General features: G+C 65.3%; 55 protein-coding genes (1 of these 55 only partly in view). 20 read left to right on the top strand and 35 right to left on the bottom strand.

Annotated features, from left to right (window positions below; genetic code table 11):
- The 4 genes from C4N9_RS18740 to C4N9_RS18725 form a co-directional block, all read right to left on the bottom strand.
- Window positions 1-78, bottom strand: the beginning of a protein-coding gene (locus tag C4N9_RS18740; RefSeq protein WP_109534892.1) for a hypothetical protein. 417 nt of this gene lie to the left of the window's left edge; the window shows 78 of its 495 coding nt (coding positions 1-78); it begins with the start codon at window positions 76-78; its stop codon lies beyond the left edge, outside the window.
- 253 nt (window positions 79-331) lie between these two features.
- Window positions 332-823, bottom strand: a complete 492-nt coding sequence (locus tag C4N9_RS18735) for a hypothetical protein (RefSeq protein WP_109534891.1) — start codon at window positions 821-823, stop codon at window positions 332-334.
- A 145-nt stretch (window positions 824-968) separates the two neighbouring features.
- Complete coding sequence (locus C4N9_RS18730) at window positions 969-4,100, bottom strand: efflux RND transporter permease subunit (protein WP_109534890.1); 3,132 nt, start codon at window positions 4,098-4,100, stop codon at window positions 969-971.
- Entirely contained in the window at window positions 4,097-5,395 is a 1,299-nt protein-coding gene (locus tag C4N9_RS18725) for an efflux RND transporter periplasmic adaptor subunit (RefSeq protein ID WP_109534889.1), read from the bottom strand. The genes C4N9_RS18730 and C4N9_RS18725 overlap by 4 nt, the downstream gene beginning before the upstream one ends.
- Before the next feature lie 230 nt (window positions 5,396-5,625).
- Here C4N9_RS18725 and gatC point away from each other — a divergent pair, with 230 nt between their 5' ends.
- The 4 genes from gatC (at window position 5,626) to C4N9_RS18705 (ending at window position 8,970) form a co-directional block, all read left to right on the top strand.
- On the top strand, window positions 5,626-5,916 hold the full coding sequence (gatC, locus tag C4N9_RS18720) for an Asp-tRNA(Asn)/Glu-tRNA(Gln) amidotransferase subunit GatC (protein ID WP_109534888.1): 291 nt from the start codon (window positions 5,626-5,628) through the stop codon (window positions 5,914-5,916).
- The gene (gene gatA / locus C4N9_RS18715) at window positions 5,913-7,397 is read left to right on the top strand and encodes an Asp-tRNA(Asn)/Glu-tRNA(Gln) amidotransferase subunit GatA (RefSeq protein ID WP_109534887.1); all 1,485 of its coding nucleotides are present in this window, start codon (window positions 5,913-5,915) and stop codon (window positions 7,395-7,397) included. The genes gatC and gatA overlap by 4 nt, the downstream gene beginning before the upstream one ends.
- A gap of 125 nt (window positions 7,398-7,522) precedes the next feature.
- Entirely contained in the window at window positions 7,523-8,326 is an 804-nt protein-coding gene (locus C4N9_RS18710; protein ID WP_109534886.1) for a hypothetical protein, read from the top strand.
- Window positions 8,326-8,970: an N-acetylmuramoyl-L-alanine amidase gene (locus tag C4N9_RS18705; RefSeq protein WP_109534885.1), complete on the top strand. Its 645-nt coding sequence runs from the start codon at window positions 8,326-8,328 to the stop codon at window positions 8,968-8,970. Before C4N9_RS18710 ends, C4N9_RS18705 begins: the two co-directional genes overlap by 1 nt.
- A gap of 7 nt (window positions 8,971-8,977) precedes the next feature.
- Here C4N9_RS18705 and C4N9_RS18700 read toward each other — a convergent pair whose 3' ends face one another.
- Both C4N9_RS18700 and C4N9_RS18695 read right to left on the bottom strand, forming a co-directional pair.
- Window positions 8,978-9,433, bottom strand: a complete 456-nt coding sequence (locus C4N9_RS18700) for an Lrp/AsnC family transcriptional regulator (protein ID WP_109534884.1) — start codon at window positions 9,431-9,433, stop codon at window positions 8,978-8,980.
- Window positions 9,434-9,557: 124 nt separating this feature from the next.
- Entirely contained in the window at window positions 9,558-10,016 is a 459-nt protein-coding gene (locus C4N9_RS18695; RefSeq protein ID WP_109534883.1) for an Lrp/AsnC family transcriptional regulator, read from the bottom strand.
- A 133-nt stretch (window positions 10,017-10,149) separates the two neighbouring features.
- On the opposite strand from C4N9_RS18695, the gene ilvC reads away from it, so the two are divergent.
- From ilvC to C4N9_RS18680, 3 genes are all read left to right on the top strand, one after another.
- Window positions 10,150-11,172 carry a ketol-acid reductoisomerase gene (ilvC, locus tag C4N9_RS18690; RefSeq protein ID WP_168192287.1) on the top strand — a complete coding sequence of 341 codons (1,023 nt, stop codon included), beginning with the start codon at window positions 10,150-10,152 and terminating at the stop codon, window positions 11,170-11,172.
- Between the two features lie 264 nt (window positions 11,173-11,436).
- On the top strand, window positions 11,437-12,654 hold the full coding sequence (locus tag C4N9_RS18685; RefSeq protein WP_109534882.1) for an MFS transporter: 1,218 nt from the start codon (window positions 11,437-11,439) through the stop codon (window positions 12,652-12,654).
- A 433-nt stretch (window positions 12,655-13,087) separates the two neighbouring features.
- Window positions 13,088-13,690, top strand: a complete 603-nt coding sequence (locus C4N9_RS18680) for an invasion associated locus B family protein (RefSeq protein ID WP_109534881.1) — start codon at window positions 13,088-13,090, stop codon at window positions 13,688-13,690.
- 12 nt (window positions 13,691-13,702) lie between these two features.
- On the opposite strand, the gene C4N9_RS18675 is transcribed toward C4N9_RS18680, so the two are convergent.
- The 4 genes from C4N9_RS18675 to C4N9_RS18660 are packed head-to-tail and all read right to left on the bottom strand — an operon-like array spanning window position 13,703 to window position 18,025.
- The gene (locus tag C4N9_RS18675; protein WP_109534880.1) at window positions 13,703-14,926 is read right to left on the bottom strand and encodes a beta-ketoacyl-[acyl-carrier-protein] synthase family protein; all 1,224 of its coding nucleotides are present in this window, start codon (window positions 14,924-14,926) and stop codon (window positions 13,703-13,705) included.
- Between the two features lie 3 nt (window positions 14,927-14,929).
- A complete protein-coding gene (locus tag C4N9_RS18670) occupies window positions 14,930-15,217 on the bottom strand; it encodes an acyl carrier protein (protein WP_109534879.1) in 288 nt (95 codons plus the stop codon).
- Window positions 15,218-15,232: 15 nt separating this feature from the next.
- Window positions 15,233-16,339, bottom strand: coding sequence for a UDP-3-O-(3-hydroxymyristoyl)glucosamine N-acyltransferase (gene lpxD / locus C4N9_RS18665; protein WP_109534878.1), 1,107 nt, complete (start codon window positions 16,337-16,339; stop codon window positions 15,233-15,235).
- Window positions 16,340-16,393: 54 nt separating this feature from the next.
- The gene (locus C4N9_RS18660; protein ID WP_109534877.1) at window positions 16,394-18,025 is read right to left on the bottom strand and encodes a L,D-transpeptidase family protein; all 1,632 of its coding nucleotides are present in this window, start codon (window positions 18,023-18,025) and stop codon (window positions 16,394-16,396) included.
- A gap of 532 nt (window positions 18,026-18,557) precedes the next feature.
- Here C4N9_RS18660 and mepK point away from each other — a divergent pair.
- Both mepK and C4N9_RS18650 read left to right on the top strand, forming a co-directional pair.
- Window positions 18,558-19,127, top strand: a complete 570-nt coding sequence (gene mepK, locus C4N9_RS18655; RefSeq protein ID WP_109534876.1) for a peptidoglycan L,D-endopeptidase MepK — start codon at window positions 18,558-18,560, stop codon at window positions 19,125-19,127.
- Between the two features lie 148 nt (window positions 19,128-19,275).
- On the top strand, window positions 19,276-20,583 hold the full coding sequence (locus tag C4N9_RS18650; protein ID WP_245902622.1) for an HlyC/CorC family transporter: 1,308 nt from the start codon (window positions 19,276-19,278) through the stop codon (window positions 20,581-20,583).
- Window positions 20,584-20,670: 87 nt separating this feature from the next.
- On the opposite strand, the gene tgt is transcribed toward C4N9_RS18650, so the two are convergent.
- Window positions 20,671-21,801, bottom strand: coding sequence for a tRNA guanosine(34) transglycosylase Tgt (gene tgt, locus C4N9_RS18645; RefSeq protein ID WP_109534874.1), 1,131 nt, complete (start codon window positions 21,799-21,801; stop codon window positions 20,671-20,673).
- Between the two features lie 82 nt (window positions 21,802-21,883).
- On the opposite strand from tgt, the gene C4N9_RS18640 reads away from it, so the two are divergent.
- The 3 genes from C4N9_RS18640 (at window position 21,884) to C4N9_RS18630 (ending at window position 23,520) form a co-directional block, all read left to right on the top strand.
- Window positions 21,884-22,654, top strand: coding sequence for an enoyl-CoA hydratase-related protein (locus C4N9_RS18640; RefSeq protein WP_109534873.1), 771 nt, complete (start codon window positions 21,884-21,886; stop codon window positions 22,652-22,654).
- A 96-nt stretch (window positions 22,655-22,750) separates the two neighbouring features.
- Window positions 22,751-23,119 (top strand): SUF system Fe-S cluster assembly protein, encoded by a 369-nt coding sequence (locus C4N9_RS18635; protein ID WP_109534872.1) that lies wholly within the window; start codon window positions 22,751-22,753, stop codon window positions 23,117-23,119.
- Window positions 23,120-23,124: 5 nt separating this feature from the next.
- Complete coding sequence (locus tag C4N9_RS18630; protein WP_109534871.1) at window positions 23,125-23,520, top strand: HesB/IscA family protein; 396 nt, start codon at window positions 23,125-23,127, stop codon at window positions 23,518-23,520.
- 108 nt (window positions 23,521-23,628) lie between these two features.
- Here C4N9_RS18630 and ald read toward each other — a convergent pair whose 3' ends face one another.
- The gene (gene ald, locus C4N9_RS18625) at window positions 23,629-24,747 is read right to left on the bottom strand and encodes an alanine dehydrogenase (protein ID WP_109534870.1); all 1,119 of its coding nucleotides are present in this window, start codon (window positions 24,745-24,747) and stop codon (window positions 23,629-23,631) included.
- A gap of 170 nt (window positions 24,748-24,917) precedes the next feature.
- Here ald and C4N9_RS18620 point away from each other — a divergent pair, with 170 nt between their 5' ends.
- Window positions 24,918-25,376 (top strand): Lrp/AsnC family transcriptional regulator, encoded by a 459-nt coding sequence (locus C4N9_RS18620; RefSeq protein WP_109534869.1) that lies wholly within the window; start codon window positions 24,918-24,920, stop codon window positions 25,374-25,376.
- A 182-nt stretch (window positions 25,377-25,558) separates the two neighbouring features.
- On the opposite strand, the gene rpsU is transcribed toward C4N9_RS18620, so the two are convergent.
- The gene (rpsU, locus tag C4N9_RS18615; protein ID WP_109534868.1) at window positions 25,559-25,765 is read right to left on the bottom strand and encodes a 30S ribosomal protein S21; all 207 of its coding nucleotides are present in this window, start codon (window positions 25,763-25,765) and stop codon (window positions 25,559-25,561) included.
- Window positions 25,766-26,023: 258 nt separating this feature from the next.
- Here rpsU and C4N9_RS18610 point away from each other — a divergent pair, with 258 nt between their 5' ends.
- The 3 genes from C4N9_RS18610 (at window position 26,024) to C4N9_RS18600 (ending at window position 28,764) form a co-directional block, all read left to right on the top strand.
- Complete coding sequence (locus tag C4N9_RS18610; RefSeq protein ID WP_109534867.1) at window positions 26,024-26,701, top strand: COQ9 family protein; 678 nt, start codon at window positions 26,024-26,026, stop codon at window positions 26,699-26,701.
- Window positions 26,702-26,817: 116 nt separating this feature from the next.
- The gene (locus C4N9_RS18605) at window positions 26,818-27,675 is read left to right on the top strand and encodes a branched-chain amino acid aminotransferase (RefSeq protein ID WP_109534866.1); all 858 of its coding nucleotides are present in this window, start codon (window positions 26,818-26,820) and stop codon (window positions 27,673-27,675) included.
- Window positions 27,676-27,774: 99 nt separating this feature from the next.
- Complete coding sequence (locus tag C4N9_RS18600; protein ID WP_109534865.1) at window positions 27,775-28,764, top strand: NAD(P)H-quinone oxidoreductase; 990 nt, start codon at window positions 27,775-27,777, stop codon at window positions 28,762-28,764.
- 119 nt (window positions 28,765-28,883) lie between these two features.
- On the opposite strand, the gene C4N9_RS18595 is transcribed toward C4N9_RS18600, so the two are convergent.
- Together C4N9_RS18595 and C4N9_RS18590 are read right to left on the bottom strand one after the other, a co-directional pair.
- The gene (locus C4N9_RS18595) at window positions 28,884-31,133 is read right to left on the bottom strand and encodes an HlyD family efflux transporter periplasmic adaptor subunit (RefSeq protein WP_109534864.1); all 2,250 of its coding nucleotides are present in this window, start codon (window positions 31,131-31,133) and stop codon (window positions 28,884-28,886) included.
- Window positions 31,134-31,502: 369 nt separating this feature from the next.
- Entirely contained in the window at window positions 31,503-31,949 is a 447-nt protein-coding gene (locus C4N9_RS18590; RefSeq protein ID WP_168192286.1) for a tellurite resistance TerB family protein, read from the bottom strand.
- 663 nt (window positions 31,950-32,612) lie between these two features.
- Here C4N9_RS18590 and C4N9_RS18585 point away from each other — a divergent pair.
- Window positions 32,613-34,334: a DNA sulfur modification protein DndB gene (locus tag C4N9_RS18585; RefSeq protein WP_109534862.1), complete on the top strand. Its 1,722-nt coding sequence runs from the start codon at window positions 32,613-32,615 to the stop codon at window positions 34,332-34,334.
- Between the two features lie 511 nt (window positions 34,335-34,845).
- Here the strand turns inward: C4N9_RS18585 and C4N9_RS18580 are convergent.
- Window positions 34,846-35,232 carry a hypothetical protein gene (locus C4N9_RS18580; protein WP_109534861.1) on the bottom strand — a complete coding sequence of 129 codons (387 nt, stop codon included), beginning with the start codon at window positions 35,230-35,232 and terminating at the stop codon, window positions 34,846-34,848.
- 96 nt (window positions 35,233-35,328) lie between these two features.
- Between C4N9_RS18580 and C4N9_RS18575 the strand changes: the two genes are divergently transcribed.
- Window positions 35,329-35,517 carry a type II toxin-antitoxin system HicA family toxin gene (locus C4N9_RS18575; RefSeq protein ID WP_109534860.1) on the top strand — a complete coding sequence of 63 codons (189 nt, stop codon included), beginning with the start codon at window positions 35,329-35,331 and terminating at the stop codon, window positions 35,515-35,517.
- Window positions 35,518-35,561: 44 nt separating this feature from the next.
- The gene (locus C4N9_RS18570; protein ID WP_109534859.1) at window positions 35,562-35,960 is read left to right on the top strand and encodes a type II toxin-antitoxin system HicB family antitoxin; all 399 of its coding nucleotides are present in this window, start codon (window positions 35,562-35,564) and stop codon (window positions 35,958-35,960) included.
- A gap of 3 nt (window positions 35,961-35,963) precedes the next feature.
- Here the strand turns inward: C4N9_RS18570 and C4N9_RS18565 are convergent, their stop codons facing one another.
- Genes C4N9_RS18565 through C4N9_RS18545 form a run of 5 tightly spaced genes read right to left on the bottom strand, consistent with a single transcriptional unit; the run spans window position 35,964 to window position 38,487 of the window.
- Complete coding sequence (locus C4N9_RS18565) at window positions 35,964-36,989, bottom strand: N-acetylmuramidase domain-containing protein (RefSeq protein WP_109534858.1); 1,026 nt, start codon at window positions 36,987-36,989, stop codon at window positions 35,964-35,966.
- The gene (locus C4N9_RS18560) at window positions 36,986-37,249 is read right to left on the bottom strand and encodes a DUF6950 family protein (protein WP_109534857.1); all 264 of its coding nucleotides are present in this window, start codon (window positions 37,247-37,249) and stop codon (window positions 36,986-36,988) included. Before C4N9_RS18560 ends, C4N9_RS18565 begins: the two co-directional genes overlap by 4 nt.
- The gene (locus C4N9_RS18555; protein WP_109534856.1) at window positions 37,250-37,921 is read right to left on the bottom strand and encodes a hypothetical protein; all 672 of its coding nucleotides are present in this window, start codon (window positions 37,919-37,921) and stop codon (window positions 37,250-37,252) included.
- Window positions 37,922-37,924: 3 nt separating this feature from the next.
- Window positions 37,925-38,149: a hypothetical protein gene (locus tag C4N9_RS18550; RefSeq protein ID WP_109534855.1), complete on the bottom strand. Its 225-nt coding sequence runs from the start codon at window positions 38,147-38,149 to the stop codon at window positions 37,925-37,927.
- Between the two features lie 17 nt (window positions 38,150-38,166).
- Window positions 38,167-38,487, bottom strand: a complete 321-nt coding sequence (locus C4N9_RS18545) for a hypothetical protein (protein ID WP_109534854.1) — start codon at window positions 38,485-38,487, stop codon at window positions 38,167-38,169.
- Between the two features lie 272 nt (window positions 38,488-38,759).
- Here C4N9_RS18545 and C4N9_RS18540 point away from each other — a divergent pair, with 272 nt between their 5' ends.
- Window positions 38,760-42,614: a hypothetical protein gene (locus C4N9_RS18540; protein WP_109534853.1), complete on the top strand. Its 3,855-nt coding sequence runs from the start codon at window positions 38,760-38,762 to the stop codon at window positions 42,612-42,614.
- A gap of 212 nt (window positions 42,615-42,826) precedes the next feature.
- On the opposite strand, the gene C4N9_RS18535 is transcribed toward C4N9_RS18540, so the two are convergent.
- The 14 genes from C4N9_RS18535 to C4N9_RS18475 all read right to left on the bottom strand — a co-directional run bounded on the left by C4N9_RS18535 (window position 42,827) and on the right by C4N9_RS18475 (window position 55,588).
- Window positions 42,827-43,477 (bottom strand): hypothetical protein, encoded by a 651-nt coding sequence (locus C4N9_RS18535; protein ID WP_109534852.1) that lies wholly within the window; start codon window positions 43,475-43,477, stop codon window positions 42,827-42,829.
- Window positions 43,477-43,746: a hypothetical protein gene (locus tag C4N9_RS18530; RefSeq protein ID WP_109534851.1), complete on the bottom strand. Its 270-nt coding sequence runs from the start codon at window positions 43,744-43,746 to the stop codon at window positions 43,477-43,479. The genes C4N9_RS18535 and C4N9_RS18530 overlap by 1 nt, the downstream gene beginning before the upstream one ends.
- A gap of 54 nt (window positions 43,747-43,800) precedes the next feature.
- Window positions 43,801-45,615, bottom strand: coding sequence for a phage tail tape measure protein (locus C4N9_RS18525; RefSeq protein WP_109534850.1), 1,815 nt, complete (start codon window positions 45,613-45,615; stop codon window positions 43,801-43,803).
- A 135-nt stretch (window positions 45,616-45,750) separates the two neighbouring features.
- Window positions 45,751-46,185 carry a GTA-gp10 family protein gene (locus tag C4N9_RS18520; protein WP_109534849.1) on the bottom strand — a complete coding sequence of 145 codons (435 nt, stop codon included), beginning with the start codon at window positions 46,183-46,185 and terminating at the stop codon, window positions 45,751-45,753.
- Window positions 46,185-46,619: a phage major tail protein, TP901-1 family gene (locus C4N9_RS18515; protein WP_109534848.1), complete on the bottom strand. Its 435-nt coding sequence runs from the start codon at window positions 46,617-46,619 to the stop codon at window positions 46,185-46,187. Before C4N9_RS18515 ends, C4N9_RS18520 begins: the two co-directional genes overlap by 1 nt.
- Window positions 46,620-46,712: 93 nt before the next feature.
- The gene (locus tag C4N9_RS18510) at window positions 46,713-47,126 is read right to left on the bottom strand and encodes a DUF3168 domain-containing protein (protein WP_109534847.1); all 414 of its coding nucleotides are present in this window, start codon (window positions 47,124-47,126) and stop codon (window positions 46,713-46,715) included.
- A complete protein-coding gene (locus C4N9_RS18505) occupies window positions 47,119-47,472 on the bottom strand; it encodes a hypothetical protein (protein ID WP_245902621.1) in 354 nt (117 codons plus the stop codon). Before C4N9_RS18505 ends, C4N9_RS18510 begins: the two co-directional genes overlap by 8 nt.
- A gap of 8 nt (window positions 47,473-47,480) precedes the next feature.
- Complete coding sequence (locus C4N9_RS18500) at window positions 47,481-47,849, bottom strand: phage head closure protein (protein WP_109534845.1); 369 nt, start codon at window positions 47,847-47,849, stop codon at window positions 47,481-47,483.
- Entirely contained in the window at window positions 47,834-48,337 is a 504-nt protein-coding gene (locus C4N9_RS18495; RefSeq protein ID WP_109534844.1) for a head-tail connector protein, read from the bottom strand. The genes C4N9_RS18500 and C4N9_RS18495 overlap by 16 nt, the downstream gene beginning before the upstream one ends.
- Window positions 48,334-48,564: a hypothetical protein gene (locus C4N9_RS18490; RefSeq protein ID WP_109534843.1), complete on the bottom strand. Its 231-nt coding sequence runs from the start codon at window positions 48,562-48,564 to the stop codon at window positions 48,334-48,336. The genes C4N9_RS18495 and C4N9_RS18490 overlap by 4 nt, the downstream gene beginning before the upstream one ends.
- Window positions 48,565-48,644: 80 nt before the next feature.
- Window positions 48,645-49,856: a phage major capsid protein gene (locus tag C4N9_RS18485; RefSeq protein ID WP_210404072.1), complete on the bottom strand. Its 1,212-nt coding sequence runs from the start codon at window positions 49,854-49,856 to the stop codon at window positions 48,645-48,647.
- Window positions 49,857-49,909: 53 nt separating this feature from the next.
- The gene (locus tag C4N9_RS18480) at window positions 49,910-50,455 is read right to left on the bottom strand and encodes an HK97 family phage prohead protease (RefSeq protein ID WP_245902619.1); all 546 of its coding nucleotides are present in this window, start codon (window positions 50,453-50,455) and stop codon (window positions 49,910-49,912) included.
- A 226-nt stretch (window positions 50,456-50,681) separates the two neighbouring features.
- Window positions 50,682-51,635, bottom strand: a complete 954-nt coding sequence (locus C4N9_RS21710; protein WP_146195183.1) for a hypothetical protein — start codon at window positions 51,633-51,635, stop codon at window positions 50,682-50,684.
- A 338-nt stretch (window positions 51,636-51,973) separates the two neighbouring features.
- Window positions 51,974-55,588, bottom strand: a complete 3,615-nt coding sequence (locus tag C4N9_RS18475) for an SIR2 family protein (RefSeq protein ID WP_109534841.1) — start codon at window positions 55,586-55,588, stop codon at window positions 51,974-51,976.
- Window positions 55,589-55,716: the final 128 nt, after the last annotated feature.

Genomic DNA, 55,716 nt, shown 5'->3' with positions numbered 1-55,716 from the left:
TTGTGCATCGGCAGGCAGCGCGCCCAGGGTCAGGAACAGCGCCGAGACAGCGGCGGCGGCGGACGAACGGAAGGTCATGGATCACCCATCAACGGCAGAACGTGGTCCGACGGGACCGGGATACTGGCACCTCCGGTCGCAGGACCGGCGACTGGCTGCCCCGCCCTAGCGCGGCGCCGGGCACGATACCATCAGGAAAATGCGGTCTCTTGATGGCAGGATCGGGGAATCCCGTGGCAAGGCGTCGCGCCGGTCGCCGGTCGCCCGCCGTCGGAACGAGAAACGGGGGCGCCGGACGCCCCCGTTCGGGATCGTTCAGGCCGGGGCGGTCTCAGCGTTGCTGGACGATCACATCGAAATCCACCCGGCACCAACGGGCCGCCGCCAGATGCTGGATCTGCCCGCGAATGCGCACCGGCTGATCGGTGTTCTCGGTCAGGTTGTTGGGCCACATCGACAGGATCCGGATGCGCGCCGCCTCGGGCTGGTTCTGATCCACGGCAGTAATGCCGCTGCCCAGGAAAGCGTGGGTGACCGGCTGCCAGGCGGAGCTGAAATCCCCGCCGTTCAGAACGAAGCTCATCGCGTGCTGACCCGAGAAGAACGCGATCGAGTCGCGGTCCCGGTTCGAGCCGACGCCGCGCGGGTGAAAGCGCACCTCGTAGCGTTCTGGCGTGTCGACCCAGCCGTCATTGATGCAGGCGGGGGTCCAGTTCGACAGCGTGCCACCGCCATGGAAACGACCGGTCAGCGCCCCCGCCGCCAGCGGCAGCGCCCCCGCCACCAAGGCCGCCACTGCGCCTGTCAAAACTTTCTTCATCATCTCCGGTCCCTCCGCTTGGTTACTCAACAGGAATGCAATCTTCCCCAAGGGACGGGAAAGACTTGAGCATTTTGCGAAGAACTGCGGCGCGTATCAATGTTTTAACGGCCCGGCGCGCGATATGGGCCGCTTTCCAGACCCGGTGTCAGTCAACCGTCAGGTCGCGGGAGCGGCTTTCGGCTCCGGCCCGGCCCCCCGGCCTGTGTCGCGCCAGCCCCAGATCGCCGAGGATCGCGTAGAACGCGGGCAGCACGATCAGCACCAGAAGCGTCGAGGCGATCATGCCGAACACGACGCTCACGACCAGCGGCTTGAGAACCTGCGCCTGAAGCGAGGTCTCGGCCAGAAGCGGCACCATGCCGATCACCGTTGTGGCGACCGTAATCACGATGGGCCGCACCCGTGCGCGAACCGCCTGCCCCGCTGACGCCGCCAATGACAGGCCCTCGGCGGCGCGGGCCTTCGTGACCTCGACCAGCAGGATGGCGTTGTTGACCACGATCCCTGCCAGCGACGCCGCGCCCATCATCGACGGCATCGAAATGTCGTAGCCCGTCGCCCAGTGGCCCCAGACCACGCCCAGAAAGGCCAGCGGGATCGTCATCATCACGATCACCGGCTCGACATAGCTGCGGAACTGGAAGGACAGGATCAGGTAGATCCCCAGCAATCCCAGCAGGAAACCGCGCAGGATCGACCCCGCCGTCTCGGCCAGATTGGCGGCCTGCCCTTCGACCGAGACCCTCAGGCCCGGTATCGTCGTGGTCATCTCGTCCAGTATCGTCGCGCGCAGGGCGGCGGTGATCGCATCGGCATTGCCCAGACGCGGGTCGATATCGGCCTGCACCGTCACGCTGCGCGCGCCGTTGACCTGCGTGATCGTGCCCCAGCCGCGCGCCTCTTCCATGCGCAACACGCTGTCGAAAGGCACCTCGCGCCCGCCGGACACCTGAAAGCGGAAATCCTGCAGGTCGCCCAGCGCGTCGCGGTCGCCGGGCGCAAGGATCAGCTCGACTTCGTGCGCGATGGCGCCGGTGCGCACATCGTCCAGCGTGGCGCCCAGAAAGGCCGCGCGCAACTGCCCGGCCACATCGGCCGCCGTGAGGCCCAGACCCGGTGCGGTTTCGGTCAGCGTCAGGCGCAATTCGGGCTTGCCCGGGCGCAGGTTCAGCATCGCGTTGCGGATGCCGGCATAGCTGCCCAGCTCGGCCAGAACCCGCGCCCCCTGTGCGTGCAGCACTTCCAGATCGGGATGCATGAGCCGAAGCTCGATCGCCACGCCCTGCGGCCCGATCCCCGGCTCGGCGATCACCAGGGACGAGGCCCCGGCCAGCGGCCCGATCGTCTGTCGCCACGCCTCGGCGATGTCGTCAAGCGAGGTCGCGCGGATCTCGGCGCTCAGCAGATCGGCGCTGATTGTCGCGACATGCGCGCCCTGCTCTCCGGCCGAGACATTGCGGTTGAACCGCGTGATCCGCCGCACGACGAGCGGCTGGCCCTCGGGCTGATCGGGCGTCAGATCGGCATTCACCTGCACGAGCGCCGCCTCGATCTGCGCCACGGCTTCCGCGGTGCGGGCAAGCGGCGTGCCCTGCGGCATCAGGAGCCGCGCTTCCAGCACGTCGCCGTCGATATCGGGCAAAGCCTCGCGCTTGACCACGCCGCCGCCCACCGCGCCAAGGGTCACGATCAGCGCGCCGATGGCCAGCCCGGTCGTCAGGTAGCGCGCACGGATCGCCAGATCGGCCACGCGGCCCAGCCCTTCGCGCAGGTGATCGACGCCGGCATCGAAGCGGCGGCGGAACCCGCCGGGCGGTTTGCCCGCGCGCTCGGCCTCGTGGCGCAGATGGCGCGGCAGGATCAGGAAAGCCTCGATCAGGCTGGCGGCCAGAGCCGCGATCAGCACCAGGGGCAGGACCTGCAGCACCTTGCCCAGCGTCCCGGCCAGAAAGGACAGGGGTGCAAAGATCGCCACCGTGGTCAGGAAGGACGCAAAGACCCCCGGCGCCACCAACCGGACGCCACGCACGACGCCCTCCAGCCCGTCGCCCTTTGCGGCTTCGACGGCGATGGAATCCGACAGAACGATCGAATCGTCCATGACGATGCCGATGGCCATCAGCAGCGCGACCATCGTGATCATGTTCAGCGTCAGGCCGGTCAGCGACATCATCACAAGCGCCCCGGCCATTGCCACCGGCAGCCCCATCGCCGCCCAGAGCGCAAGGCCGGGCCGGAAGAACAGCGACATGACCAGCACGACCAGCACCAGCCCCGCCACGCCGTTGCGGATCAGCATCGCCAGACGGTCGCGCACGATGCTGGTCGTGTCCTGCACGATCTCGACGTTCAGACTGGGCGGCAGGGTCCGGCGCGTCTGCGCCACCTCGCCGCGCAGGGCTTCGAGCGCGCGCAGCGCGTCCGTGCCGCGCGGCTTGTGGATTTCGAGCAGGATCGCGGGTGCGCCGTCGAGATAGGCGCGTTCCTCGGCCGGGTCGTGCGCTTCGCGGATCGTCGCGACATCGCCCAGCACCAGCCGCGCCCCATTGTCCTGCACCAGCACCGGCAGCGCGGCCAGCTCGTCCAGCGTGCGGCGGCTCTCGGTCAGGCGAAGCTGCAGATCGCCCCCGGGCGTCAGCAGCGCGCCGCTCGGCTGGTCGAGGCTCTGGGCCGACAGCACATCGGCCAGCCGCGCGGGCGTCAGTCCGTATTGCGCCAGCACTGCACGCTCGGCCTCGATACGGAACTGCCGCTCGCCCAGCCCCGACAGCGTGACCTGTGCGATCTCGGGCAGGGCAGACAGCCGGTCGGCCAGCCCTTCGGCGAACAGGTCAAGCTCGTGCAGCGGCAGGTCGCCCGACACCGCGACCGAGGCCACGCCGTCCGTGCGGTGCAATTCGCGCACCAGCGGCGCTTCGGCCCGCGCGGGGAAGCTGTCGATGGCGCCGATCTCGGTGCGAAGCGCGTTAACGAAACGGATCGGGTCGCCGCCCTCGTCCATCACTGCCACCGCGCGCGCGCGGTTGTCCTGCGCCGTGCAGCGCAGCTCGTCCAGCGCCTCGACGCCCTGCACGGCGTCCCAGAGCGGACGGCAGATCGCCTCTTCGACCTCGGAGGCCGAGGCCCCGCGATAGGGCACGGTGATCTCGACCTCAGTGTCGCGGAAATCGGGGAATGTCTCGCGGATCAGCGCGGGCAGTGACAGCGCGCCCATCGCCAGAAACAGCACCAACAGCAGGTTGGCCGCCGTGGGATGGCCCGTGAACCAGCGGATCACGGGGTCACCGCCCGCAAGGGCATCCCCGGGATCGCCGGGGCGATGTCGTCCGTGATGAGCCCCTCGCCCGCTTCGAGCCCGCTGTCGATCACCGCCAGATCGCCCTGTCGGAAGGCGATCTCGACCGGTCGCAACTCCAGACGGGCATCGGAATCCATCAGGTACACCACGCCCCCATGCACCGCCGAGGCCGGAACCGCGATCACCCCCTGCATCGCCGGGCCGGTCAGCGTGACCTGCGCCTGCAGGTTGGCGATCAGCGGGATGCGCTCGGGCGGACGGGCGCCTTCGAACGGATCATCCACGGTGATGACCGCCTGAACCGTGCGCGCCTGCGGGTCCAGCGCCGGCTCGACGCGCGACAGCCTCCCTTCCCAGACCTGACCGGGATTCGAGACCGGCTCGACCAGGACCGACACGGCCTCGGTCCGGCCGGCATCCAGCGCCTCCAGAATGCCGCCGTCGAATTCGATCCCCGACAGCATCCGCTGGAACGCGGCAATCGGCACCTGCGCGACGACCTCGGCCTGGGCCAGCCCCTCGCCCGCGACCAGAACCTGCCCGGTGGCAACCACCTGATAGCGCTCGACCGGGGCCTGCGTGATGCGCAGATCGAAGGGCGCGGTGATCTCGGTATGCGCCAGATCGCGCCGCGCCCGGGCCAGGGCCGCCTCGGTCCGCGCGCGCTGCGCCTCCAGCCGGTCCTGCCGGGGGCCGATCAGCGCCAGCGCGTTCTGCAATTCGACCACGACGCGCCGCGCGGCCAGCACCGCGCGCTCGGCCTCGTCCCCGCGCGCGGCGGGCGCGGTCCCCTGCGACACCAGCTCGCGCGTGCGCTGCGCGTCGGATTCGCTCAGCGCCAGCCGCGCCTGTTCCAGCTCCAGCACCCGGCGGGTATTCTGCTCTTCGGCTTCAAGCTGCGCGCGCTCGGCCCCGAGCGAGGCCAGATCCGCCTCGGCCTGCGCGATGGCCAGCTCGTAATCGGCGGGATCGATGCGCATCAGCACGTCGCCCTCGCGCGCCAGCATCCCGGTTTCCAGATCGGGCGCCTGCCAGATCACCGCGCCGCGCACCTCGCTGATCGCGCTCCAGGTTTCGGCCGGGCGCACATTGCCCCAGCCCTGCGCCACCGGTACCAGATCGCGGGGCTCGACCGGGATGACCCGGACGGCCAGCCCCGCATCGGTGGACACGACCCGCCCGGGCGCGGGCGCCTGCGCCACCAGCCGCGCGGCGATCGCCCCGCCCAGCACGATCGGCGCCACGAACATCACCAGGGCCAGACTTCTGCGCATCGGTTGCTCTCCTGCGATCCCCGCCACCGGCAGGCTAAGCGCGCCTTACCTTCACGGCAAGCCGCACCGATGCCGCAGCGCCGCCCGTTCCGCGTTCTGCCTTGTCCGTCGGCGCAAAGGCCCGGCTTTGCGGCGCGTCCGCCCCCGCCCCTGCTTGCGCCTTAGCGCGGGCATCGCTAAACCCCACTGCGACCCCTATCCGTTCCCGTCCGATCCTGCCGGAGAGACCCATGTCCACCATCGACATCGAGACCGCGCGCCGGGTGGCGAAACTCGCCCGCATCCGCGTCGCCGACGACAGCCTGCCGCAACTGGCGCAGGAATTGTCCGGCATCCTGACCTTCATGGAGCAGCTCGGCGAAGTCGATGTGACCGGCGTCGAGCCGATGACCTCGGTCACGCCGATGCGCCTGAAACGCCGTCCGGACGCCGTGACCGACGGTGATATCCAGAACAAGATCCTGTCGAACGCCCCCGATGCCCGCGAGGGCTTCTTTGCCGTGCCGAAGGTGGTGGAATGAGCCTGAACGAACTGACAATCGCCGAAGCGCGCGACCGCCTGAAAAAGGGCGAGGTAACTTCGGTCGACCTGACCGAGGCCTGCCTGAAGGCCATCGACGCCGCCGATGCGCTCAATGCCTTCGTGCACAAGACGCCCGAGATCGCGCTGGAACGCGCGAAGGCCGCCGATGCGCGCCTTGCAAAGGGCGACGCGCCCGCCATGTGCGGCATCCCGGTGGGCATCAAGGACCTGTTCTGCACCGAGGGCGTGCCCTCGCAGGCGGCGTCCAACATCCTGAACGGCTTCCGCCCCGAATACGAATCCACCGTCTCGGCGCAGCTGCGCGATGCGGGCGCGGTCATGCTGGGCAAGCTGAACATGGACGAATTCGCCATGGGCTCGTCCAACGAAACCTCGTGCTACGGCAACGCGGTCAACCCGTGGCGGCGCGGCAATGACGACACGGCGCTGACACCCGGCGGCTCGTCGGGCGGCTCGGCGGCGGCGATCGCCGCGGATCTGTGCCTGGGCGCGACCGGCACGGATACCGGCGGCTCGATCCGCCAGCCCGCCGCCTTTACCGGCACCGTGGGCATCAAGCCGACCTATGGGCGCTGCTCGCGCTGGGGGATCGTCGCCTTTGCCTCGTCGCTCGATCAGGCCGGGCCGATGACCAAGACGGTGCGCGACTCGGCGATCATGCTGGGCGCGATGTGCGGCCACGACCCCAAGGATTCGACCAGCGCTGACCTGCCCGTGCCGGATTTCGAAGCCGCGCTGACGGGGGACATTCGTGGGAAAACGATTGGCATTCCTGAAGAGTATTCGATTGATGGGATGCCTCAGGAAATCAGGAACCTTTGGGCAGACGGCACAGAGATGCTCAAAGCAGCGGGGGCGAAAATACGTTGGATCTCGCTGCCGCATACCAAATACGCGCTGCCTACCTATTACGTCATCGCCCCGGCCGAGGCCTCGTCGAACCTTGCGCGCTATGATGGCGTGCGCTTCGGCCACCGCGCCACGCTGGAAGCGGGCGACGGCATCACCGAGATGTACGAGAAGACCCGCGCCGAGGGCTTCGGCCCGGAAGTGCAGCGCCGGGTGATGGTCGGCACCTATGTGCTGTCGGCGGGCTTCTACGACGCCTATTACAACAAGGCCCGCAAGGTCCGTGCGCTGATCAAGAAGGATTTCGACGATGTCTTCGCCGAGGGCGTCGACGCGATCCTGACGCCCGCCACCCCTTCGGCCGCCTTCGGACTGGGCGAGATGAAGGATGCCGACCCGGTGCAGATGTATCTCAACGACGTCTTCACCGTGACCGTCAACCTGGCCGGGCTGCCCGGCGTGGCGCTGCCCACGGGTCTGGATGCCAGGGGTCTCCCGCTGGGGTTGCAGCTGATCGGCCGGCCCTGGGGCGAGGCGGATCTGCTGAACACGGCGCAGGTTCTTGAAGACGCGGCAGGTTTTGTTTCCAAACCGGGCAAATGGTGGTAATCTTCCCTGCATAAGATCAAGAACAAGATCGAGCAGAGGCAGACATGCGCTTTTTGGTACTGGCGGTTCCGCTGGCCCTGTTGGGGTTGGCGGGATGCTCCGCAGGACGTGATAGTTACGCATCCATGACCACCACGGGAGTGGGCTTCGGCGATTACCAGCGCTACCTGCGCGACCGCTCGTCCGCACCGCCCGCCTCGTCGCGATCGGTCGGGCATTCGGGCATCCCCTATTCGGTACCGCCGCAAAGCGCCGAGAACCCCAACCAGACGCCGATCCTGCCGCCCGCCTCGATGCCAGCGCGCGCGCCCTCGACCGTCGATGCGATCCCGCGCCGCGAACGACCCGCCCCGGCAGGCGGCACCCGGATCGAAACGCAGACCCTCGCGCCGGTTCAGGCGGCGCCCGGCCCGGCGGCGCCTGTGCAGACCGCAGCGGCCCAGCCGGCGCCCGCCCCGGTGCAGGCCCCCCAGCAGGCGCCTCTCCAAGCGCCGATGCAGACCGGCGCGGCCTTCTCGGCCACGCCGGTGGCCGGACAGGCGCCGCAACAGGGTATCCGCGACGCGCAGACCTATCACGCCGATGCCAGCACCCCGCCCGGCGCGCAGGGCGCAGGCCCCGCACCCGCGCAGATCGTGACCGTGGGCTCGGTCCCGCCGCCCTCGGAAACGGGCGGCCCGAACCTGATGGAATACGCGCTGGCCACGCCCCATGCGCCGGGCACCGAGGTCTATCGCCGCATCAACCCGATGCGCTGGTCGTCGTGGCAGGACAATTGCCTGCGCTTCCGCAACCAGGACGCCGCCCAGCGCGCCTTCCTGGAAGCGGGCGGCCCGGATCGCGACCGCGACAACCTCGATCCCGACGGCGACGGCTTTGCCTGCTGGTGGGATCCGACCCCGCTGCGACAGGCGGTGGCGCGGCGCTGATGCGCCGCCATCCCTCGCCCAATTTCGGCCCGCGCCGCGACGGGCTGCGGCCCGAACTGGTCGTCGTGCATTTCACCGAGATGCGCTCGGCCGAGGCCGCGCTCGACCGGCTGTCCGACCCCGCGGCCGAGGTCTCGGCGCATTACCTGATCGGCCGGGACGGCACGCTGTGGCAGATGGTCGAGGAAGAGATGCGCGCCTGGCATGCCGGGGCGGGCGCGTGGCTGGGGCGCGGCGACGTCAATTCCCGCTCCATCGGCATCGAGCTGGACAATGACGGCCAGAGCCCCTTCGCGGCGCCGCTGATGCGGACGCTCGAGTCGCTGCTGGCCGGCCTTCTGCCGCGCTGGCGCATCGCCCCGCAGGGCGTCATCGCCCATTCCGACATGGCGCCCGGTCGCAAGGTCGATCCCGGTCCGCGTTTCGACTGGCGCAGGCTGGCGCTTCAGGGGCTGGCGATCTGGCCCGAGGCGCCGGGCGATCCAGATGCGCCGCTTGCCGCCTCGCTCGACCGCATCGGCTATCCCGATGTCGCGCCCGAGCTGCGCCTTGCGGCCTTTCGCCTGCGGTTCCGCCCCGGTGCGACCGGGCCTGAAAGCGCCATGGACCGTGCCGTCGCCGACGCGGTCGCGCGTTTGTCCTGACCTTGGCCTAAAGCGGCCCCGGCCTGCGCTCTTCGCTCAGCAGCACATTGGCATCGACCGCGCCCACGCCCGGCAGCGTCATGATCCGTCGCCGCAGAACCCGCTCGAAATCGGCGATGTCGCGGGCCACGACCCGCAGGCGGTAATCGTAGAGGCCCAGCACATGCTGGACCGTCTGCACCTCGGGGATGGCCGAGACCGCGCGTTCGAAATCCTCGAGGCTGACGCGGCCCTTGGCAGCAAGCGTCACGCCCAGAAACACCGTCACCCCGAAGCCCAAAGCCGCGCGGTCCAGAACCAGCCGCCGCCCGGCCAGCGCGCCGGCCTCGGTCAGGCGCCGGATTCGCCGCCATGTCGCGGGCTGGCTGAGGCCCAGCTGACGCCCCAGCGCGCCCGCGCTGAGCGTAGCATCGCCCGCCAGAGCGCGCAGGATCGCGCGGTCGGTTTCGTCGAGATCGATCATCACACGGCCCTCCGGGTGAGGGGTTTCGCCCTTGCTTTGCTGCGGGCGACCCAGCAGGGGGGCGCTGCCCCCCTCGGCGCTGCGCGCCTCACCCCCCGGGATATTTCCGGAACAAAGATGCGGCTCACAGCGGCAGGCTTTCGCCGCGCTTGATCTCGGCCACGTGCATCAGGGCCTCGATATCGGCGATATGCGGCAGGGTCAGGATGCGGGCGCGGTAGATCTCGCGGTAATGGTCCATGTCGCGGGCGATCACGTTGAGACGCACATCGACGCGGCCGAGGAAGGTCTGGATTTCCAGCACTTCGGGGACAAGGCGGGCGGCGGCGAGGAAGCCGTCGAAGGCGCGCGGATCGGTCTTGTCGAGCGTGATCCGCAGGGAGACCTCAACCTCCCAGCCCAGCGCGCGCCAGTCGATGATCGCCTGCGTGCCCTTCAGGATCCCGCGTTTGCGCAGCCGTTCGAGCCGGCGCGAGGCGGTGGCCTCGGTCATGTTGGCGCGCCGCGCGAGTTCGGCCACCGGTTGGGCGGGATCGGCCTGCAGGTGGCGCAGAAGGCGGCGGTCGGTGTCGTCGGCCTGCATGAAAATCCCGCCTTTCTGCCCCTATGCGAATGGAACATGACAGGTTTGCGCGAAAACTGCAGGCGATTGCAATGCCTTTTGCGCGAATCTGCCTATGATGCGGCAGTATCGAGACTGCGAAAGGAGCGCCCTCATGCGCGTGTATTACGACCGCGATTGCGACATCAACCTGATCAAGGACATGAAAGTGGCCATCCTGGGATACGGGTCCCAGGGCCACGCCCACGCGCTGAACCTGCGCGATTCGGGTGCCAAGAATGTCGTCGTCGCGCTGCGCGAGGGCTCGCCCTCGGCCGCGAAGGCCGAAGGCGAAGGCCTGAAGGTCATGGGCATCGCCGAGGCCGCCGCCTGGTGCGACCTGATCATGTTCACCATGCCCGACGAGCTGCAGGCCGAGACCTACAAGAAATACGTCCATGACAACCTGCGCGAAGGCGCGGCGATCGCTTTCGCCCACGGTCTGAACGTGCATTTCGGCCTGATCGAGCCGAAAGCCGGCGTCGACGTCATCATGATGGCGCCGAAGGGGCCGGGCCATACCGTGCGCGGCGAATACACCAAGGGCGGCGGCGTGCCCTGCCTGGTGGCGGTCCACCAGGACGCGACCGGCAAGGCGATGGAAATCGGCCTGTCCTATTGCTCGGCCATCGGCGGCGGGCGTTCGGGCATCATCGAGACCAACTTCCGCCAGGAATGCGAAACCGACCTGTTCGGCGAGCAGGCCGTGCTGTGCGGTGGCCTGGTCGAGCTGATCCGCATGGGCTTCGAAACCCTCGTGGAAGCCGGCTACGAGCCGGAAATGGCCTATTTCGAGTGCCTGCACGAGGTGAAGCTGATCGTCGACCTGATCTACGAGGGCGGCATCGCGAACATGAACTACTCGATCTCGAACACCGCCGAATACGGCGAGTATGTCTCGGGCCCGCGCATCCTGCCTTACGACGAGACCAAGGCCCGCATGAAAGCGGTGCTGACCGACATCCAGACCGGCAAATTCGTGCGTGACTTCATGCAGGAAAATGCCGTCGGCCAGCCCTTCTTCAAGGCGACCCGCCGGATCAATGACGAGCATCAGATCGAGCAGGTCGGCGAGAAGCTGCGCGCGATGATGCCGTGGATCTCGGCCGGCAAGATGGTCGACAAGGCCCGCAACTAAGGCGCGCGACTGATTGCGACAAAACGGTGCGTGCGAGCACGCACCCTACGCGTCCGGCGCGTAGACGGAGGGGCGCGCGGCGGGGAGGCTGCGCGCCCTTTTCCTCATCGCCCGCGCCGCGCTCGGGCTTTGGGAGGAATGCGCGCGCGAGCGGGGCGGGTGGGTGGGAGCGACGCGCGCGCGCCCCGCGACGTTGCGCCACAAGTGTTTCAACTGTGAAGAATTGCGCTTCCTTTCGTGCAATCCGCGCGCTAACCCCGGGGCATGGATACGACGACGCCCCTCGATGACAGCCGCGCCAAGCGCAACGTGACCGTTCTGGTGGCCGCGCAGGCGATCCTCGGCGCGCAGATGCCGATGATCTTCACTACCGCCGGGCTTGCCGGTCAGGCGCTGGCCCCGAATCCCTGCTGGGCGACGCTACCCATCTCGGCGGCGGTTCTGGGCTCGATGCTGTCGGCCGCGCCGATGTCGGCCTTCATGCAGCGCCGGGGACGGCGCGCGGGCTTCGTGCTGGGCTCGTTCGCGGGCGCGGTCGGGGCAGCGATCGGCGCGCTGGGGCTGCTCAACGGCTCGTTCCTGCTGTTCGTCATCGGCGCGCTGTTCACCGGCATCTACATGTCCGGACAGGGTTTCTACCGCTTCGCCGCGACCGATACCGCCTCCGACGCCTACAAGCCCAAGGCGATCAGCTATGTCATGGCGGGCGGGCTCTTGGCCGCCATCATCGGGCCGCAGCTGGTCAAGGTGACGGCCGAATCGATGGTCGTGCCCTTCCTGGGCACCTATCTGGGCGTGATCGTCGTCAACCTGGTGGGTATGTGGCTGTTTGCCTTCCTCGACATCCCCAAGCCCCCCGCGCCGGTCAAGGGCGCGCAGATCGTCGGGCGCACGCGCGGGGAATTGCTGCGCGAGCCGATGATCGTCGTCGCCATCATCTGCGCCACCGTCAGCTACGCGCTGATGAACCTGGTGATGACCTCGACCCCGCTGGCGGTTGTCGGCTGCGGTTTCGAGACCGCGAATGCCGCCGATATCGTTTCGGCCCATGTGCTGGCGATGTATGCACCGTCCTTCTTCACCGGCCACCTGATCGCCCGTTTCGGTGTCGAGAAGATCATCGCCGCGGGCCTCCTGATCCTGGTGGGCAGTGGCGCGGTGGCGTTGTCGGGGGTCGAGCTGGAGCATTTCTTCATCGCGCTGATCCTTCTGGGCATCGGCTGGAATTTCGGCTTCATCGGCGGCACGACGATGCTGGCGCGCGCCCATTCCCCGGCCGAGCGCGGGCGCATCCAGGGTGTCAACGACGCCATCGTCTTCGGCGGCGTCACCGTGGCCTCGCTGGGGTCGGGGCAGTTGATGAACTGCTCGGGCTCGGATGTGCAGACCGGGTGGCAGCTGGTGAATCTGTCGATGATCCCGTTCCTGGTGCTGGCCGGGGGCGCGCTGATCTGGCTGTCGATGCGTCCCAAAGAGGCCTGAGCCGGGTGCGGGTCGCTTTCCAATCGCTGACCAATTCGTCAAGCTGCCTGGAAAATGACCGTGTTTCAGCCACTTGAAAGCCCCGGGACCACCCCGGCGGACGGTTTCGGATTTCCTGTTGACGGCTGCATGTTCCACGGCTAGCGTCACTTTCAATAAGTCGGCCAGTCCGACAGGGAGCAAAAAAAGTCGAAAGGGGTCCAGCTTGCGGGCCCCTTTCGCTTTTGTGCCGCGCTCGCGTTCCGGCCTGCACGGCACCGGCGCAACGCCCCATGATTCCCCCGTCCCAACGGCCCCCGCGTCAGCGTTTCAAGCCCTCGGGCCGCAGATCGCGTTTTCGGCAACTCGCTGCCGGAAGCCGGATTTCCCACTGACTTGACCGATTCTTCATGCTAGGCCCTAGGACGAATTTCACGCACCAGAGGATGCTTCCATGATGTTCCGTACCGCCATGACCGCCGGTCTGGTCAGCGCCCTGCTCGCCGCTGCGCCGGCCCTCGCCCAGGAAGACGGCGCCGCCGCCGGAGCCGGGGCCGCGCAAAGCCAGGGTCAGCAGCCGGAAGTCGTCGCGACGCATTCGGACTGGCAGATCATCTGCGCCCCCGAAACCGAGGGCCAGCCCCGCCAGTGCGAGATGTACCAGCTTCTGCGCGACGAAGGCGGCTCGCCGATTGCCGAATTCTCGATCGCCGCGCTGCCGCTGGGCGCCGAGTTCGCCGCCGGCGCCACCATCACCACGCCGCTCGAAACCTTCCTGCCGACGGGTCTGGGATTCCGTATCGGCAGCGCCGAGGAAATGCGTGTCGAAGGCTTCCGCGTCTGCACCGTGGTTGGTTGCGTGGTGCGCATGGGGCTGAGCGGCGAAGAGGTCGATCAGCTGAAGGCCGGGTCAAACGCGACCGTCACCATCGCGCCCTTCATCGCCGTCGACCAGCCGATCGAGATCAATGTCTCGCTGTCGGGCTTCACCGCGGCCTATGACGAGCTGCAGACCCGCTTCGCCGAAGCCGCCGCTGCCGCGCGCACCGGCGAGTGACGCGCCCGGCGCTCAGGCCCGCTTGAGCGCCAGACAGGCATTCATGCCACCGAAGGCGAATGCGTTCGACAGCGCCGCGTCCACTTGGGCGCGGCGCGACTCGTTGGGGACCACGTCAAGGCCCAGCACCGCCGGATCGGTCTCGCGCCAGCCCGCCGTCGGGGGGATCACCCCGTCGCGCAGGGCCGAGATCACCGCCAGCAACTCCACCGCCCCCGCCGCGCCCAGAAGGTGCCCGTGCATGGATTTCGTCGACGAGACCGGCGGCGGGGTATCGAAGACGCTGCGGATCGCCTGCGCCTCGGACCGGTCATTGGCCGCGGTCGCGGTGCCATGGGCGTTGATATAGCCGATATCGCCCGCGTTCAGCGCGCCATCGGCCAGCGCGCCGCGCATCGCCCGCGCGGCGCCGTCGGGATCGGGTAGCACGATATCGCCCGCATCCGAGCTCATCGCGGCGCCCGCGACTTCGGCCAGGATATCGGCGCCGCGCGCCGTTGCCCTGTCCCAGTCCTCGAACACGAAGACCGCCGCGCCTTCGCCCTGAACCATGCCGTTGCGGCTGGCGCAGAACGGGCGGCAGCCATCGGGCGACATCACCCGCAGCCCTTCCCAAGCCTTGAGGCCGCCGAAGCACAGGGTCGCCTCGGCGCCGCCTGTCAGGACCACGTCGCAGGCGCCCGAGCGCACCATCTGCAAGGCCAGTCCCATCGCGTGGTTGGACGAGGCACAGGCGGTCGAGACGGTAAAGGACGGCCCCTTCAGCCCGTGGCGCATCGACAGATGCGCTGCGGCGGCGTTGTGCATGAGGCGCGGAATGGTGAAGGGATGGACCCGGTTCTTGCCCTGCGCCTGCAGCGCGCGGTAGCTGTCATCGACGGTGTTGTACCCGCCGCCCCCGGTGCCCAGCACGACGCCCGCGCGCATCGCCTCGGCCTCGCTCAGCGCAAGCCCGGCCTGCGCCACGGCCTGCCGCGCGGCCTCGATGGCGAATTGCACCACGCGGTCATAGAGCGACAGCTCCTGACGCGAGAACCGCGCCTCGGCGTCCCAACCGTGGATCTGCCCGCCGATGCGGACCGACAGGCGCTCGACCTCGTCGAATTGCAGTGGGCCGATGGCCACCCGCCCCTCGGCCAGCGCCGCCATCGTTCCCGCGACATCGAGCGCCAGTGCGTTGACCGTGCCCGCCCCGGTAATCGCGACGCGACGCGCCCCGCCCCTCTCGCCGGACATCCGTCAGCCGCGCTGATCGCGGACCAGACGGGCGACGGCGGCGCAGACCGAACCAACCGAGCTGAGATCCAGCGCTGCCGCCTGCGGATCATTGGCGTTGAAGGGGATCTGCACGTCGAAGGCTTCCTCGACCGCGAAGATCACTTCGGCCATGCCCAGACTGTCGATGCCCAGCCCTTCGAGCGTCATCTCGGGCGTCAGGCCCGAAGGCTCGCGCATGGCCTGCAGGGCCAGGATTTCGACGACCTTGCGCTGCAGGCCGTCGTCGAGGGTCAAGAAACTGCCGTCCATCCTGTCATCTCCTGATCAAGGGGTGCCGTCGCGCCCCTTCTCCATCAGGATTTTAACAGTTTTCTGAATTTCGGCCACTTGTGCGGCGAGTCGGGGCAATCTTCGTGTCGCTTTGTAGATTTCAACATGCGTTTCCATCTTCACGCCGGGATATCCCATCAGCACCCGGCCTGCCGGTGCATTCGAATTGATCACCGTGCCGCCCGCCGCGACCACGTCGTCGCCGACGAAGATGTTGTCGACCACGCCGACCTTGCCCGCCAGCACCACGCGGTTGCCGATCCGCGTCGAGCCGGCAATGCCGACCTGACCGCAGAGCAGGCAGTCTTCGCCCACGGTCACGTTATGGGCCACCTGGACGAGGTTATCCACCTTCGTGCCCCGCCCGATCGAGGTGTCGCGGATCGTGCCCCGGTCGATGGTCGCGCAGGATCCGATCTCGACATCGTCGCCGATGGTGACGCCGCCCAGCGAATGGATGCGCTCCCAGACCTGCTGCTTGGTCTGCTGCGCCTGCCCCAGCGTGGCGCGGGCTTCCTCGACGCGCGAGGTTTCTTCGGTCACGTAGCTGAAGCCGTCGCCGCCGATCACGGCGTTGGGCTGGGCGATAAACCGGTCGCCGATCGTGACCTTATGGCCGATGGCGACCCCCGCAAGGATCAGCGCATCCGCGCCGATCACCGTGTCGCGGCCGATCGAGACGCGCTCGGCGATGCGGGCATTGGCGCCGATCTTCACATTCGCACCGATCACCGTGAAGGGCCCGATCCGCGCGCCCTCGCCGATCTGGGCCGAGGGATCGACAACCGCCATCGGGCTGATACCCGGGGCCAGATCGGGGCCGGGATCGAAAGCCTGCGTCAGCCGCGCCATCGCCAGACGGCCGCGCGGCGCAAAGATCGCCGCTTCCAGTCCCAGCGCGCGCCAGTCCGCCCCGTCCCACAGGATCGCCGCGCGGGCCTTGCCCTGCGCGATACCGTCGGCGTAGCGGGGATCCATGGCAAGGGCCAGATCGAACGGACCCGCCGAGGCCGGTTCGGCCGCGGCGGTCACGGTCAGCTCGCCCGCACCCTCGAACCGCGCACCCAGCGCGGCAGCGATGTCAGCGACACTGTTCTGCATGTCGGGAAACCTCCGGTCGGGCGCCCTGATCGGCGCCCGCCCGGTTTAGCGCGCTCAGGCGCCCACTTCCACCCCGGCCCGGATCAGCGCATCGTAAATCTGCGCATCGCGGCCGTAGATGTCGTTGCGGTAGTTCATCCGCCCGTCGACCGAAGTATAGGCCGTGCGGTAAACCAGATGCACCGGGATCGGCGTCACCAGCGGCACGCGGGTCAGGCGGCCCGTGCTCTGGATCATGTGGTAATAGTTGACGGGATCGTCTTCCTGCACCGCCAGAAGCTGGTAGGCAAATTCGCGCGGATCGGCGAGCCGGATGCAGCCATGCGAATAGGCGCGCACGTCGTGGCTGAACAGCGACCGCGACGGCGTGTCGTGCAGGTAGATCGCGTAGGGGTTGGGGAACATGAATTTCACCTCGCCCAGCGCATTGCCCGGCCCCGGGGGCTGCTGCACGTCGAAGGGCAGGGTCTGCGGCGAATAGGCCGCGAAGTTCACCTGTTCGCGCGGCACGACGCGCCCGGTATGGTCGATCAGGTTCAGGTGCCGCGCCCCGCCCGACGACAGCGCGCCCCAGTATTCGCCGATGATCGACCGGGGCAACGTCCAGGTCGGGTTGATGTCCATGTATTCCATCATGTCCGAGAATTCGGGCGTCTGGTTCTGGCGCGACCCGATGACCGAGCGGGTTTCATAGGTGACTTCGTCGAAATCGACGATGCGGGCCACGAAATCGGTCAGGTTCACCCAGATATGCCGGTCGCCGCGCGGGATGTTGAGCCAGCGCTCGCGCTCGAGCGCGACATTGATCGACGGCAGACGGTCCTGCGGTTCGACATTGATCGCGCGGATGGTGGCGTTGCCGGCGACGCCGTCCGCCTCGATCCCCACGGATTCCTGGAATTCCTGCACCGCCTGCTGCATGAGGGAATCATACGTCGCGGTCGCCACGCGCGGCATGAAGCCCATGGCGATCAGACGGTTGCGCAGCTGCACGACGCCCGCGCCGGTATCGCCGGGCGCAAGGCTGCCGGCCTGGACACGGGGTCCCCAGCCGCCATTCGCCACGGTTTCCAAGAGATCGCGCCGCGCCCGGTAGAGCCGCGCATATTCCGGCGACGAGGGCGCCAGGTTGCGGATGAAAGCCACCGGCTCGGAGGCGACGAACTCGGTCATCAGCTCGGTCGGATCGGGGCGCGGCACTTCGCGCACCATGAATTCGGGGTTGATCGAGGCCGGATCGACAACACCGCTATGAATGTCCGTGGCATAGCGCAGGAAGGTCAGCGAGGCGCGCGCCTCGAGCATGCCGCGATCGCGCTCGGTCTCGACCGCGTCGAAATCGGCCAGAAGCCCGTTCAGGTCGTAGCGCGCCGCCGGAAGCCCGTGTTCCGAGGCCCGGCTCAGCGCCGTGACCAGCGCGCTGCGGCGCGCGGCACCGTCGGCGCCGGTCCAGACGGCCTCGTATCCGTGTTCCCGGTAAAAGGCCGCCAGCGCGCGGTTCTCGGCCACGCCTTCGGCCAACGCCTGCCGGAAGGCGGGGAATTGCTGCGCCATCGCGGGGGCGGCGAAGGTGGCGGTCAGAACGGCGGGGGCGGCACCGCTCAGGGCCAGGCCAAGAGCCACGACACCGGCATGAAAAACCGGACGGCTCGCTCGCGTGGGCCGTCGCGCTTCCTTCGTCTGCATGAAAAAACTCCCGTCAGATAAACTGTCCCGCGAGGGGCCGTGTCGCGCCGGATACGGACGTCGCCTCGCAAGGGTGGATTATAGCATAAGTCAGTGTCGATTTTCGCAGCTTGTATCGCCATTCACAATGCCGAGACCGCACTGATTCCCGCGACAACGCCGCCGGGACCCGTACGGTTCCACGCCGCTGCCGCCGAAGGCCCCATCTTTCCCGTCCTTGCCCACGCCCTGCGCGACAGGCAGGCTGTCGGACGCGGTACTTCGGGCCCACAACAAACTGTTAATAAATGATTTTCCGCCGCCTTAAGCCTTTTTCAGCAAAATCTCGCCTATTTTGACGGCACAGACGCTGCCAATCCGAATCCGGGCTTGGGAGAACCGGATCTCTGTGGCATAGAAACATCAGAAGAAAAATTTGTCTTCGTGACTCGATGCCCCGGACGGATACGGCCCAGCCGCCACCCAGAAGGGACCGATCATGAAGTTAAGCCGCAAAGGCACCCCGCGACTTTGGGATTGGGACAGGACAAACATGACTTCTTCGGTTGAAACCGGATTCTCCCGGCGCGCTCTGCTCGGCATCTTTGCTGCCACCGCCGTGACCGCCGCCCCGCGCATGTCCAAGGCCTTCGCCTTCAACCGGGGCGCCGGCGACATCCGCCGCCTCAAGATGTATTCGGGCCATTCGGGCGAAACGCTGGACGCGATCTACTGGATCGACGGCGAGTATGTCCCCGAAGTGCTGGACATGGTGAACCATTTCTGCCGCGACTGGCGCAACGATCAGCTTCACCGCATCGATACCCGCACGCTGGATATCATGGCCGCCGCGCATAACCTGCTCGACGTGACCGAACCCTATATCCTGCTGTCGGGCTACCGCTCGCCCGAAACCAACGCCATGCTGCGCCGCCGGTCGTCGGGCGTTGCGCGCAATTCCCGCCACATGGTTGGCCAAGCCGCCGACCTGCGTCTCAACAGCCGTTCGGTCAGCCAGGTCGCGCGTGCCGCGGTCGCCTGCAATGCCGGCGGCGTGGGGCGTTATTCGCGCTCGAACTTTACCCATATGGATTGCGGCCCGGTCCGCACCTGGGGCGGCTGACCGCTTTTCACCCCTTCGCTTGCGATGAACCCCGCGCACCTCCCGGTCGCGGGGTCTTCTTTTGCCCAATCGCCGTACGCAGCCCGGGCAAGGCTTGAACAGGGGCACACCGCACCCCTAAATGGGTCCCGAACCAGAGTCAGGGACAATGACAACCTTCGACACCGCCTTATGGCTGACCGCCGGCGCGATCTTCGCGCTTCTCATCCTGTCGGGATTCTTCTCGGGCAGCGAAACCGCCCTCACCGCCTCGTCGCGCGCCAAGCTGAGGGCGCTGGCGGATCGCGGATCGCGCGGGGCCGAAACCGCGCTCAAGATCACCGAGGACAGCGAACGGCTGATCGGCTCTGTGCTTCTGGGCAACAACCTGGTCAACATCCTTGCCACCTCGCTGGCGACGGCGCTGTTCACCCGGCTTTTCGGCGATTCCGGCGTCGCGCTGGCCACGCTGATCATGACCCTTCTGGTGCTGATCTTTGCCGAGGTCCTGCCGAAGACCTACGCCATCACCAACCCCGAATCCGCGGCCTCGCTGGTCTCGAAACCGATCCGCATCATCGTCGTGCTGCTGTCGCCCATCGTCGGCGCGGTGCGGATGCTGGTGCGCGGCATCCTGGCGCTGGTGGGCGTGCGCACCGACCCCGACAGCGCGGTGCTCAGCTATCACGAGGAAATCGCCGGCACGCTGGCGCTTGGCCATTCCGAAGGCTCGGTCGACAAGGAAGACCGCGACCGCCTGCTGGGCGCGCTGGACCTGGGTACACGCACCGTCGAAGAGGTCATGTTGCACCGCTCGCAGCTCGAGACCGTCGACCTTGACGCGCCGCCCGCCGAGATCATCGCCCAAAGCGTGAACTCGCCCCATTCCCGCCTGCCCGCCTGGCGCGACGAGCCCGAGAATATCGTCGGCGTGATCCATATCCGCGACCTCATGCGCGAAGTGCACAAGCTGGTCACCGAAGCCGGCGGCGATTTCAACGCGGTCGAGAAGCTCGATATCGCCACCGTGATGCGCGAGCCCTATTTCGTGCCCGACACCACGCCTCTTGATGAGCAGATGCAGCAATTCATGAAGCAGCACCGCCATTTCGGGCTGGTGATCGACGAATACGGCGCGCTTCAGGGGCTGATCACGCTGGAAGACATCCTTGAGGAAATCGTGGGCGAGATCGTCGACGAACACGACATCCCGACCGACGACCCGATCATCCGGCTCGAATCGGGCGCGATCGAGATCGACGGCACCATGACGATCCGCGATCTCAACCGCGCGATGGACTGGCAGCTTCCCGATGAAGAGGCGAACACTGTCGCGGGCCTTGTCATCCACGAGGCCCAGCTGATCCCCGAAGCCGGGCAGGTGTTCCAGTTCCACGGCTTCCGCTTCACCGTGGTCGAGCGGGTGGAAAACCGCCTCACCCGGCTGCGCGTGCGCTGGGTCAAGGGCGCGCGCTGAGAGGCCCGGCAGGGGCGGCCCCGCCTTCGCGTCGGGACGCCCCGGCACGTCCGGCAAAAGCGCAACCTTTGCGAAGCTGAGCCGCGCTCAGAGCGGTTCGATATCGCCCCGGGCCCGGTTTTCATGGAACGCCGCCACGAAACCGGCCAGCGACCCCGCCGCGATCGCATCGCGCAGCCCCTGCATGAGATCCTGATAATACTGCAAGTTATGCCATGTCAGCAGCATCGAGCCGATGATCTCGTCGGCGCGCACGACATGGTGCAGATAGGCGCGCGAATAGTTCCGGCAGGCCGGGCAACCGCAGGCTTCATCCAGCGGGCGCGGATCGTCGCGGTGGCGCGCATTGCGCAGATTGACCGCGCCGCGCCGCGTCCAGCCCTGCCCGGTCCGCCCCGAACGCGAGGGCAGCACGCAATCCATCATGTCGACGCCACGCTCGACCGCGCCGACGATATCGTCGGGCTTGCCCACGCCCATCAGGTAACGCGGCTTGTCCTCGGGCAGGAAACCGGGCGCGTAATCCAGAACGCCGAACATCGCCTCCTGCCCCTCGCCCACGGCCAGACCGCCGATCGCGTAGCCCTCGAACCCGATCTCGACCAGGGCTTTCGCCGATTCCTCGCGCAGATCCTGAGTCACCCCGCCCTGCATGATGCCGAACAGCGCATGCCCGGGCCGGTCGCCGAACGCCTCGCGCGACCGCCGCGCCCAGCGCATCGACAGCCGCATGGATTCCGCGACGACCTTGTCCTCGGCCGGCAGCGCCGGGCATTCGTCGAAACACATGACGATATCCGAACCCAGAAGCCGCTGGATCTCCATCGAGCGTTCGGGCGACAGCATGTGTTTCGAGCCGTCGATATGGCTGGAAAACCGCACGCCCTCTTCCGTCAGCTTGCGCAGATTGGCCAGCGACATGACCTGGAACCCGCCCGAATCGGTCAGGATCGGCCGCTCCCAGTTCATGAACCTGTGCAGCCCGCCCAGAGCGGCGATCCGCTCGGCCGTGGGGCGCAGCATCAGGTGATAGGTGTTGCCCAGCAGGATATCGGCCCCCGTCGCGCGCACCGAGTCAGGCATCATCGCCTTGACCGTCCCCGCTGTGCCCACCGGCATGAAAGCCGGGGTGCGGATCTCGCCGCGCGGCGTATGGATCACGCCGGTGCGCGCCGCGCCATCCGTGGCGTTCAGGGTAAAGGAAAACCGCTCGCTCATGCCGGACCTCTTTCGCTGAAGGCTGCTTTAGCGCGCGGCGCCCGATCTTGCCAGCCCGCGCCGCAGGGTCCACAGTTGCGCCATGGAACAGATCAGCACTTCCCGCAGCCATGGCGTCCTGACCGTGACGCTTGAAAACGGCACCGCACATCCCCTGTCGCTGGGCATGATCCGCGCCCTGCACAAGGCCGTCGCGGATGCGCAGACCGATGACGACACAAGCGTGATCGTGATCCACGGTCCGGGTAAGATCTTCTGCGCGGGGCACGACCTGAAGGAAATCGCCGCCCACCGCGCCGATCCCGATCACGGCCGCGCCTATGTGACCGAGTTGTTCGAGGCCTGCGCCGAGATGATGCAGGCCGTGGCAAACAGCGCCAAGCCCACCATCGCGCGGACCGAAGGCATCGCCACCGCCGCCGGGCTGCAGCTGATCGCCGCCTGCGACCTGGCCTATGCCGCGCCGCAGGCCCGCTTCTGCCTGCCCGGCATCCGGCGCGGCGGCTTCTGCACCACGCCCTCGGTCGCCGTGGCCCGCGCGGTCGGCCGCAAGGCGCTGATGAAACTCGCGCTCACCGGCGAGGACCAAACCGCCGACTGGGCGCTGGCGCAGGGTCTCGTCACCGAGATCGTCGCCGAAGACGCCCTCGCCGCCCGCGTGGACGAGGTGGCGCAGACCCTCGCCGGGCGCTTCTCGGCGATCTCGCAAGCGGGGCTGGCGGCGACCAAGGCACAGGTCGCGCTGCCGCTCGATCAGGCCTATGCGCTGGCGACCGAGGCGATGATCGGCCACTTCATGGACCCCGCTCTGCCCGATCCGCCCCTCGCCTCGCGCAAAAGCGCCGCCGAATAGGCCCCTGCCTGCGCGCGCGCCAAGCGCCCCCCTTTACGCAAGCGCGGCAAATTCCTATATCTCTGGTCAGGAATTACACAGACCCCCGAGGACGCCATGACCGCCTCCGACACGCCCGCCCCGGTGGAAGGCACGCCGCTGATCGCGCCGTCGACGACCGATCACCCGCTCTACGAGCCGGTGGTCGAGGCTTGTCGCACGGTCTATGACCCGGAAATCCCGGTGAATATCTACGATCTCGGCCTGATCTACACCATCGCCATCCATGACGGCGGCAAGGTCGACGTCACCATGACCCTCACCGCGCCCGGCTGCCCGGTCGCCGGCGAGATGCCCGGCTGGGTACAGGACGCCATCGGCGCCGTGCCCGGCGTCAGCGAGATCGATGTCGAGATGACCTTCGATCCGCAATGGGGCATGGACATGATGTCGGACGAAGCCCGCCTCGAACTCGGATTCATGTAAAGACCATGTTCGCAATACCCGGCAAATCCCCCGTCACCCTGACCCCGGCCGCCGAAGCCCATATCGCGCGCCTGATGAACAGGCAGGGCAAGATGGGCCTGCGCATCGGCGTCAAGAAGGGCGGCTGCGCGGGGATGGAATATGTGATGGACTTCGCCGACGAGATCGCCGAGCACGAAGAGATCGTCGAACAGGGCGACGCGCGCGTGCTGATCGCGCCGATGGCGCAGATGTTCCTCTTCGGCACCGAGATCGACTATGAAACCGGGCTTCTCGAATCCGGCTTCAAGTTCCGCAATCCCAATGTCTCGGAAGCCTGCGGCTGCGGCGAAAGCGTCAAGTTCGAAGATGTCGACACGCTGAAAGCCAAGCTCGACGCTGCCAACCGCGCCGCCGAATAACGGCGGCCCCTGCGGCCTGCCCCGTCTTTGTTCCGCAAATATCCTCGGGGGTGAATTGGCCGCAGGCCAAGAGGGGGCAGACAGCCCCCTCCCCTTCCCGAGCCGCCCTCAGACCCGCAGCGCCTCGCGCGGATCCATCACCGGCAGGCCCAGCGCCGCGCCCACCGCGGCATAGGTCAGCTTGCCCTTGTGGGTGTTGAGCCCCGCCAGCAGATGCTCGTCCTCCGCCGCGGCCAGCCGCCAGCCCTTGTTGGCCAGCGCCATCATGAAGGGCAGCGTGGCATTCCCCAAAGCCTGGGTCGAACTGCGCGCCACCGCGCCCGGCATATTCGCCACGCAATAATGCATGATCCCGTCCACTTCGTAGATCGGATCGGCATGGGTCGTGGGTTTCGAGGTCTCGAAACAGCCCCCCTGGTCGATCGCCACATCGACCAGCACCGCGCCCGGCTTCATCGTCGACAGCTGCGCGCGCGACACGAGCTTCGGCGCGGCGGCGCCGGGGATCAGCACCGCGCCGATCACCATATCCGCCTCGGCCACCAGCTCGGCCGTCACCGCGGCCGAGGAATAGGCCGTGCCGAACACCCCGCCGAACGCATCGTCCAGATAGCGCATCCGCGGCAGCGAGCGGTCCAGCACCGTGACCTCGGCGCCCATCCCCGCCGCGACCCGCGCGGCATGGGTGCCCACCACCCCGCCACCGATCACCACGACCCGCGCGGGCCGCACGCCCGGCACGCCGCCCAGAAGGACGCCGCGCCCGCCATTGGCCTTCTGCAAGGTCCAGGCGCCGACCTGCGGCGCCAGCTTGCCCGCCACTTCGGACATCGGCGCCAAGAGCGGCAGGCCGCCCGCGCGGTCGGTTACCGTCTCGTAGGCGATGGCCGTCACGCCGCTGTCCAGCAGATCCCTGGTCTGCTCGGGATCGGGCGCCAGGTGCAGATAGGTGAACAGGATCTGGTCCTCGCGCAGCCGCTTGCGCTCGATGGCCTGCGGCTCCTTGACCTTCACCACCATCTCGGCGCGCGCGAAAACCTCCTCGGCGGTATCGACGATCCCGGCACCCATCGCACGGTAATCCTCGTCCGAATAACCCGAGCCCTGCCCGGCCCCGGTCTCGACGATCACGTCATGTCCGGCGCCGATCGCCTCATGCGCGGCGGCGGGTGTCAGGCCCACGCGAAATTCCTGCGGCTTGATTTCCTTGGGGCATCCGATCAGCATGTTATTCTCCCGTTGCTGGGCTTTGTCTCCGGCCCGAAAGGGCCTCTCCCATGTGCCCCCAGACTCCCGCATTCCGCCCCGCAGGTGCTTGATTTCTTCCCCGCAAGCGCGGAAAGTCACGCAAGCTTCTTCGCCCAATACCGGAAAAACCTCATGAAAGTTGCGCTGCAATGCAGCTAGACGCGACAGACCGCCGCCTTCTGAGGCTTCTGCAACGCGAAGGGCGCATCTCGAATGCCGAACTGGCCGAACGCATCGCGCTGTCGCCCTCGGCCTGCCACCGCCGCATGCAGCGACTGGAAACCGACGGCTACATCGCGGGCTACGTGGCGCTGGTCGATGCGCGGCGGATCGGCAAACCCACCACCGTCTTCGTCGAGATCACCCTGAACGGCCAGTCCGACGAGATCCTCGACGCCTTCGAGAAAGCCGTGGCGCGCATCCCCGATCTCCTGGAATGCCACCTGATGGCCGGGAATGCCGATTTCCTGCTGAAGCTCGTGGCCGAGGATACCGAGGATTTCGCCCGCATCCATCGCCAGTACCTCGCCCGCCTGCCCCATGTAGCGCAGATGCACAGCTCGTTCGCGCTGCGCACTGTGGTCAAGACCACCGCGCTCGACATCTGATACGCCGCCGCCGCGCGCATCTTTGTTCCTCAAATATCCTCGGGGGTGAATTGGCCGCAGGCCAAGAGGGGGCAGACAGCCCCCTGCCTTCCCCTGTCGCCGAAGCCCCGGCCGGAACATGAAAAACCCCCGGCCCTGAGGACCGGGGGTCTTTGTTCCGTCGCCATCGCTGGCGAAAGGGTTCAGAGCAGACCTTCGCGCTGCGCCTTCTTGCGTGCGAGCTTGCGCGCACGGCGGATGGCTTCGGCCTGTTCCCGGGCTTTCTTGACCGAGGGCTTCTCGAAATGCTGCTTGAGCTTCATTTCGCGGAAGACACCTTCACGCTGAAGTTTTTTCTTCAGGGCCCGAAGAGCCTGTTCGACGTTGTTGTCGCGAACCGATACCTGCATGTGGTTTTCACCACCTTTCTAAGTTAGAGTGAGCGAATTGCAGGAGAAGCTGCCATAGCAAAGTCCCGTGGCTTTGTCCACTGCCCCTGCGCGCCCGATTCCGCTGCAAATCCCGTCAGTTCGCGCGAAGACCGCCCCGCGCGTGCCCTGCCTGCCACGGCTGCGCGGTTTCCTGCCCCTGCGACCCCGCGCCGGGTTGGACGCGGAGGCGCATCATCTTACCTTGGGTGCATAGCCGGAAACCCAGCGAGACCCGCCATGACGACCCAGACCCCGAACGCCGCCGACCGCCTTCTGGACGCGGCGCTGATGCATGTGGCCTTCGACGGCTGGTCCGAGGCGACGCTGAAAGCCGCCGCCGGCGATTGCGACATGGACCCGGCGCTGGCGCGCGCGCTCTATCCGCGCGGCGGGCTGGACCTGGCGCTGGCCTATCATCGGCGGGGCGACGTCGCGATGAAGGCGGCGTTGGCCGAGCGTGACCTTTCGGCACTGAAGTTCCGCGAGCGGATCGCGCTGGCGGTGCGGCTCAGGCTGGAGCAGGCCGACCGCGAGGCCGTGCGCCGCGGCGCCACGCTGCTGGCGCTGCCGCAGAACGCCCCCGAAGGCGCCCGCGCGCTGTGGGAGACGGCCGATGCGATCTGGACGACGCTGGGCGATACCAGCGAGGACGGCAACTGGTATTCCAAGCGCGCGATCCTGAGCGCGGTCTATTCCTCGACCGTGCTGTTCTGGCTGGGCGACGAATCGACGGGATACGAGGATACCTGGGCCTTCCTCGACCGGCGGATCGAGAACGTCATGCAGTTCGAGCAGACCAAGGCCCGGATCAAAGCCTCGCCGGTGCTGAACCCGGTGCTGGGCCTGCCCTTCCGGCTGCTGGAATCGATCCGCAAGCCCGGCGCGCCGGCGCCAATGCCGGGTCGCTGGGGCTGATCCGGCCGCCAGAAGGCACACGACAGAATATTGCGCCGGTGCGCAATTTTATTTCGCGCGCTTGACGCAGGCCGGAGCGCCCGCTATCCCGGAGCTGACCGCAGGGAGGGCAGGACATGGCCGTCGGCACCGAGATCGCAACCTATTTCGAAGGCAAATGGCACCGGGGCAACGTGCCGGTGATCCGCGCGGCGGACCACGCGGCGTGGCTGGGATCGGGCGTGTTCGACGGCGCGCGGCAATTCGACGGTCGCCGCCCCGATCTGGACCTGCATTCCGCGCGCATCATCCGCTCGGCCGAGGCGATGGGCATGGTGGCCCCGGTCGACGGCGCGACGGTGCAGGCGCTGCTGGAAGAGGGCTGCCAGATGTTCGCGCCCGATGCCGCGCTCTATCTGCGGCCGATGATGTGGGCCACGGACTCGACGCCCGGCGTGATCGACCTGGTCCCCGATTCGACCGGCTGGGCCTTGTGCATCGAGGCGATGCCGATGCCCGAGCCCGGCGCCTTCACGCTGACCGTCTCGCCCTATTTCCGCCCGCGCCCCGACATGGCGCTGACCGAGGCCAAGGCGGCCTCGCTTTACGCCAATAACGGGCGCATTATGGCCGAGGCCCGCAAGCGCGGCTTCTCGAACGCGCTATCGCGGGATTCCGAGGGCAACGTTGCCGAAACCGCCTCGACCAATGTCTTCATGGTACGCGATGGCGTCGTGTTCACGCCGGTGCCGAACGGGACGTTCCTGAACGGTCTGACCCGCCAGCGGGTGATCGGGTTGATGCGCGAGAACGGGGTCGAGGTGGTCGAATGCACGCTGCGCATCGAGGACTTCCACCAGGCCGAGGAGATCTTCGTGACCGGCAACATCGCCAAGGTGATGCCGGTCGCGGCGTTCGAGGACAAGCGCTTCGACACCACGCCGCTCGCCACCCGCGTGCGCGAGATGTACTGGGACTGGGCGCAATCCGCGTGACGGAGCGGTGCGTGCACAGCACGCACCCTACAGCGTCGCGCGCCCTTTCACCCCGCACCAGGCCCCGTTAAGCTGCCGCCAAAGAAAGCGGAGGCTCCCATGACCCAGGCCCATACGATGCGCGTGATCGAAATCTCGGAACCCGGCGGCCCCGAGGTGCTGGTTCCGGCCGAACGCGCGGTTCCCGTCGCGGGCGCGGGCGAGATCATCATCCGTGTCGCCTATGCCGGAGTAAACCGCCCCGACGCGCTGCAGCGCGCCGGCGCCTATGCGCCGCCGCCCGACGCCTCCGACCTGCCCGGGCTGGAATGCTCGGGCACCGTGGTCGAGACCGGCCCCGGCGTGACCCGCTGGAGCGTCGGCGACAAGGTCTGCGCCTTGCTGCCGGGCGGTGGCTATGGCGAATACGTGATGACGCCCGCCGCCCATGCGCTGCCGGTGCCCGAGGGCATGGACATGCGCAGCGCCGCCTGCCTGCCCGAGACATTCTTCACCGTCTTTTCGAATGTCTTCATGCGCGGCGGGCTGAAAGCGGGTGAGCGGTTTCTTGTCCATGGCGGCTCGTCGGGGATCGGCACGACGGCGATCCAGCTGGCCGCCGCGCGCGGCGCACGGGTCTTCGCCACGGCGGGCTCGGACGAGAAATGCGCGGCCTGCACCGATCTGGGCGCCGAGCGCGCGATCAATTACCGCAACGAGGATTTCGTCGAGATCCTGAAGGCCGAGGGCGGCGCGAATCTGATCCTCGACATGGTCGGCGGCGACTATATCCCGCGCAATGTCAACGCGCTGGCCAATGACGGGCGGCTGGTGCAGATCGCCTTCCTGAGCGGCCCCAAGGCCGAGCTGAACTTTGCCCAGGTGATGGCGCGGCGGCTCACGATCACCGGCTCGACCCTGCGGCCGCAATCGCGCGCGGCCAAGGCGGCCATCGCCGAAGCCCTGGAAGCAGAGATCTGGCCGCTGCTGGCCTCGGGCCGGGTGGCGCCGGTGATCGACAGCGAATACCCGCTGGAAGACGCGGCCAAGGCGCATGCGCGGATGGAGACGTCGCAGCATGTGGGGAAGATCGTGCTGAAGGTCGAGTGAGGCGGCGAAGGCGCCTGCGGACAAAGGGGGCACGCCCCCTTTGAAACCCCGTGGATATTTTCAGAACAAAGACGGGGGCCGGCGGCCCCCCTTTTCCTGCTTGTCCTGTGTCGAGCCTTTTACCAGCCGAACGGGCCCAGCGCGCCGCCCAGAACCGGGTCGAGCGTTTCGCGCGCCCAGCCCCAGGGGCCGAAGGTCTGCACGGTGACGCGGGCGGGCGTGCCGGCCTGCGCCGCGATCGGCGCGTCGGTCGAAATCTCGATCCGGCGGTAATGCGTGGAGCCAAAGACATCGGCTTCCAGCCCGGCGCGGCCCATCGTGTCGGTCGCGGCGGTGATGCGCTCGACCCGGCCGAAAGCCGTCGGGTCGTCGCCGATCCGGGTCATCACCCGGTCGCCGACCGAAAGCTCGGCGGCTTGCGCGGCTGTCAGAAGCGCCTGCACATTGGGTGCCTCGGCCCCCGCCAGAACGAAGGCGCGGCTGCCCGGTTCGACCGCATCGCCGGCCTCAAGCGCGACCGCCTGGACGATGCAATCGCAGGAGGCATAGATCGGTACGGGCGCGGGCTCGGCAGGCGCGGTGTCAAGGAAGCCGGGCGTCGCGGGCGGCACCGACGGGGCGACCGAGATGTCGGGCGCGGTGCTGGCCGTGCCGCTATCGGGCAGCGGGTCGACGCCGGGCACGGGGATCACCGCCTGCATCGGTTCCGCCACCGCCGATTGCAGCAGCGATTCGACCCGGGCGCGCATTCCCTCATCACTTGCAGCCGGAGCCGCACCCAGAGGCACTTCGCGCGCGGGCGGGGTGATGTAGCCCAGGATCTGGTCCGGCGTGACGCGGTCGCCGGGCACCACGAGGCTTTCGCGGAACACGCCCTCGATCGGCGCGTTGGCGTCGATGGCGGGCACCGTCACCGCGGCATAGCGCAGATCGAGCGACGTCCCGATTCCGTAGATCACGCCGCCCGTCAGCAGCAACAGCGCCGCCAGAGGCAGCTTGGCACCGATGCGGATGGGGCGGCGGGCGGGTTTCTCAGCCGCGGGTTTGGCCGCGACCGGCGCGGCTTTCTTCGGCTTCGGCTGCAGGATCGCTGAGGCTTGGTCAGTCATGGTCTGCGCGCGAAAGCGTTCGGCATCGGCTCCGTAGACCTCGGAATCGAAGGCGTCGTCCGCCGGGGCGGGCCGGTGCGCCGAGGGCGCTTCGGGTTTGGGCTCGGCCCTGGGCTCGGAACGCGCCGGGGCTTTGGCCTCGCTGCGGGCCGGGCGCGCGGCGGCGGGCTGACGCTCGCGGGCATGCGATTGCGTGGCATGCGATTGCGTGGCCACGACGTGATCGACGATCTTTTCCAGCACATCCGCGCGCGCCGCGTCGAGTTCGACGAAGACGAACCGCGTCGGGTGCTCCAGCTCGGGCTCTTCGCTGGCCACCCGGACCCGCATCTGCACGCGGGTTTCGCCGCTGCCGATCAGCAGGGTCACGAGGAACCCTTCGTCCCCCGCCGCGCCGTCCAGATGGTCCGACGCTTCGAGCGTGAAGCCGTTCACCGACCATTCGACCACCGGATGCTCGACACCGCGATGCACCACGACCATGGGCTCGCGCACGACGATCGCCACGGCGGGCGCCTCGCGCCGCGAGAAGGGCGCAAGGGCCCGGTATTCGCTGCGATATTCGCTGCGGAACTCGGCGGGGTATTCGATGGGGTATTCGGCGGGATAGTCGGGGCGATGGCCCGCGCGCGCAACGGTGCGGTAGGGATCGTCGCGCTGCGCCTCGCGGTATGGACTGGCCGCGCGGTCGTCATGGCGTGCCTCCCCGCCGCGATAGCCCGGCGCGCCCGCCTCGTCGTAGCGCGGCGCGGCATGGCGAAATTCGGGCTGCAGCACCTCGGCCGAGCGCTGTTCGGCGCGCGGCTGGGGTTGGGAAACGTGCCGGGCCTCATGGCCCTGCGGATCGACCGGGGCGCGATAGGGCGAGCCCCCCTGCGCCTCGCGCTGGAACATCGCGACCGGCGCGGCCGATGCCGCGCCCCTACGAGCCTGCGCCTGACCCGAAGGCTGAACCGGATGCGGACGGAACTGCGGCTCGGGCCGGCGGGCGGCCATCGCGGCCTGCGTGGATGTCTCCTGCCGGGGATCCTGCCTCTGACCATGAAGGTCGAGACCCGAATAGGGGGCGACGACAGCCTCGGGGCGCGCCTGCACGGGCTGGACGTCCCGCGGAACCGCCCCATGGGCGACGCCTGCCGGGCGCGCGCGCGGATAGACCGGCGGCGAGACCAGCGGCGGCAGATCGCGCGCGTCCTCTTTCGGACCCGCCGTCTCGCGCAGGTTCAGAAAATCCTCGGCGTCAAAGGCATCGCGGCTCATGACCCAGCTCCCGTCGGGCGAGGTGCGCTGTCCGTTTCCGGCGAAGCGCGCCCCTGTCTGCGCCCGTGTTCAAATCCATCGGCTCGGAAAACCAGATACTGGGCAGAATCACCCGGCATTGTTTCCGTTCAGATCCGTTGTGCCGGGCAATACGGGCCAAATTGGGAAAACTTGTCGACAGTTTAAGAAAATTGGGCCGCATTCGCGCCCCATTTCCGCCACAATTCCTGCGTCGCGCGAACAATCGGGATCGCTGACCGGCTTTGCGTCGCAGCGTTAGAACAGTGGCCACACAAGGCTGTGACTACCCACAAGGTCATTGCCCCCTCGGAAGGCAGAACGCGCAGACGATTCGGGTCGCTTGGCGGCTTATTGTTCACCCTGGCGCGACAATACCCGGTGCCGCGCGGCGGCGCTGTCATGGTCCGAGACCGCCAGCAGCGGCGCCAGACGGCGCAGCAGGGCATCCTCGTCGGGATCGCGTTCATGGTCGATCAGCACGATCTCCCAAAGCGCTTCGATCAGGCGCAGGCGTTCGGGCTCTTCCAGGCCAAACTTGACCACCCGCGTGAACCGCACGATGTCGGCCGCCTCCGCCTGCGCCGCCTCGCCCTTTTCGCACAACATCTCGGCCTCGGGCGTCTCGAGGTTGAACATCGCCTTGAGCAGCGCGACCACGCTCAGCCTTTCCTCGGGCTTGTAGACATCGTCGGCCTTGGCCGCATCGACCAGAAGCGCCGCAACGGCGATATCGGCGGGAACGTCGTGGCGCGGGGCCGCGTCGGGGCGGAACAGGGTTCTGAGGGCATCGATCATCCCCCAACCATGCGCCGCCCGCACGCAATCGGCAAGACAGACCGCGACACGCCCTCGTGAAATGCGGCCACGGATCCGGCAAGCCGGGCGATCGTCGTCACCCGGATAGCACATCGCAAATAAGGGAATATCTGGTTGGATTGAGAGGATTCGAACCTCCGGCCCCTGCCTCCCGAAGACAGTTTCAGGGGCTTTGTTCTGCTATTAGTCTGGTTCTGTTCGCCGAAAGTTTCTCACCCTCAGGTAGCTTTCTGCCGGAACCTGTGGCGAAGTTGTGGCGGTTTCGATGGCGCGCGCTTGCACCCTGGGAATGTCACCTCGGGGCGAATCCATGCTCTGAGTTGGTTGTGCCCGCTGACATCCTGACGTGTCACGCTCGGAGGATTTGGGCGAAGACACACTATGTACGCGAACATTGCGGCAGCCTCCGGCCCACAGCTGACGATCATGCCCGGCGCAGCGGAGGTCAGCTCCCAACCATTACGCTACATTCTTGATCACGCGGCATGGCGTCCAAGGCCGACGTCCGGGCCGGAGGGCATGCCTGGGTTGTAACTTTCGCTGCACAGGCCCTCGAAAAAACATTCCAGGGACATTTTTTATTGACCCCTGGCTTCCGATGAATTACTGCTGTGCTCATGAGACAGATTCAGGAGTAGCTCGATGTTTGGAAGTACCGATGGAATGCCGAAGGCGATGGTTTCGGAAGAGGCGGAAGGAAAGCTGACCAACCTCAGTTCGATGCTCGACCTTGGGACTGACGACGAGCCCGTGAATGTGTTGATGGGGTATAACTTGGGCAACCCCACCTGGTCCGCGGACGTGAAACTCGCGACGTTCGTCGAGTGGTCGGAGATCGCGAATGATCCCGACAAGGGCGACATCGCTCAGCGGCGCCTCGATCCCAATCACGCGAAAAGCTTTGCCGGCTTCATGTTGAAAGGGTTGATCAACGCCGCCAAAGTTCGGCGCAGGCTGCAGGGCAAGCCTATCCCCCAAATCTATTCCGGAATCCAGGATCGTCTGGGGACCAAGCCCTATTGTGCATTGCAGCCTGTGGTGGCCAACATTCGAGCAATCGACCCAAACAACCCCTCGATCCGTGCTGAACGCGGCATGACTAAGACCGGCGAGACAGTTGGCTTCAAGGTCTTCATGCCGCGGACCTACCGTTGGTGGGTCGTGGACGGCCAGCACCGCCGCTACGGTGGCGAAATGCTGATGGACTGGCTCAAGGAAGTGACGCGAACAGGACGCTATCCTGGGCGCGGTGGAATTATCGAACTTAAGGGTGAGGTCAGCGAAGACGAAATGCTCGTCTGGGTTGAGGCTCTTGAGTGCGCTCGCACCTTTGCGACCATTAAGATCGAGTTCCACTTAGGGCTAGGCATCGATCAGGAACGCCAGCTCTTCCACGACCTCAACAATCTCGGGAAGAAGATCAACGTCTCCCAGGCGACTGAGTTCGATCAGGGCAACCCGATCAACAACTTCGTGCGCGTTGTTCTAGAAGAGGGCATCGGTATTGCCGTTACCGAACGCGACACGAAGGACTGGGCAAAAGACGATGGATCTATGTTGCGAAAGGATCTTGCTGCCATCAACTCGATCGCCTTCCTCAACAAGACGAACGCGCGCACTGCGACTCCTCTCGTCGTTGCAGAAAGGCAGGAGGACATCGCAAGACTCTGGGAAGCGATCAGCGCCTTGCCGGGGTTCGGCGAAGACAAAGCCAAGCTCAAGACTGTGGCTGCTCAGCCTGTGGTACTAAAGGCGCTGGCCAAACTCACCTTCGACCTGCTGTACTCGAACCGGCGCCCTGAGAACGGTCGTGAGCATTTCGACCGGCTTGTCGCCAACCTCGCCGACACCAACTTTAACCACGCCAACCCGATGTGGCGCTACTACGAAATGTCCGAGGAAGAACGCTCAGATCTGGAGATTGAAGGGTTGGCCGATTTCCTTCCCGACGAAGGCTTGATTACGCCGGAGTCCAACCGCGACCTTGGCGCTTTTCAGGGTGGGGTTATGCGCTTCGGCGCGAAGCACAACGATATCTACCCGATCCTTGGAGACATGATCCGCTGGAAAATGGATCTGCCCAATCGTCACTCGACCGCCGACCGCAGCGACGCTGATACCAAATCTCATGGTTTTCCAGCCGATGGCACTAGCTGTCGTTTCTCCTATGGCGGCAAGGACTACCATGGAAAGATTGTAAATGGGCTCCTGGTTGTCGAAGGGTATGGTGACGGCTTCAAATCCTTTTCAGCCGCCTCCCATGCGGTCACGCAAACTAGCCGTAACGGATGGCTGGACTGGCATCTCCAGGATATGACCGGCGCGTGGGTTCTTGCTGACGAGTGGCGAAAGGAAATCACTTAACCCGATTGATACGGTGCGGTACCTCGGTTTTGGTGTTCGTTCTGAGGTGCCGCAACCCTTCGAAAATCGAGACCGATGAGAGTTCAGGTCAAGTTCTGCGCGGCGAACCTACCATGAGAGGGATTGCCGCTTGCCGCCCAGATGTAGACAAACGACGAAAGTCGCGAGAACGTCCGGCATATGCGCATCGCGGTCACTCGCTCAGGCTGCAGCGAACTTCCGCTTCCCGCCCAAGCCTACCGTTCGTGCAGAGCGCAGCGTAGGTCGTCTTCCCGCCCAAAATGCTCAAAGCTCCCTACTAACCCCCTCATACCACCCCGCGCAGATCCTGACCTGGTCCCGATACGCCCGCCGATCCGCCGCCACGCGCGCTAGCGCTACGTCCAACGGATCCCCAACAGCCACATGCGTCTCATGCTCGCGACGACACCACTCCGGCAGCGCGGGCAATTCCCGCGCCTCGGCCGCGACGCGGCGGGCTTCGGCCGAGGCGATGCGGGCGGCGGGGCCGTCAGCGCAAGAGGCGCAGAAGATCAGGGCTGACAGCGCAATCATCAGGCGCATGGGGATTGTCCTCGATATAGCGGGCAAGGTCTGCGCGCCGCGCGGCGGCGGCGCGCTCGGCTTCGGTTCGGGCGGCGGCGAGTTGATCCCCGGCGGCGCGGGTGGCGGTGTAGAGGCGCCAGGCGGCGGCAAGCTCGGCCGCATTCGCCGCCGCCTCGGCCTCGCGCGCCATGGCGTCGCGGATCTCTGCCCGTAGCGCCTCGATTCGAGCGTCATGCCACGCAACAGCGCCCCAGAGGACGCCGAGCGCGGCGAGGATCAGCAGAACCGGCGCCAGCACCCGCGCGAGGGCCCGGCCAACCAGCGGTGCAAAGAGGCTGATAAGGATCGTCATCGCAACTCCCTTGCTATGTCGATGCGCATTATGGTGTGTATCCCGATTGACGCGCCGAACCTTTGTGTGTATATAAATACTCACAAAGGAGGGGCGATGGAGCTAGAAACGAATTCCCGAAACCTCCTGAAGGTTCTGAAAGACGCGGGTTTCGAGGAAGTGTCCAAGCGCGGATCGCACCTCAAGCTTCGGAAAGGGGATCGCACGGTGATCCTGCCGCATCCGAAGAAAGACCTGCCCTTGGGAACCGTGAAGGGCATCTACCAGCAGGCCGGGCTACTTTAGCCCGGTCCTCCATCGCCTCTCGCATCGACGTCAAGGAGGACAGGATGCGCTACTATACGGCTATTGTTCACCAGGAAGGCGACAGCGCTTTCGGCCTCACCTTCCCGGATTTGCCCGGCTGCTTTGCCTCGGCCGATGATTGGGATGATATTCCGTCGGCGGCCAATGAAGCGCTGGATCTGTGGTTTGAGGATATGCCCTCGGTCGCGCCGGCCTCGCTGTCTGAGATCCGAGCACGGCCCGAGGTCGCTGAGGCCCTGCGCGCGGGCGCGTCGCTGTTGTCGGTTCCCTATATCCCCGCCGACACGGCGGTGCAGCGGGTCAATATCACCATGGAGCGCGGGCTCTTGCAGGCTATCGACGAGACGGCGAAGGCGCGAGGGATGAACCGTTCTTCCTTCCTTGCCTCGGCTGCGCGGCGTGAACTGACCGGGGCAGCCTGAGGCTCACGCGCGCCATGCCCCTCTGACGCGCCTCAGCACCACCGGCGCGACCCAGACCAACACCAACCCGAACGCCACCCAAAGCCCGACCTGCCACAGCACCGGGGGCAGCGTGGGTTGCAGGGCGACCACGGCCGGGACCGCCGCCGCGACGGGCGCGACGTAGCCTGCCGCCGTTGCCGCAAGATCCGTCCGGCGTTCGGCCGTCGAGCGCTGCGCGGGGGCATCGGCCGCGACGGGTGCCTCGACGCCGAGCGCTTCCCAGGTGCGCCGCCCGACCACGCCATCGACGGGCAGTCCCGCCGCGCGCTGGAAGGCTTCAACGGCTTCGAGCGTCACGGGGCCGAAGGCGCGATCCGAGGGGATGCCGAGGGCCTCTTGCAGCACCGCGACAGCGGGGCCGCGATCGCCGATGCGCAGCACCACGGGCGAGCGGGCACCGCCGGAGTGACGACGGAACGCGGCTTCGATCCGCGCCGCATAAACCTCGGGCTGCCCGCTTCCATTGTAGCGCCGGGCGAAGGTCAGCCAGTCATGGGCGCGCAAGGCGGCATCCAACCCCCACGCCGTCACCAAGGCCACGAAGGCATCGAGATGCGCGGGCGCGCCGGTGGCCATCGCCTCGACCATGTCCAGCGCGGAAGCATGCCCCGCCGCACCATGGTTGAAGCCCATGATCTGCGGCCCGCCCCAGCTCGACGCCATCAGCGCGGCGTCCAGATCAATCCGGGCGGCGGTGGCGAACATCCGCGCCCGGGCGGATCGCGACAGCGCCAGCGACGCGCGCCACGGGGCCTGCCCGGCGCGCGGCGCGAAGCCCATCGCAGGCCAGAGGGGGCGCGGGACGTGATGCGGCTCGAAGCGGCGCAGGACGCCGCCCGAGGCGTCGAAGCACTGGCCCGAGGCTTCGACCTCCCAGACCGCGCGCAGGGCGGCCGGGTCGCAGCTGAGCGCCGCAGCGGCGCGCTGGAAATCGGCGGGGGACAAATCGCGGGGCATCGCGGCCCCGATCCATGGTGTCGCGGTCATCGGATGCGCTCCAGGCTGGTGATCAATCGGTTGATGTCGGTGCGGACCCCGGCGAGACCTTCCTCGATGCGGCCGAGCTGGACGGCCTGCGAGGCGGCTTGCCCACGCATGATCTCGACGCGCTGTTCCATCGCGGTCATCGCCGCCAGCGCGCCCGAGGCGAACAGCGCGCAATCGTGCTGCCCCGGCACAAACCTCTCCCGCCCGGCGGCTGCGAGATACGCAACCAGCCGGTTTTGCCAACCCGGTGTTTTGTGCATTTACCTGTCCTGCCAGCCCGTGTTCGGACCATCGACGGGCGGGCGCGGCCTGCCGCCGCCCGCATCCGTTGCGGCTCTCTCGCCCCACCAGACATTGATGCCGACAAGGCTGTTATAGCGCCGGAACCGATCGGCCCCGCCGCTGCGCGCTTTGAGCGCTTCATCGCTGCGCTTGAGGGTCAGCCCTTGCGTCAGCCGCCACGCGTCCGAGACCACCTTGAGCGTGGCGGCGCTGTCCTGCCCGTCAGGGGGCGTGGGGATATCGAGTTCCATCAGCGTGCCGCGCACGACGCGGACCGGCGGGGCCGGGGGCAGATGCGTCAGCGGGTCGTGGTGCCATTCATGCACCTCGACAGGCGCGAGGCGGGCATCATAGAGGCGGATGGCTTCGGCGATCTGATCGTGAAGCGGCGAGACGGACAGCGACCAGACGCGCTCTTGCGCCGAGGACACCGAGGCGACCGGCTCGAAGCCCAGCAGCGCGCCCACGCCGTAATAGGTGCGCAGCTCGCCCGCGACCTCGATCACCTGGTGATCGGCGCCAGACCAGAAGCCCAGGGACTGCGGCGCGCCGGTCTCCCGATCGCGCGCGGTGATCCAGACCAGCACCTGCACATCGGCATGACCGCCCGCCGCGTAATGCGCGGCGACAGCGGGAGGGAGAGCACGCATGGATCAGGCTGTCAGGTGGCGTTTGGCCTGGTCGATGGCCTGGCGCGTCATCTGCGCAGCGAAGGCCAGCGCCTGCGAGGCGAGCTCGGAGCCCTCCGGATCGGTGCCGCCGATCGCGTGCAGCTCGGTGATCATCTGATCCGCCAGATCATCAAGCCGGGCAAGATGCGCCGCCTCAGCCTCGGTCTGCGCGCGGCGGGTAAAGCTCGGACGTTGGGTGTCGCTCATTGGTGTGTCTCCTCGTCTCAGTTCACAAAATCAGCGGGTTGCGCCGGATCGGGCGCGGTGTCGGAGGCCGGCGCGCCCTGCTCCTGCGAGGGCAAACCCCCGGCAGCCCGCGTGGCATCCAGCGCGGCATGCACCAGCATCGCCATCATGTCGGGCGTCAGGACCGCCTCGACCCGCGCGCCGCCCGTGGCGACAACCATGCGGACCGAGCGCGGGCGCGGATCGCCGAGGAAAGACGCGCTGCCCTCGAGCATGGCAACGTCGAGATCGGCGGGAGAGGTGTCGCCGGGGAACAAAGGCGCAAACGTGCGCCGCGCCAATTGGGCGTGGTGGGACATGGGGAGGGGTCCTTTTGTTGGGGGGGGAGTGCCAGATCTGGGGCGGCGGTGTTAGATAGGTGGGGAGTGGGCTTTCATTGTACTAACAGACACTAAAATTTGCCGGCTATAGAGCAAGCACTCCAAGCCGCCGGTAGTATCGTTCAGTTGGATTTAGGTGCGGGCATTCACCAGATGAACCTTCTGCCCCAAGGGTATGCTTGCCGCATGCCTAGATAAATGCTGTTACTGCTATATGGTAAATCACCAAATGGATGTGCTGGAGTTCCTAGATGGCGATTTTTGATATTGAAAAGGATGACTTGCTGCGGCTGTCCGACACTCTGCTAGAAGAGTTGATAGCGAGGCTAGCCGAGGCAGAAATTGCAGCACATGGGCATAGCCCTGCGGGTGTCAGTTGGTCGGGCTCAATCAAGGCTCCCGACGAAGGCATCGACATCCATGTGCAGGTTGACACGCCTGAACTGGCCACAGGGTTCCTTTCCCGTCCAGATACGATCCTGCAATCCAAAAAGGACTCGATGCCGAAGTCTGCGATTGCAGCAGAAATGACGAAGGACGGAAAACTCAATTCAACAGTATCAAACCAAGCAAAGATCGGGGGCGCTTATATCATCGTAAGCCTCGCCGACGATTGTTCCCCGCCTATGAAAAAGCATCGTCTCGACGCAATGCAGGAGGCCGTTGCAAGTGATCTTAACGCGGAAAAAATTCACGTCGACTTCTTCGATCGCTCCAAGCTAGCACAATGGTTAAGACAACATCCATCAGTGTTGCTTTGGGTAAAAGGGAAGCTCGGACAGGGCTATACTGGCTGGCAACCATATGGGGCATGGAGTAATCCGCCTAAAGGATCGCCTGACATGCTCATCTCGGCCCCAGGCGTCACCGTTTATGTGCCGACAGAGCGAGGCCAGGGACTTTCAATCAAAGACGCCATTGAGCCTATGCGGCGTCTTGTCCGCACGTCAAACAAGGCGATCCGCATCACTGGGCTTTCCGGTGTTGGCAAAACACGGATTGTTCAAGCTCTTTTTGACGAAGCCGTAGGGGACGATCCGCTGGATAGGACGATCGCTGTCTATGTGGACACAGGGCAAGACCCTGATCCGTCGGCATCTGCAATGCTTGACCGCCTAATTTCTGAAGGGCGCCGCGCGGTGATGGTCCTCGATAACTGCCCGTCCGAACTGCATTCGGCACTGGCAAGTAGAGTGTCGGCAGCAAGTGGTGATGTTAGTCTAATCACGGTCGAATACGATATCAGGGACGATAAGCCGCAGACGACAGAAGTAATTCATATTGAGGCCAATGGCCCAGAAGTTGCCGAAGAACTTATTCTGCGACGGTTTCCCGCAATTGGACAAGGCAATGCACGGCGGGTAGCCGATTTTGCCGACGGCAATGCTAGGGTAGCCTTGGCTATTGCAGAAAGGGTTGAACAAGGTGAGAGCCTAGCAGAACTATCTGACGCCGAGTTGTTCGATCGGCTTTTCCAGCAACGGAAGGGACAAGATGGTGAGCTTCGGGAACAGGCCGAGACTCTTTCTCTTGTGTATTCGTTTTCGGTCTCTGATCCTGAGGTTGGTCAAAATGAATTGGAAGTTTTGGGCTCGATTTCAGGATACAATAAGGCGCAACTGTTTCGAGCCACGAAGATGCTAGCCGACCGCCATGTTGTTCAAAAGAGAGGCCATTGGAGAGCTATACTTCCCCATGCAGTAGCAAACAGATTGGCGAACTCATCGCTTGAGAGCGTCTCCATAGAGACCCTTCGATCAACATTCGAAGCCCATGGAAACATACGGCTTTTAATGTCATTCGCTCATAGGCTTGGCCTGATGCACGATCACCCTGTCGCGAGAGAGATTGTTAAGGCATGGCTGCAACCGGATGGACTATTGGGGCGCATTTCTAACCTCGATGAGAAAGGGTCGAAGATGCTTGACTATATTGGACCTGTCGCACCGGATGTGCTGCTTGATCGGATCGAAGCCGAACTCACCGCTCCAGATTTTCAGGGAATGGAGCCGAAGCATAACCCTCGTAGGACCACGATCCTCAACCTGCTTCAATCCCTAGCGTACGAACCACATGCATTTGACCGGTGCATGTCGCTTCTGCTTCGCGTTGCCGACCATGAAGACGAAAGCAACAACTACGACGCCGCAAGCGGAAAAATTTCGAGGTTCTTTCAACCCTATTTGTCTGGCACACATGCTTCTTTGGCACAACGCCTTGCCATCGTTGAGCAGTGCCTAAGCTCCGTGAACACCCGGCGACGTGCCCTGGGTGTCATTTTGCTCACAACAGCATTGGGTGGACCGCCGTGGACAAGCTTTGGGCTCAACGAGTTTGGGGCACGCCCCAGGGACTATGGCTACAGCCCAAACCATGACCAACTTGTCGAGTGGAGGACTGCTTTCATCGATCTCGCGGTGCGGCTTGCGCATTCGGAAGACCAAGACATCAAAAGCCGTGCGCGGCTGGTTCTGGCAAATGAGTTTCGCGGTTTGTGGCACCATGAAGCAATAAGGGGAAATCTAATCCAAGCGGCGCGGGCGATCAATGACCAACAGCCATGGGGGGAAGGCTGGAAGGCCGTTCGTTCAACTATCTACTTCAACTATATTAGGCGAAAAAACGAACCTGAGCCGGAGCCGCTTCCCGAAGACCTTGCTGCTCTAGACCGGGAGCTGGAGCCTCGCGACTTGATCGCGAAGATCAAGACATACGTGCTTGGCAAAGGGCACGATTATTGGGCACTTGATGACGACTTCGATGATAGCAGCGATGATAAGTACAGGGCGGCTGAAGATCGACTTGCCACTACGGCAATCGGTTTGGGCGAAGACTTTTCAGCATCTGATCATCAACTCGAAGAGTTGGGTTCTGAACTGTTTTCCGGTGAGTGGATGCCCTATCGCTGGGCGTTTGGGATCGGTCTTGCGAAGGGTTTTCTCAACTATAGAGATAGCTGGAAAAAACTGCTGGAACACCTTGCTCGGTTCTCCGGCTCTAATAACGACTATTCGGTGATTGGAGGCTTCATCAAAGAAGTTGCCGCCAATGATCGTCAGCTTTCCCAAGAGCTTTTGGACGAATGTGCGGCACACTCCGATCTGCAGAATGTGCTTGTGGGCCTGCATCCATCAGGTGACTTCTCAGAAGCCGATTTGAATCGATGCATGTCTCTGCTCAAAGATGGAGAAACGCAGACTCGGATGTTCGGACCTGTACTTTGGCGGGACAGCTACGGCCACCTGCCGTCCGAACGTTTGTTAGAGCTTGCACAACAGTTACTGAAGAAGCCCAACGGCGACGCAACCCTACTCGAAGCATTGAGCATGAAGTTGCACGGAACAGACCCTGCCGAAGATACGTTGGGACCCGAACTGAGAAAAATTGGCTTGAAAGCGGCAACCAAATCGCTGTTAGCGGATCACAACGATCGTAATGGGATAAAAGACCATTATATGGAAAACGTCATCGTGGCCGCACTAACATACGATGGCAATGACGCTGAAAAGACTGAATGGATTAATGCCATCTTCTCTGTCGTGGATGAGCGTTTTGGCTACATTCATTCATTCGAGAACTCTATTGGGGTGACAGCGAGGCTAATGCCAAATCCATTTCTCAATCGTGTCTTCCAAGGAACAGAGGACCAACAGCATCGACGCTCTTTTTTCATCAGTCGGGGGGGCATTCGACACGGCCCGATCTCCGAAATTGACGTGGCCGACCTGATTGACTGGTGTCAGCAGAAGAACGAACCGGAAGTCTGGGGCTTGGTCGCTTCGGGCATTAGGCTTTGGGAGAAAGGGGACGGGAGCAGAGATGGTTCTTCTATTACCACGTCTGCTATTAAGTTTCTCGAAGCCGCGCCAGAACCCGGACCAATCCTTCATTCCTATGCGGATCGCGTCACTCCTTCTTTGTGGTCTGGGAGCCGTGCTGATGTCATGCAGCCAAGAGTAGATGCCATTGCCAAACTGACCCAGCATAAGCAGGAAGAGATCGCCAAGTCCGCTAAATCAGTGTCAGATCGACTGGCCATGGAAATCGAACAAGAACGCGTGCGTGACAGACAAAGAGATGAAGAACGCGAGCAGCGCTTCGAGTAATATCTCGTACGAGACTAGGCGGATTCCCAATCGGATATAGGCGTGGGCGTTCGCAAAGTGGCGGGATACACTGATTTTCGACCATTTGGGCTGTATCCGGAGCATCGAAGCAGGGGGTTGAGGCCCCGGCATGAGTGCCGTTAGTGCTCTTTTGATTTGGGCGCACATCTCCATCTCAGCCCCCACAACGACGCAACAGCTCCCCCCCCCGTTCACCCCAACGTCTGCACAAAATCGAGCACGATCCCTTCCACCATCCCCGGTCGGACCCTTGCTCCCTGGCCGGGGATGAGCACCGCCTTGATGGCGGGCCGCACCAGCGACACCGGCGCTCCGGCAGCAACGCCCGGTCGCAACGGCGGGGTGACCTCGACGACCGGCGTGATCCCCGCCCCTGTCGCCGTCGCCCCACTCACCAACCTATGCAGACCGTAGCGCGTCGGGTTGCTTCCATAGACCACGCCCAACATGTCGCCCGGGGTCAGGACATAGCCCTCGGGCAGCCCCGCGACGCGGATCTCGCGCCCGCCTTGCACGACGGAGTGCAGCGAGGGCGTCGCGCCCCCGAGGATCAGCCCCTGCGGATCGGCGATCGGCGCGGTGATCGGCAGGGGATGGGCGAGGAAGCTGCGGCCCGGCTCGGAGAGGGCGGAGATCAGGGCCTCGATGCGGGCGGCCTCGGCATAGCGGCGCGGCGGAAGGACCAGCTGCCCGGTCCAGAGCCGCTCGGCCATGCGCGCCGTCTTGATCGCCCCGCCGCGCGTGCGGCTGATATTGAGCGAGGCCGGCAGGTGGAAGCGGCACTCGGCCACCGGCAGGCCCGCGAAGAACGCGGCCTGCGGCAGCGGGAAGGTGAGAGCCATCAGGAGCGCCTCGGGTTGGCTTGTATCTGTTTCACGCGCCCGGGCAGCGCGCGGTCATACTGGCTCAGCCCGGCCCGTACCCCCTGAGAGACCAGCGCGATCACATGCTGATCGCCATTGGCGCCGTCGATATGGACGTGGATATTGGTGGGCGCGCCGCCGATTCCCCGCATCGCGTCTTTCGCCTGCGCCACGTTCAAGACCCCGCCCGAGCGCGACGGGATGAACACCTCACTATTGGGCGTGTTCTCGTTCACGAGATAGGGCACGCCCGCCTCAACCCCGCCGCCGCCGGCGCGCTTGCCGCCGATCAGCCCGCCGATTCAGGACAGGATCGAGCCGCCCCCGCTTGTGCCGCCGAACATCGACAGAAGCCGCTGGAACTGGCTTGATGCCATCTGCTGGAAGAGCCGCGCCAGCGCCTGGCGCGCCGCATCGCCGCCCTGCCCGATCGCCTCGAAGATCGACGCGATGGCATCCGCGCCCCGGTCCGCATCGTCATGGATCCGCCGCAGCGTGTCGGCGGCCTCCGCGGCACTCTGTCCCGCCGTGACATAGGCCTGCGCCAGCGCGTCGATCTCGGCCTGCAGCTCGGGCGTGAGGCGGCGACCTTCGCGCTGCGCATCGTTCATGAGCTGCGCGCGCACCCGGGCGTATTCGATGGCGCTGCCATAGTCCTGGTTGGACCCGGCCACCGCGACCAGCGCCGCCGCTTCGAGCTGCAGCGCGCGGGTGCGGGCCTCGATATCCGCCACCGCCTCGCGATACCCGTTGCTACCGCCGCCGCCGCCAGATCCGGACCCGGACCCCTCGCCATAAGCCGCGCTGCCCTCATTCGGCGCGCGTCGGGGACGCGGCGAGGTCAGCGGCGCCTGCGCGGTCGGTGGCAATAGTGGGCCATTCGGATCCAGCGGCTGGCCGAACTCCGACTGCGTGTTCATCTGCACGGCGGCGGCAGTTTCCCGTGCCGTCGTCGCCAGCGTCTCCAGCCGCGCGCGCAGCCCATCGATGACCCGCCCGACCGCGCTCAGCTGGATATCGTCAATCGCCGTGACGTGCTCGACCACATTGTCAGCGGAATCGGCAATACGGCCCAGAAGGCGATGGTACGTCTCCGCGTCGATCGTGCCGTCATTGAAGGAATCGGTCACCAGGACCATCGCGTCCGATAGCTCTCCGAGCGCAGAGGCGAGCTGATCCTCGCCCATACGCTCGGCAGTCGCGGCCAGGTTCTCGATGCCCTGCTGCAGATCCGCCGCGTCGCGCTGCAGCGCTGCAAAATCCTGTTCGGCCTGTTCGGTCGCATCCGTGGTCAGCGCGTCGTGGATACTCTCGCCGATGATCGCCCAGCCGACGACGGCCTCGCGCCCCAGCCGCATCAGCGTGTTGACCACGTCCGTGAACTTCTGGTCGATCACATCCGCGCGCTCGACCATTTCCTCGCTCATGACCGCGCCCGTCTCGCGCGCGGCCTGCATCATCCGGCGCAAGCCCTCTTCGCCCAGGCCGATCAGCTCGACGAACCGCTCACCGCCGGCGCCGCCCAGTACCTCGTCGAAGACACGGATCTGCGCCGCGCGGTCGAGATCCCGCATGCGCCGGAACACCTCAAGCATCAGCTCGGACGGATCCTGCAGGCGCCGCGCGAGATCCTCGGCCGAGAAGCCCAGACGCTCGAACGCCTCGGCCGCCGCGCCGCCTCCGGTCTCGATCCATTCATCCGCGCGCAGGTTCAGCTCCTTGAAGCCGTCGACGATCGCATCAACCGGGATCCGCCGCTGGCTGGCGACATAGAGCCATTCCTGGAAAGCCTCGACACCAAGCCCCGCGCGGCGCGCTTCATCGCCCACCTCGGCCATGCCGCGCACGGTCTGGCGCAGGCCTTGGGTCAGGAGCCCCGTCGCTGCGGTGATCGCACCCGCCGCCAGCCCCCGGGCAAAATTCTGCCCGAAGCTCAGCGCGCTCGTGCTCATGCGCTGGAAGCTCCCCTCGACCTGCCGCTGCATCCGCGCGGTGTCGCGGCTGGCATCCCGCGTCAGACGCGCGATGGCCTTGTTGTTGCGCTCCATCGCCCGCGCAAAATCGCGATCGCGCGCTTGCAGCAGGATCGTGATGCGCTCCAGGTTCTCGTCAGCCATAACTCGCCACCAGCTCTTCGTATTCGGCATCGGTGGGCGCGGGCGTGTGATCGGCCTGCGCCTCGTTCCAGCCCTGCACCAGGAGATCGGTTTCGGCGGGGGTCATCGCGCGAACCTGTGCGGGCAGAAGCTGCATCACCCCGCAGAGGTTTCGGACGCGGGCGCGGGCGTCGTAATGGGGTCGGGCCGGGCCGCTTCTGCGCCCTCTTGCGATCCAGCCCCGGGCTTTCCCGGCCGGGCTTCCAGAGCATCGGGCAGGAAGGTGAGGCCGAGGAGACGCTGCGCGATCAGGCGCAGACTCATGTTCTCGGATGGCGGAAGGCCCGCGATCAGCTCGTCGGCCGCACGATCACTCATCCCGGCCCCCACCAGCCCCAGCGCGATGATGTCGCGCACATGCCGGACCTGCGGCGCCGGGCCGCGCCCGAAGAGCTGATCGAAGAGCTCGAACACCCCAAGCGGCGCGTGCTGCAGCTCGAAGCGTTCGATCTCACCATTGCGCAGGAGCAGTCGGTGCGGCTGCCCGCCGAGAATCTCTTCCCGGCCCCGGGCCGTCGCGGCGATCGCCATCAGCTTGCCGGCAGCGCGGTGAAGGTCACGGGCCCCGAGGAGGCCAGCGACAGGGAATAGGTCACGCCATCCTCCTGTTCGCCGCCATATTCCGCCGATTGCACCATGAACGCGCCCGCGAAGGTGCCAAAGCCCGGGACGATGATCTGGAAGTTGCAGATCGGATCGGCGGACATCGCCACCGTATTGAGCCGCGCCTCGGTCGCCTCGGTCTTGAAGTAGCCGTTGCCCGACACCGCCACGCGCTTCACGCCCGCCATGACCTCGGTCCAGAGCGGATCGCCGGGATTCTCGCAATTGGCGGTGGTGACGTCGATCTCGCTGTTGTTGATCGTCAGGGATTTCGAGCGCAGACCGCAGAGCTTGGCGAAGTCCGCGCCCTCGGTGCCAAGATCGATGAGGACCAGCATCAGCCGGCCTTTCTGCTTTGCCATGGGAAGGGCTCCATCTATGGGCCGGGCGCGCTTTACCGCGGACCAGCACGACCTTGCCCAAGGGTCGGATAGGGCACCCCGTACGGGGATAGATCAGGCAGCCGAGAGGGCGGCCTCGAAAGCAATCGTGGCGATGTAGCTCGCGCCATCGCTGGCGCGGCTGATCGCCTGCGTGGTGTAGTGCAGCCAATCGAGCCGGAAGCCCGGCAGGATCAGCCCCTGGTCGTCGAGCGCCGCGCGCACGGCATGGGCGATGCGCTTGACCTCGACCCGCCCGGCAACGGGCCGGGAATGGACCTCGACGCTGAAGGCGACATCCTCGTCAACGCACTCGCCCGACAGGCGCAGCGGCGCGAGATTGTCGGTGCCATAGCGGATATAGGGGAAGGCCACGTCCTGCGGCGGCTCATCATAGACCCGCGCGCCCACAAGCGCCGCGACGCCGGAATCCGCGCGCAGCGCCGCGATCACCGCCGCCTGCAGCGCGAGCGCGGGGCCGTCAGTCATGGAAGAGGCCTTTCACGGCCTTGTTGACCGCGCGTTTCGCCCGGTTCTTGTGGCGCTTGCGAGTGACCGAGAGCGCGGGATTGACGAAGGGACGCGGCCCGCGCTTGCCCTCGATGACCTTCGATTTGGGGCCGAAGTCGACGAGCTGCGCGCCATCCTCCTGCGGTGTCACGGTGATTTTCTCGCGCTCGTGCCCGTCGCCATGCACATCGCCGCCCACGGGAATGAGGACTTTGGCGGTGCGCGCAAGCTCGGTTGCGCTCTTGGCATTGGCCGCGGCGATGTCCTGCTGCAGCTTCCGGGGAAGCTGCGATATCTTGCGCATGACGCGGTCCGCGCCGATCACCCGTTTGCTCATGTCGCAACCCCGCCCTCGACCAGAAGCTCCAGCAGCTCGCGGTCATTGCCAGCCGGCGCGATGCCGCGAATGTTCCAGACCTGACCCTGCGCGATCACCCGGTCGGCTTCGGTCAGACTCGCTACCTCGGACGAGGCGCGGATGCGGATCGTCGCGGTCCGGCTTGCCTCGATCCGGCCCGCCGCGACGCGTTCGCGGCCGAGCGTTACACGCACTTCCGCCCAGACTGTCAGGGGCTTGCCCGGGGCGCGTTCCATGTTCGCCCAGTCTGACACCGTGTTTCCATAGCCATCATCGCCCGGGACCAGGCGTTGGAAGGTCACGCGATCGCGCAAGAGACCCGCCGCCGTCACACCCGCCTCCATCTCAGCGCCTGCACCAGGGCGCGGACGCCGAAGGGCAGCTCATTCATGCTGGCGGTGCCAACGGTTTCGCGGAATCGGAACCAGGTGGCGGCGAGGAGCATGACGGCCTGGGTGGCGAGCGCCCGTTTGGGCTCGGGCATGGCGCAGTCGAAGAGGAGGCGGCAGGGGGCGGTGACCTCGACCACGGCGCCGCCGGCATCGATGGAGAGTGCGAGCGGCGCGGTCTCAGAGGCGTATTCGGCGGAGGCCGAGACCACGTCGGGCATCGGCAGGCGGATCCGCCCCGCCGCCGAGACATCGAGCGCCCAGCTTTGCGGCTGGATCGCGCGACCGAGCAGCCCGCCCCAGCCGTCGAGCCAGCCGATGGCCGCCGCGACATAGCCTGCGAGGAGCTGCTCCTCTTCCGGACCATCGGTGCGGCACTGCAGTTTCAGCTGTTCCATATCGATCAGCTCGCCCGTCGGGGGCGTGACCAGCACGGGCGTCATTCCTGCGCTGCCGCCTTGTTCGCCGCCGCCGGGTCTGCCTTGTTCGCCGGCTTCGGCGCGGCTTTGTTCGCGGGTGCCTTGGCCTTCTTGGTGTCGCCGTCAGTTTGCGCCGCCAGCACACCCGCGCGGACGAGGTGCTTGACCGAGGCGGCATCGGCCTCGCGCGTGTCGCCCTGGGCATAGGGCCGGTCCCCGATATGGGGCCGCAGAACATCGAAGCTTGCCATGAGGATTGTCCTTTCAGAGGAAGAGAAGAGACGCCGCGCGATCCCCGCGCGGCGCTGGAACTCATCGAAGCTGCGCGCCGTTACGGCGCGACCGGCGCGAGATCGCCGTAGACGAAGGCCTCGGGCCGGTTGACCGCCAGCGCGATGCGTTCCTCGGCGAGGATCGTCACGAGGTTGCGTGTGAAGTCGTCATTGACGAAGCCGGTCTCGATGCGGGAATCCCACAGGTCATAGACCTGCGCGCCGAGCTTGAAGGCGCCGGTGAGGAACTTGCCCGCCGTGATCGCCTGCGTCTCGACCACCGGGAGCCGCCAGAGCGACGCCGCCGCCTCGCCCTTGGGCGCGCCGATGATATGGCGCCCGGTCGTGTCCTTGGTGAGCTCGATCGAGGCCCAGTCGATCGGGTTCAGGACATGGCCCGTGGCCGGGAACTCGGCCAGCACCGCCTGCAGCATGGCGATGCGCAGCGTGTCGATCACCGTCAGATCCTCGGCCACGAGCTCAGGCGGCACGGTATAGGCCAAGGCCTGCGGCACGATCCCGTGCAGGTTCTGCCCCGTGCCGTCGCCGTGCAGGATCTGGTTCTCTTCGACCAGCGCGAGGCCGAAGAGCAGCCGCTGATCGATGAGCGAGCTCAGCATCGAGACATCGGCGAGCGCCTGTTTCGAGGCCTTCATCCAATGCGCGATCACCTTGGCCGAGGTGGTGATCAGCTCCAGCTGGATATCCGAGCCAGGCTTCGCCGCGCCTTCCGCCACCGGCGCCGCGTTGTTGGTGAAGCCCGTCTCGCGGATATATTCCAGCGCGGCATTGTCGATCCGGCCGGGCGAGATCAGGTCGCGCACCGTGAGCCGGCGCTGCGGCAGCTCCTGCAGACCCGGCAGCCGCGTGCGATCCGTGGCCGCGCCCACCGAGCCCGCCGCATCCGTGGTGGACGTGGTGATCGTGGCCTTCACCGCCATATCCGCCTTGCCCTGACGCGGGCGGCCCTCGGCCCAGGACTTGAAGTCCTCGCTTTCGACATATTGCGTGCCGATCGACTTCGCCTCGGCCTTGCCGTCGCCGCCACCCCGCGCGAGCTTCTGCGCCAGTTCGGTGACCTGCGCGCCGAGCTCGTTCATCTTGATGAGCGCTTCATCGGCATCGGTCTTGAGCGTCTCGGTCAGCTTCTCGCCCGCCTTGGCGCGCCCCAGCGCATCCTCGGCCAGCGCCTTAACCTGATCGATCGCCTTCTCGTTGGCAGCTTTGAACTCGGCCGCCAGCTGCTCAGCCGTCTTCGTGTCACCCGACATAGGGATCTCCTGTATATATAGAGTGTGGTGTGTCGTGTTGGTTCGTGCAGGCGTCAGCCTGCGAGGGCCTGCAGGAAGGCAAGGCCGTCTGCCGCGTCGCCGGGATCCCCCCGACCGTCAGGGGTGCTCCCCTTCAGGTGGAGGTGCGCGGCCCGCTCCGCCTGCGCCTTCGAGAGGCCGAAGCTCCCCTTCAGCAGATCCTCGAACTCCCGCGCCGTCAGCCTTTCCCCGGCCTTCAGCTTGTCTGCCAGCTCCAGCGCCCGGCGCCCGGACTTCACCGAGGCGACCGTCGCATGCTCATTGGCGCCGATGCTGACGATGGAAACCTCGCGCAGGTCGAGCTTCGTCAGCGTCCAGACATCGCTGTCCTCGTCGACCTCGTAGCCCCGGATCCGGTAGCCGATCGACAGCCCGTCGATGTCGCCCGCCTTCAACAGCTCATAGGCCTCGCGTGCCCGCTGCACGCCCAAGTTGAGCTGGCCCGAGACCAGCAACCCCTTCTCGTCCTCAGCGGCCGCAATCCATTTGCCGATCGGCTGGTTGGGATCGTGTTGCCAGAACATCTTGGGCATCGAGCCGCGCGCGGCATGCGCGGCCAACGCAAATCGCCATGACGCTTTCGGCCCTCTCAGGACACTCACCGGGTCGGCTACCGCTGCGATGCAGTTTGCCCGAACCGATCATCCATGGCATCGTGCAGCATTGCCTTGCAGACCAAGGTCGGCAGTGCCGGACTAAACAGACGCTTGTAGAAGGGCACTACATGCCTGCTATTAGACTATGGCGCTCAAACAAAACTGATGCACAGCGAATGTGCCTATATCTTCACAAACCAAGAAATTTCCTTTTGTCGATCTCTCCATCACTTCCCGCCAGCTCTTGCTTTGCTCTGGAGATAATATCAGACATATCCAAAGTTGGCGGCAGGAATGCATCCTTTATTAAAGACTCTGCGAAATCCGTAGTAGGGACAGGGACACCGCTCGCAGCAGATGCAGCTTTAGAAGTATAGCGCAAGAGACCTTTTGTTCCGCTCCTATTGAGGAGCTTCCTAACGCGCAAATCAATTTGGGACACAACATGAGAGATATTGGTTAATCCTCCCAATGCTGAATGCTCGGCGGAAAGCGCTTTGTATTCGCTGGACAGCACGATTTCCATCAGCCGATCTGCGTGCGCCTTCGAAGCCTCAGGGAGCACCAATGCAGCAGACATCTCAAACGGCTTATAGGTCGATAGTACTGCCTGTAAACCAGCTAGCTTTATTCGGGTATCGGCGTCTCTGCTCTGCAGCCTGACAATTTCCAAGCAGCTCACGAATCCTTTAATATCGAAATGAAAATGGGCTTTGTGGAAAAGCGCTTCCAGAAACCTTGGCATCATTCCATGGGCTCGCATAGCAGCTTCGCGAGCCGTTCTTTCTTCTTTGGAACTTACTTTTCGAAGCGAAACATAGGCCGAAGAGTGTGGAAGTCTCAATCCAAACTCCTCCAGCACCGGCTCAAAAATTTCGTCAGAAATACGCTGTGTGCGTGTATCCGCGTTAATAATATTGACATATCGCCTAGAAGACGGCGGCAACTTCTCAAGTTCATTGTGGAAGTCATTAGAGTATCGCCATCCGTCAGTAATCAGAACTTCGAGAGCACCCGAGAGAATTAAGTTCTCAATCAAGTGCGGCAGAAGAACACCCGAAACTACGATCCTCTTACCGGCCTCATCATCGAACGATCTCATGATGTGGACATGGGGCATGATTACTCGGGTATGGCCAGTCATTTGTATTCCTTAGCCCCGCTGGACTTGAGATTATTATTGCCGGTCGCCGGGTTGAAGTGACATATTTCATTCACAGCATTCCCACCCTCATAAAACTAGTTCTTTGCGGGCCAGCAGGCGGCAGAAAATAGGACATTCCTCGATTGTGCAACATCGAACAAGAAGGGCTCGAAGCGGCCATGCGGCCTCGCGGCGAGGGCCAGCCTTTGGTCCTTCCCAGCGCTACGTCGCTCCCGGCCCAAAGCGGACGTTAGAACAGTTGAGGCGCCCAAGCCGCAAAACCCGAAAAGCTGCCCTTCCATCAGACGCCCGACCGCGGTCGCTCCCAGCTCAAAGCATCAATCATAATGAAGATACCTCTGGTCAAGCCACTGAAGTCGACGATCCCATTCCAGCTTGGGATCGCTGGCAATCAAACGATCAAGTATCTTCGAAATTCCATGGGCCTCGGCTTGGCTGTTTGGTCCGAAAAGCGTCCAAAGAAGAGCCAAGGTCTCGGTTGGATGAGCCTCTGGCGCTTTGGACCTCTCGATTACGAATGGAATGTTGTAGCCCTCAAGCGGCGTCATGTACGGCTGAAGTTGGCTGAGTGCGTCTGGGAAGGCATCACCGGCAGCCACGGCGAGCTCCGCGAAGTGTTGGCTCAACCTCGGGTGCTTGAAGCGCCTATCACGAGGCCAAACGCGCGCCATCAGGGGGGCGATCACGGCTCGCCAAGAGGCCGCAGGCCCTTCCTCCATCTCATTGACCCAACCGGCGACGACCTCAAGCGCTCCCGCCCGTAAGGCCAGCGACCCCTCTCTCAGAGCCTTGGCCGCATCGTCCGCACTAATGCCCCATTGTTCAGTCTCGTGATCACCTCTCATCGTGTCCAAGACCGGGAAGAGAAGGTTGAACGCCGCCAAGTCGGCTCTTTCTTCGGAGCCCAAGGACGTCGCTCCCTCCACGATGGCTTGTCCAAACATTCGCGTGGCCGCTGCAGAGAGCTGGTCGTGGCTGACGAGGACGCGGCGTAGGGCGCGCGCCTCCCAGCCGTCGCCACCCACGGCCGCCACAAGGCTCTCGTTGACCTCTCCGACGTCGAAAGAAAGGACAAAATCTAGGTTGTGCATGAGGCTCGCCCTTGCGAGGGCGCCAGAGTAACCTGGAGCGCCCGCAGCCGCGACCAGGTTGCCGATCAAGGCTGGCGCAGCTCCTCCGCCTGACTTGCGCACCTCATCGAGCTCAACGAGTACCGCGTCTGCCAGCCTGCCAGTCGGCGAGTAGAGCGCCCGGTCCACTATGTTGCGGTCCTCTTCAATCTCGTCGCGGTCGACCGCGACCGCCGCTTGGAAAAGCCTGGGCCACCAAGCCGCGACAGCAGTTTCAGCTCGACGGGGCGTCGAACAGTATAGGTCCGCCAGGTTTCGGACGATGAGAACCAGGAACTGATCGTCAGCTGCGTCAAGCCTATCGAAGATCAAGAGGATCAGGTTACGCCGGACATCGTCCGTCAGTACGCTGTCATGCGCCAAGGCGCTGACCAGTTCGGACCACAGGGGGGCGTTGATCTCACCCAAGGGCGCGCCGCGCAGAACCTCGAAAGCGCCCTCTGGGGTGGAGTTGCAAAAGGCACTCCACCCGCGTCGCTTCTCGAAGTCGTGGCTACTCAGGGACTCTTGAGCAACCCGAAGCCGATCATCGTCTGGGGCCTCGGTTATTTCGGTAGCGTCTCCCGCGATGAACCTCACACCAGAAGAGTAGATCTTGAAGAAGTCTCGGTCCGCGACCTCGCGGTTCAGGTGGGGATGACGCGCGGTGAGCGTGGCGAGCTCTTCGGCACCCTCGCCCGACAAGGCTCCCGCAGCGGCCAACATGTTAAGACGGAACCAGACCTCTTGGTCTCGAGCGTAGTCGCGCCAGTCGGGCTGGCCGTCCTCAATCTCATAGCGCTGGTAGTGCGGGCGAGCTTCGGTTCGGATGCGCAGCTCCAAGGCAGCGATGACTTGTTGGTCGGCGCTACTCGCGCGTTCCCGCACAAGCAGCGCCAGCTCGCGATGAGACCTCCAGAAGTCATCGAGCGATAGACCAAGCAGCCCCGCCATGGCATGTGTGGAGTCGTAGAGGCTCGAATCGCGAAGCGCATGCATCCAGAGTCGGACGCCGACGCGGCTCGGTATTGCGCGCCACTCCTCTGCGCATCGCCGGGCCACATCGGCATCGGTAGCCGCAACCAAGGGGAGAAGGCGCGCAAGCAGTTCGGTGAGGAAGATGATACCATCTTGGTGCTTGTTCTGGCTGTGGGGCTCGATCGACGGGACGCCGGTGTCGAGCTGGTCGAAGTCATCGGTGACCAAGCCGGCGTCGGCACCCAAGCCGACCGCGTCTCGCAGCGCAGCCGTAGCCAGACCGATGAGCACGAGGGGCTGAGGCTGCCTAAGCAGCGCATGGAGCAACTCAGCCGCGCCGCCGCGGTCGGGAACGCCCAACCTGATCCAAGTAAGGTCCGTCAGACGCTCAGGAGGGTCTGGAGTTGGAGAGCCGTAGAATTCGCGCCGGTTCGGCTCAAGAATGAGCCGCGGCGACAGGAAACGCACAGCCTTTCGCAAGTAAGCATACAAGACAGGTTCGTACGCAAGTTCTCGCCGCACAACGTAGGATCGATCATCCCAGTCCAAGCCCTGTGTCTCACTTGTCGCCAGGAGGCGCCAAGCTTGGCGCCAAAGTTCGGGCAACTCTGGCGATCGGCCTAACCGAAGGCCAAGCTGCAATCGAAAACCGTGTCCTAGCTTGGCGTTCCATTTGATCGCCGCCTTAAAGCGTGCCTTGCTCTGCAAGTCCTTGCTCGCCCATGCCGCCGATATCCAATCAGCTTCTTGCTCCGTCCAAAGCCTCCGTTCAGCACAGAAATCAAGCCAAGCGCTGTCTTGGATGACGTTAATAACGAGGTCGAACAGGTCGCGTTTCCCCTTGAAGAGCCATGCGACCCAATCGAGCTCGGTCGGGCTCGCTTCACTAAATGGCTTGCAAAGGAGGTCCGAAGCCCAGCGACGGCGTGTCGCTTTGGGCGTCTCAACGAGGTCGGCGAGCTTCTCCAGGTCTCGCCACAACGCGGTATGGCGCTGCTGCTGATTGTCTGGGCCGATCACAGCCCGATAAGGCAGCACCTCAACGGCCAAGGCCGCCCAACGCGCTATCGTGTCCTCCTCGCTGTCCCGAGCAGCATCAAGAGCGTAGACAGTACGAAGATCCGGAAAGCGCGTCCGGTCAGCCTCTAGCACGTTGAGAAAGTACCGAACCGGCGCGTCGTTGGCACTGTATCCGACCAGCACCACCGTTTTGCAGCGACACAGGTCGAATAGAAACCGAGAGACCCAACCGGACCTCATGTAGGCGTCGCCATAGTCGGCGCTGGTCATCACGAGGGCGGACTGATCCACGTCGATGGCCGGGTCGCCGATGCGGCCGTGTATATGGATGATGCCTTGAAACCCTGCACTGCCAGGCATGGGCAGCGCTTGGCCCGCGAAACTCGCCCCTGCGATAACCTCCCGGGGCGCACCCTCCTGCGTCCAGGCGTGCTCGATCAAGGTGTCGAAGTTTGTAGTGACAATGTTTGGCCGGTTCTCCAAATCGCGCGATAACCGGAGGAGCGTTCGATGGCGTGATAGATCCGGCGCATCTGGCAGCTTGACCAAGCTGCAAACCGTGCGAACCAACTCGTCAGGATCAACAATTCGGCGACTGAGGGAACCCAGCACCTCTTCGAACCTTCCTTCGCTGTAGGAAAATTGCTCGGAACGATCTTTTTCAAGGTTCAGTTCATTGTAGCAACGATCAACAAGACCTGAAAAGCCAGGTAACTGTGGGGCACTAATTCCCGCGCCGCACAAGAAGACAACCTCGCCCTTGAGCCAAGCATCCACCAACGGCGAGGGAAACTCTGGTCCTTCTTCGGAAAACCGCAGAGGCATGATGAGTACACGTCGAATTCAAGATCAAGAACTGCACAAGTAAATGCTAAAGGAAGATCTGATTAACGGGTTCGGCTGCGCCGAGAAGGTCGGCTGAGCGGCTGAACCAGCCGAGGACATGCCCCTGG

Source organism: Pararhodobacter marinus (genome assembly GCF_003122215.1).
Taxonomy (GTDB): Bacteria; Pseudomonadota; Alphaproteobacteria; order Rhodobacterales; family Rhodobacteraceae; genus Pararhodobacter; species Pararhodobacter marinus.
The sequence above is the reverse complement of the archived record's forward strand: the minus strand, read 5'-3'. Positions and strand labels throughout refer to the sequence as shown.

Coding starts and splice junctions, on each gene's coding strand:
- C4N9_RS18735 (WP_109534891.1), bottom strand. CDS start 823: ATGATGAAGAAAGTTTTGACAGGCGCAGTGGCGGCCTTGGTGGCGGGG.
- C4N9_RS18725 (WP_109534889.1), bottom strand. CDS start 5,395: ATGCGCAGAAGTCTGGCCCTGGTGATGTTCGTGGCGCCGATCGTGCTG.
- gatC (WP_109534888.1), top strand. CDS start 5,626: ATGTCCACCATCGACATCGAGACCGCGCGCCGGGTGGCGAAACTCGCC.
- gatA (WP_109534887.1), top strand. CDS start 5,913: ATGAGCCTGAACGAACTGACAATCGCCGAAGCGCGCGACCGCCTGAAA.
- C4N9_RS18710 (WP_109534886.1), top strand. CDS start 7,523: ATGACCACCACGGGAGTGGGCTTCGGCGATTACCAGCGCTACCTGCGC.
- C4N9_RS18705 (WP_109534885.1), top strand. CDS start 8,326: ATGCGCCGCCATCCCTCGCCCAATTTCGGCCCGCGCCGCGACGGGCTG.
- C4N9_RS18700 (WP_109534884.1), bottom strand. CDS start 9,433: ATGATCGATCTCGACGAAACCGACCGCGCGATCCTGCGCGCTCTGGCG.
- C4N9_RS18695 (WP_109534883.1), bottom strand. CDS start 10,016: ATGCAGGCCGACGACACCGACCGCCGCCTTCTGCGCCACCTGCAGGCC.
- ilvC (WP_168192287.1), top strand. CDS start 10,150: ATGCGCGTGTATTACGACCGCGATTGCGACATCAACCTGATCAAGGAC.
- C4N9_RS18685 (WP_109534882.1), top strand. CDS start 11,437: ATGGATACGACGACGCCCCTCGATGACAGCCGCGCCAAGCGCAACGTG.
- C4N9_RS18680 (WP_109534881.1), top strand. CDS start 13,088: ATGATGTTCCGTACCGCCATGACCGCCGGTCTGGTCAGCGCCCTGCTC.
- C4N9_RS18675 (WP_109534880.1), bottom strand. CDS start 14,926: ATGTCCGGCGAGAGGGGCGGGGCGCGTCGCGTCGCGATTACCGGGGCG.
- C4N9_RS18670 (WP_109534879.1), bottom strand. CDS start 15,217: ATGGACGGCAGTTTCTTGACCCTCGACGACGGCCTGCAGCGCAAGGTC.
- lpxD (WP_109534878.1), bottom strand. CDS start 16,339: ATGCAGAACAGTGTCGCTGACATCGCTGCCGCGCTGGGTGCGCGGTTC.
- C4N9_RS18660 (WP_109534877.1), bottom strand. CDS start 18,025: ATGCAGACGAAGGAAGCGCGACGGCCCACGCGAGCGAGCCGTCCGGTT.
- mepK (WP_109534876.1), top strand. CDS start 18,558: ATGACTTCTTCGGTTGAAACCGGATTCTCCCGGCGCGCTCTGCTCGGC.
- C4N9_RS18650 (WP_245902622.1), top strand. CDS start 19,276: ATGACAACCTTCGACACCGCCTTATGGCTGACCGCCGGCGCGATCTTC.
- tgt (WP_109534874.1), bottom strand. CDS start 21,801: ATGAGCGAGCGGTTTTCCTTTACCCTGAACGCCACGGATGGCGCGGCG.
- C4N9_RS18640 (WP_109534873.1), top strand. CDS start 21,884: ATGGAACAGATCAGCACTTCCCGCAGCCATGGCGTCCTGACCGTGACG.
- C4N9_RS18635 (WP_109534872.1), top strand. CDS start 22,751: ATGACCGCCTCCGACACGCCCGCCCCGGTGGAAGGCACGCCGCTGATC.
- C4N9_RS18630 (WP_109534871.1), top strand. CDS start 23,125: ATGTTCGCAATACCCGGCAAATCCCCCGTCACCCTGACCCCGGCCGCC.
- ald (WP_109534870.1), bottom strand. CDS start 24,747: ATGCTGATCGGATGCCCCAAGGAAATCAAGCCGCAGGAATTTCGCGTG.
- C4N9_RS18620 (WP_109534869.1), top strand. CDS start 24,918: ATGCAGCTAGACGCGACAGACCGCCGCCTTCTGAGGCTTCTGCAACGC.
- rpsU (WP_109534868.1), bottom strand. CDS start 25,765: ATGCAGGTATCGGTTCGCGACAACAACGTCGAACAGGCTCTTCGGGCC.
- C4N9_RS18610 (WP_109534867.1), top strand. CDS start 26,024: ATGACGACCCAGACCCCGAACGCCGCCGACCGCCTTCTGGACGCGGCG.
- C4N9_RS18605 (WP_109534866.1), top strand. CDS start 26,818: ATGGCCGTCGGCACCGAGATCGCAACCTATTTCGAAGGCAAATGGCAC.
- C4N9_RS18600 (WP_109534865.1), top strand. CDS start 27,775: ATGACCCAGGCCCATACGATGCGCGTGATCGAAATCTCGGAACCCGGC.
- C4N9_RS18595 (WP_109534864.1), bottom strand. CDS start 31,133: ATGAGCCGCGATGCCTTTGACGCCGAGGATTTTCTGAACCTGCGCGAG.
- C4N9_RS18590 (WP_168192286.1), bottom strand. CDS start 31,949: ATGATCGATGCCCTCAGAACCCTGTTCCGCCCCGACGCGGCCCCGCGC.
- C4N9_RS18585 (WP_109534862.1), top strand. CDS start 32,613: ATGTTTGGAAGTACCGATGGAATGCCGAAGGCGATGGTTTCGGAAGAG.
- C4N9_RS18580 (WP_109534861.1), bottom strand. CDS start 35,232: ATGACGATCCTTATCAGCCTCTTTGCACCGCTGGTTGGCCGGGCCCTC.
- C4N9_RS18575 (WP_109534860.1), top strand. CDS start 35,329: ATGGAGCTAGAAACGAATTCCCGAAACCTCCTGAAGGTTCTGAAAGAC.
- C4N9_RS18570 (WP_109534859.1), top strand. CDS start 35,562: ATGCGCTACTATACGGCTATTGTTCACCAGGAAGGCGACAGCGCTTTC.
- C4N9_RS18565 (WP_109534858.1), bottom strand. CDS start 36,989: ATGACCGCGACACCATGGATCGGGGCCGCGATGCCCCGCGATTTGTCC.
- C4N9_RS18560 (WP_109534857.1), bottom strand. CDS start 37,249: ATGCACAAAACACCGGGTTGGCAAAACCGGCTGGTTGCGTATCTCGCA.
- C4N9_RS18555 (WP_109534856.1), bottom strand. CDS start 37,921: ATGCGTGCTCTCCCTCCCGCTGTCGCCGCGCATTACGCGGCGGGCGGT.
- C4N9_RS18550 (WP_109534855.1), bottom strand. CDS start 38,149: ATGAGCGACACCCAACGTCCGAGCTTTACCCGCCGCGCGCAGACCGAG.
- C4N9_RS18545 (WP_109534854.1), bottom strand. CDS start 38,487: ATGTCCCACCACGCCCAATTGGCGCGGCGCACGTTTGCGCCTTTGTTC.
- C4N9_RS18540 (WP_109534853.1), top strand. CDS start 38,760: ATGGCGATTTTTGATATTGAAAAGGATGACTTGCTGCGGCTGTCCGAC.
- C4N9_RS18535 (WP_109534852.1), bottom strand. CDS start 43,477: ATGGCTCTCACCTTCCCGCTGCCGCAGGCCGCGTTCTTCGCGGGCCTG.
- C4N9_RS18525 (WP_109534850.1), bottom strand. CDS start 45,615: ATGGCTGACGAGAACCTGGAGCGCATCACGATCCTGCTGCAAGCGCGC.
- C4N9_RS18520 (WP_109534849.1), bottom strand. CDS start 46,185: ATGGCGATCGCCGCGACGGCCCGGGGCCGGGAAGAGATTCTCGGCGGG.
- C4N9_RS18515 (WP_109534848.1), bottom strand. CDS start 46,619: ATGGCAAAGCAGAAAGGCCGGCTGATGCTGGTCCTCATCGATCTTGGC.
- C4N9_RS18510 (WP_109534847.1), bottom strand. CDS start 47,126: ATGACTGACGGCCCCGCGCTCGCGCTGCAGGCGGCGGTGATCGCGGCG.
- C4N9_RS18500 (WP_109534845.1), bottom strand. CDS start 47,849: ATGGAGGCGGGTGTGACGGCGGCGGGTCTCTTGCGCGATCGCGTGACC.
- C4N9_RS18495 (WP_109534844.1), bottom strand. CDS start 48,337: ATGACGCCCGTGCTGGTCACGCCCCCGACGGGCGAGCTGATCGATATG.
- C4N9_RS18490 (WP_109534843.1), bottom strand. CDS start 48,564: ATGGCAAGCTTCGATGTTCTGCGGCCCCATATCGGGGACCGGCCCTAT.
- C4N9_RS18485 (WP_210404072.1), bottom strand. CDS start 49,856: ATGTCGGGTGACACGAAGACGGCTGAGCAGCTGGCGGCCGAGTTCAAA.
- C4N9_RS21710 (WP_146195183.1), bottom strand. CDS start 51,635: ATGACTGGCCATACCCGAGTAATCATGCCCCATGTCCACATCATGAGA.
- C4N9_RS18475 (WP_109534841.1), bottom strand. CDS start 55,588: ATGCCTCTGCGGTTTTCCGAAGAAGGACCAGAGTTTCCCTCGCCGTTG.